The organism is Cyclobacterium lianum (assembly GCF_900143075.1).
In the GTDB taxonomy this organism is placed as follows: Bacteria; Bacteroidota; Bacteroidia; order Cytophagales; family Cyclobacteriaceae; genus Cyclobacterium; species Cyclobacterium lianum.
Genome location: NZ_FRCY01000002.1, coordinates 403,699 through 461,369 on the forward strand (window position 1 = coordinate 403,699; position 57,671 = coordinate 461,369).

Here is a 57,671-nt window from a genome sequence, read left to right on the forward strand (position 1 = left end):
TTCACTCTCTATATTGAGTACCTCATTCTGGTGTTGGCTGATGATGGCCAAAACTGCACCGATTGGGGATTTGACGTAGTTGAGATTTACGTAATCTTTATAATTTACATCCACATCATTTTTAAAAAGGTCAATCTCTCCGGCATCCTTGGCAATCTTCTCAAAAGATCGCTGTATACCGAGTTCAGCCAGGATCTGACTGAGCTCCTCAGGATATTGGTTCAGCCTTTCCTGCATTTCATATCCCAGACGGTTGTTGTTAAAAATATTGCCGGGAATGTCTACGTTTTTGAGTGCCGAAGTTTTAAAATTACCTTCGTCATTAATGGCATTGGATTCCTCTATGAGTCTGGTTTTTGCATCCTCCAGATACCCATAAAGCTCAGTACTTTTGGCCCGAATCTCTTCAGCCGCAGCCACCTTGGGTACATCTACCGGATTGTTCCCCTGCTGCTCGACAGTAGAGGAAATGATATTCACAGAAAACTGATTTTTCTGGATATAGTTTTTAGATGTTCTCTCCAGTCCATCGTTGATCAGTATAAATTTCTGGAGTATCTGATTACTTACCTGAAGTGCCAACAGCGCTGTCAGTACCAGGTACATCATCCCGATCATCCGCTGTCTCGGTGTTTCTTTACCACCCGCCATAAGCTAAATTGTCTTTAATAAAGTACGAAATAATAAGAACTGATAAATAGCGACTTAACCTTTCATTGCTGAAAGCATGCCTCCGTAAACTTTGTTCAGGGAATTGACATTCTGGTTAAGCTTCGCCAGTTCGGTTTTAAAAGTTTCTGTTTCTTTGCCGGCTTCCGAAATACCCTCCATTGCAGCCGTGACATTGGAATAGAATTTACTGATAGTTTTGGCATGCATATTGGAATCTTTCAGTTCCTCTTCATATACATTGTTCAATGCGGACAGGTTTCTTGTCACATTGACAATCTGCTCGCGGTAGGCCTTGGCATCGTCTGTAGCAGAAGACATTTCCGCCAGCGCAGTTGCGGTCTTACTGTAGGAATCATTGATATCCACCAGTGATTTTGAGGCTTTCTTTACATTTTCAGCATACTCATTGGTTGCGACAGTTGCATCGGTAAGAGTACCTAGTTTCTCGGTAGTGCTCGCAAGATTTTGCATGCCTTTTCCAAGGCTTTCCAACAGTTCCGGACCTATTTTGGCTTTTTCCAAGAGCTCATCCATTTTCTGAGAGGTCTGGTCTGTGCTGGTCCTGACCGGCCTGGAGGGTGCGGCACCCGCATTGGCACCTGCGAGCTCCGGATATACCTTTGTCCAATCCAGCTCTTCATTTTTAGGCTCAAATGCAGATAAAAAGAAAATAACTGCTTCTGTGGTCAAACCCACACCGATCATCAGGGATGCAAAAGGCCAATCCAAAATTTTAAACATGGCTCCCAGGATAACAACTGCAGCCCCTATGCCATAAATCTTTGGCATGATCGAACCATAAAACTTATAAGCGAAAGTGTTTTTCTCTGTTGACATAATTTTAAAAAAACTTTAAATATGAATGGATTATAATTTACAAATGGGTGATCAGGTGATATTATCTTCTGCTCCTTTTATTGGACTTCACTTCCATACTTCCAGACCGTCCGATATATGTCATGGCGGTACGGAAGCCTATATGTGCCGTCTGTACGTACTGATATTCGTAGTTCCTGGCACTGGTCTCCAAAAAGTGCGCCACATCTTTCCACGAACCTCCTCTGACAACTTTTCTCGTTTCGGTGGTATCCTTGAAAGTGGGGTTCATGTCCCAAATCAATGCATTTGCCGCTGGATTATAGGCGTCTTCTACCCATTCTGAAACATTTCCGGCCATGTTGTACAGTCCGAATCCATTTGGAGCGAAGGCATCGACTGGCGCGGTATAAGCAAATCCATCATCGATGTAATTACCTCTCCCTGGCTTAAAATTGGCCATCAGACATCCCCGCCTGTTTTTGAGATATGGGCCGCCCCAGGGATATTTGGCGATTTCCTTTCCTCCTTTTGCAGCATATTCCCATTCCGCTTCAAAGGGCAGCCTGAACTTCGGCATGTCAAACTCAGACTCGTCATTGGCATTCATGTGATAGGATTTCCACTCGCAGAATTTTTTGGCCTGGTCCCAGCTAATTCCCACAACGGGGTAATCATCAAACGCAGGGTGATCAAAATAGTATTCCATCAGTGGATCACCATAATGGTGGGTAAAGCTGGTTGACCAGACAGTGGTGTCAGGAAGCAATTCTTCGAGCACAAAATCCGGAGCTTCTGCCTGGGTGGTAGGCGTTCCCAGAGCCAATTCGCCCATGCGAACTGCATCCAGAAATTGCCTGTATTTGTTGTTGGATACTTCGTACTTGTCCATGAAAAACTCAGATATTGTAACCTGCTTGTTCATAGAAGCCATACTTAAAGCGATGTCTTCGTCAGCCTGACCGATCCAAAAGGTACCGGCTTTGACCGGAGCCATTTCAAAGGGCAGGGCTTGTTGCCAGCCGGAGCGCTTGGGTACACCAGTTACCTCTCCTCTTCTGTTGAGCTTTTCGCTTGAAGTACCCTTGTTTCCAAAAAGACCACAACCTTGAAGTAGTGTCATTATTAACAACCCTGAAATCAGGGGAAAAAAGCGCCGATTCATTTTTTTAAACATAAATGACATTAAATTAACTACATTCATTTTCAACCATTTAAACGAACAACCAATTCGAAATTTAACAGATTTTATCAGAAAAACACAAGGAATTTTTCAAATAAGTTTAATTCCTTAAAACCTAAATCTCGGCGTTCTCTGAATCACCCTTTCCATTTGTCTGGCTACCTGGGGTAAATTATAAGTCAACATAAACTCGTGGGAGGTGGGGGATTTTGCTTCCAGCCCGCCCACTACCAGATCAAACGCATAACCTAATTTCAGGGAATTGTCTCTTAACAAGCTATAGCCCAACAACACTGAGGCGGATTCCTCTCCCCGATAAGCCAATCCCAGACTAATTTTATTATTGTATGAGCCTATAACGCTAAGGTCGTAGGAAAAATTATTCAGGGATACGGATTTTACCAATATACTTGGTTCAACTGAAAATTGAGCAAAAGTGTTTATCCTGTAGCCCAGGAGCAGGTAGTTATGGTTTTCCAGGCGGTTCGCCAGACTGCCGTCTCCAAAATCGAAGCCGGGCTCATTCAGATTCCTGCTGCTGAGCCCAAGATAAAAGCTGCCACGGTCATACATCAGACCCACAGAAACATTGGGGTGCAATTGATTTTCATTTCCTCCGGAAGGGATATTGGGATCAGGGTTTACCGGGATAAACTCATCATAACGAATGGTACTGGAAAAAAAACCTCCGGCAGCGCCCATACTCAATACGCCTCTGCCAAGGGTCAGGTGGTAGGCAAGGGATAGATTTACTTCCTGATTGTTAAATGGGCCAATCTGGTCATTAACGGCTACCAGTCCAAATCCTACCGGGATATTTTTGACCCTGCCGGAAGCTGAAAGCAATTGGGTAGTAGGTGCGCCTCCTGCCCCTGTACTCGTGGCATAATCCAGCCACTGGCTGCGGTGCAAAGCTGCAATCGAATAGCCGCCATCCTTGCCCGCAAAGGCTGGGTTATAAAAAAGACCATTGTACATGTACTGGGTAAATTGTGCATCTTGCTGCCCTATCACTGCCGGAATATCCGATAGAAATACAAGGAAAAAAAATACACAGGTTAACAGGTAGGATTTTATGCTCATGTGTAAAAGACATTTTGCAATTGAAAATCTATTCTACACATTTAAACTGAATTTTCCTGAAAAAAGATTAAAAGATATCAGATTTTGTTTGCTTTTTTTATGTATAGTTCCAAGGCCCCTGTCATGCTTGGTGCATTCGGAAGTGGTGCCTCAATATCCAAAATCAAACCTTCTTCTCTTACGGCTTGTGAGGTCGTGGGGCCAAAAGCGGCAATTCTGGTCTTTCCCTGCTCAAAATCCGGAAAGTTCGTGAATAGAGATTTAATGCCGGAGGGGCTGTAGAAAGCGAGAATGTCGTATTTGATATCCTTCAGGTCGGACAGGTCAGCCGCCACCGTATGGTAGATGATCGCCTCGGTGAAGGAGATACCGTTTTGGGTTAAAAAATTGGGGATGTCATCCTTTCTGATATCCGAGCAGGGAAACAAATACTTTTCAGATTTGTGCTTTTTGAAAAAATCAAAGAGATCCGCTGCTGTACGATTTCCTACAAACAGCTTCCTTTTACGAATGACAATGTATTTCTGAAGGTAGTGTGCCGTTTGCTCTGAAATACAAAAATACTTCATGTCTGCAGGCATTTCTATCTTTAATTCCTGACAAATCCCAAAAAAGTGGTCGATTGCATTTCGGCTGGTGAAAATAACCGCCGTATGCTGAAGTATTTCTATTTTTTGCTTTCTGAAATCTTTAATGGATACCGGCTCGACCTGAATGAATGGCCTGAAATCAATTTTTATCTTGTATTTTTCAGCCAACTGAAAATAGGGAGACCGTTCATCAGATGGTTTTGGCTGGGATACCAGAATGCTTCTTACCCGGTTTAATCTGTCTTTTGTTGATTGCGCCATTTTATATTTTTTTCCTTTACCCTAGGAGAAATTTACAAATCACCAAAAAGGGGATCAATTCAGAGCTGCAAAGGTATGAAAATAAATGATAATTATTAAAACCATTTTTTTTATACAACCAGATCGATAATCCAATAATGCCCAGGGTATAGAGTACCAAAAAGGCTTTGTAAAGCCACCAAACTGATATCCCTCCATAGAGCAAATCGTTGGTATAAAAAATTACCGTAGTCCCTATCAAAACCAACAACCCAAAACCGCTAACTTTTAGCAGGTAGAAAAAATGTGGCAGTGCAATTTTCTGCAACTCAAATATATAGGTATTGATCCCCAGCCAGATAAACTTCAAAAAAGTGACCAGTGTCAGGGTAAGCGTGAATGCCAACCAGGCGAAAATCATGACGTCAAAGTCGCTTTCCAGTGAAAATCCGAAAAAATCCACATCAAATATATACATGCCCAGTATCCCCATCAAAGCCATGCCCATATTGATCAGAATCAAATAAAACAACAGTTCCGCCGAATATACCTTTGAGAAACTTACAGATTCCCATAAATCCTCAAAAGAGAAAATCGCAAGAGGATTCCAGAAAAGTCCGAAAATAGAGGGGAAAAGGATCCGGAATAAGGCAAGGAAAAACAAAATGACAAGGACGACTGTAAAGAAGAAGTCCTTAAACCTGTCCTTACTTCTCCTGTTGTCGGATACCTCGCTCAAAACTGCAGGCCTTTCAGCCTCAGGTCCAAAAAAACCTTTTTTCACGGAAAGATCTTCCGGGGCAATCCCTTTTTTGAAAGCGGTAATTTTCAGCTTACCGGACTCCTTCAAACGGGATTCCAAATCTCGGTTTGAGATAAAAAGGACGGTGTCTTTCTCAACTACCTGCCACAATTCTTCGTTCATAAATAATGCTGCTCCTTCTGGCAGCCGGATCCTCCAATCTGCGCTCTCAAACTGCCGGGTATTTACCCAGACGGAAACCTCCTCGTTTGGAAACAGCAGACCTCTATCTGATGAAGTTTCGATTTCCGGGTCATGATTCAATAATACCTGCGAGACAGCTTGAGCCGGAAATCCCGCCATCCAAAGGATGGCGGTCAACAATAAAAAAAACTGGTACCTCCCTTTCATTAAAAACGTCCCGTAAAACCAAAATGTATCCGCGAATAGTTAAATCCCAATGGCTGCCCGGCAGATTTTCCCAATGCGTACACGAAATTAAACATACCGCCGGCAGTTTCCAAACTTAACCCCGCACCAAAAGAGAAGGGCCAATCCCTTTCCCGCTTCCTCACTGCATCTTCCAGCATGCCAAGGTCTGTAAACAAAAGAAAATAGGAATAATTACCAAAGTAATACCTTGGCTCAAGATTCATGTATGCGTAGCGACTGGAATAGAAAAAATTTTCATTGAAACCCCGGATAGACTGCAAACCACCCAGGCGGTACAGGTCGTTAAGCAAGAGGTTGGAATTGTTCAATTCCCCGGCTTGCAGAGAAACCCTGGAACTGAAGTTTTTATCTAACCTGTAGTAATAATCTACCGCTCCCCTGATATAATATTGTAGTGATTCACGCTCTATCCCCGCATAGAGTGCCGGATCTATTCCTGTATTTTCCCGTAAGGTTTTGTTTCCGATCCCCAGTGTCAGCTTGCTTCTCCAACCCGACTTTGGCACTATCGGGTCGTCCACATCAGTAAAACTAAAGTCAGCTCCATAACTATTGTACCTGAAATCGCCCACTTCAGGAAGTTCAGTGGCGTTTTCATATCGGCCTACTTCCAGTAAGTCTCCGGCCTGCCATTTGCTGAAAAAATCGATGTAGGTATTGGCAGTCACCTGATAGCCCAGCCGGAGGCTGAAGTCCCGGTTCAAAAAGGTGGTATCCTCTTTCAATAGCGAAAAAGCCGCTCCCAAATCCAGCTGCGATCCCAATACATAGGGTTCGCGGGCTGCTACCCGGAGATTCTGAGAATATTGTGTCAGCCGCTGCCAGTTGAGTTGATAATCTCTGCCTTTGCCGGATACGTTGTATAGCTGTAGATCAAATTGCCCCGTGACCAACCATTTATTGGCCTCGATTTCGTTGGGCAAAAATCCGATGATGCCGTCAATGGCGTTCATTTTACGATCTTCAACTGGCAGGTATATTGTGGCCTCTTCGTTTTGAAAGGACATTTCGGGGCTTCCTGAGAGGGCCAGATAGGGTACACTATTCTTTAGTACCTCCCTAAGCTTGTTAACCTTTTTTTGCGAAAAAGGGTTGCCGGGGATGATACCGGTTTTTCTGGCCAGGTATATAGGCTGTATCTTACTACTGCCTGTGATGCGTAAAGTATCGAAAGTGATCAGGGGACCTTTTTCCATGTATAGAGATGCCCTCAATTGTCCATTGTCGAGCTCAATGCTGTCCAATTTTACCGCCATAAAAGGATATCCATTGTTCTGACCCGTCTCCAGGATCTGCCCCATCAGGTGCTGAACCGCTTCGATCCGGAATGGGCTCTCCCCCGCAATAATGGCTCCGCCATCCAAAGAAGATTCCATCCAGGGCTCCAGGTTTCCCTTACCAAGCTGTATCCATTTGAACTGTGTACCTGCGTCCACTTGTAAGAAAAAGCGGTTGTCCGGTTTGATTTGGAGATTGCTTTCCAAATTCAAATATCCCTCCGCCTGCAGGGAATCTATCAGGTAGTCAGAAAACCTGTGCAGGGCCAGGCTATCGGAAAAGCTAAATTTCAAGGTATCTGCAGTCGATTGCGTGTCAGCATACTGCAGTCTGAGCACATAATCCTGAGCCTGGCTAAATCTTGGAATAAAAAGAAGCTGCAGAAAAAAAAATGCAATTTTCCAACCTACCAAACACCCCTTACCTTCATGGGAAAGGTATACACGGATCCACTGGCCGTGATGAATAAGGTTTTTCTGTCTCCCGCGCCAAAACATACATTTGCCGTCCAATTTTCGTCTACAGGTATATGCCCGATTTTATCTCCCTTGCTGTCAAATATGGTCACCCCATCACCTGTCAGATACACATTGCCCCTGTTGTCCAGGGTCATGCCATCTGAGCCCATTTCCACAAACACGCGCCTGTTGGTCAGATATCCGTCTTCTTCAATGTCATACACATAGGTTTTCTTGTCTCCGATGTCAGACACATAAAGTTTTTTTCCATCCGGTGTACCCACCAGTCCATTTGGTTTTACCAGATTTTCATCCACCCTGAAAAACTGGAGCCCGTCTGCGCTGAGGTAGTACAGATGCTCGCCATCCTGCTGCATTTCAGGGTCTCTCTCCCAATAGCTGCGCTTGTACAATGGATCGGTCAGGTAAATACCTCCCCGGGGATTGATCCACAAGTCATTGGGTCCGTTGAGCTTTTTCCCCTTAAAATTTTCAATGAGCACTTCGGCATTGCCCTCCTTATCAAACGACCACAACTCGTTTTCGAGATCAGCACAGGCGATCAGATCCCCTTCCCGGTTAAAGTAAAGTCCGTTTGACCGTCCCGCGTCCTCGGAAAAAACTGTGATCTCTCCGGTGGAAAATTTCCATTTGTAAATTTTGTTGTTTGGCTGATCTGTGAAAAACACATTACCTTCCCTGTCTACGGCCGGCCCCTCTGTAAAACTATACCCTTCTCCAACTTTCTCCAGACGGGCGTTTTTTTGCACCAGACTTTTCTTGATCTCCATCTGGGCAAAAGAAAGTTGCGATAAAAGCAAAACGAGCATTGCTAGCGGAAATATGGCTTTGGGTATTGTCATTTCAAAGGGTTTTAGGCGATGATGAATCATATCGGCTCAAAATTAACTCAATTATCACCAATTCCTAAAACCTCTACTCAATAATCTTTAGCTTTGCACCTGACTCCATAAAATAAGGAGGGAGAAAACCCCAGCTTCTCACCACAGAAAAAGAAACAAGCTGTTCCGAATCGCAGCCTGCTACTTATCCGCCATTATGTCAGGTATTTATATACATATTCCTTTCTGCTTGCAAGCCTGCCACTACTGTGACTTTCATTTCAGCACCAACAGGAAGCCGGCTGCTGAGATGGTACAAATGATCTGCCGGGAATTGGTATTGAGGAAAAACTACCTGCCAAAAGCCCAACCCATACAAACCGTCTACTTCGGAGGAGGAACTCCTTCAATTCTTCCCGCAGCGCAAATTGGGGAAATTTATGCTTGTATCCGTGAAAATTTTGATTGCCAACTGCTCGAAACCACCCTGGAGGCCAATCCGGACGATTTGACTCCGGAAAAATTAAATGCATTGAGGGATATGGGCATCGACAGGTTGAGCATCGGAATTCAAAGCTTCAACGACCAGGTATTGCGTTTTTACAACCGTTCACATACAGCCGTCGAGTCCCTGCAAGCCATCGATAAAGCCAGAAAGGCTGGTTTCAGGTCGATTTCCATTGATCTGATCTATGGCTTTCCGCATGCCGATCACAGTATCTGGCAAAAGGACCTGGCCCAAACCATCTCCCTGGCTCCGGATCACATCAGCTCTTATTGCCTTACGATAGAGCCCGGGACTGCCCTGGGTGTTTGGGAGAAGAAAGGAAAATTCAACGCTGCCTCAGACGACTTTCAAGCGGAACAATTTGAAATTTTGCTTCAAACTCTGGACAAGGCTGACTATCTGCAATACGAAATCTCCAATTTTGCCAGGCATCAGGCTTTTTCCCTGCACAACAGCAATTACTGGAAAGGGGTACCCTATCTGGGTCTGGGTCCCGGGGCGCACTCCTTTGATGGAAAGCACCGTGGACACAATATCTCCAACAATGCGGTGTATATGCGCATGTTGCAGAAAAACAAACTTCCTTTCCAGATAGAAACCCTGGACAAACACGAGCAGATCAATGAATACCTGCTCACCTCATTGAGAACCATCTGGGGAATCGATACGGCCTACCTGACGGAGCAATTTGGATGGGACCTGCGAAAAGAAAGACAAAATATCCTCGCTGATATGCTGGGACAGGATCTGATTCAGGTCAGTTCACAGGCGGTAATCCTTACCAATAAAGGCAAGCTTCTCGCAGATTACCTGGCAGCAAAACTATTTATCTGAAGAATCAGGCTATATTTGTATGGTGAAGAAATATCCGACCGAAAGCCAGAGAAAAAGCAATACCTCACCCCTCAAAGAAGTTTTTGAGGAGCTGCTGGAAGCCTATAAGCTCAAGGACAGGTATGCGGAGAAAACCCTGATACAGGAATGGGGCTCGCTCATGGGCAAAACTGTAGCTACCCGAACAATCAGCCTCTCCATCAGCAAAAAGAAACTTTACGTCAAAATGAGTTCGGCACCTCTCAAGAAGGAAATGATGCTGAACAAATCCAGGATCCTGCTGCTGATTGAGGAAAAATACGGGAAATCAGTCGTTGACGATATTGTATTGTTATAAAGGAAAGCGGGCAAGCCTGCCAGGTCCCGCTTCCTTTGCTTTTTGCTTTTCTGGCCCTAACTCATCAGTAACTGACCCAATTGCCATCAACCTTTCTCAGTATTCCCAGGGGATTGCCTTCTTTCAATGCATCGGGCCAGAGACTCTCCGGCATATCCTGATAAGCCACCGGTCTGGCAAAACGCTTGATCGCATAGCTGCCGACAGAGGTACTTCTGCTGTCTGAGGTGGCAGGAAATGGGCCTCCATGCTGCATGGCATGCCCCACCTCCACTCCGGTAGGAACGCCTTTGAACAATAGTCTGCCGCACTTCTCTTCCAGGAGAAGCAGCAATGCCGACTGGTTTTGCAACTCTGCCTCTTCTCCCCAGATCGTACAGGTGAGTTGTCCTTTGAGATTTTCTGCCAGAGCCTGCAGTTGCTTATCGTCCTCATATACAACCAGTATACCAAAGGGGCCAAAAACCTCCTCCTGAAAGGCCGCATCGCTGAGCCAATCTGAGGCGCTAACTTTTGCCAGGGCTACATTTCCGGTAAGGACGTCTGACTCTTCAGGTTGTAACAGCCATTTTAACTTCTTCGATTGCGAGAGCGTTTCGATAGCCTGATAATAAGCATGGCATATGCCTTCGTGGAGCATGGGAGCACCTGCCACTTCTTTTAATCTGTCAGCCACTGCTGTAGAAAATGCTTCCTCCCGCGACTTGGGTATAAAAATGAGTCCGGGATTGGTACAGAATTGGCCCACCCCAAGGCTCAGTGAAGCGGCATAGGCCGCCGCTGCTGCATCCATTCGCTCCGAAAGGTATTCTTCCAGAACAAAAATCGGGTTTACACTGCCCATTTCCGCATACACCGGAATCGGATGCTCCCGGGCATTACATGCGTCAAAGAGAGCTTTTCCTCCTCTGAATGATCCGGTGAAGGCTACTGCTTTGGCCAGGGGATGTGCGACCAGCTCCTGCCCGGTGTCGATACCGCCCTCCACATGCTGGAAGGTTCCCTTTGGAAGTCCTTTGATACGGACAGCATTTTTGATGGCCTCTGCTACCATGCGGGAGGTTTCCGGATGGGCCGGGTGGGCCTTGTAGATAACCGGGCAACCGGCCGCCAGCGCAGATACGGTATCTCCTCCAGCAGTAGAAAAAGCCAGAGGAAAATTACTTGCACCAAATACTACCACAGGACCCAGCGGTTTTAGCATTCTCCTGATATCGGGCTTGGGTGCTGGCTTTCTGTCAGGATCCGGGTGATCTATGGTAGCTTCTACCCAGCTCCCTTCATTTACCAGTGCTGCAAAAAGTCTTATCTGCCCCAAAGTCCTGCCCAGTTCACCGGTGATCCTGCCCTCCGGCAGGTGCGATTCACCTGCGGCTGTGGGTATCAGGTCATCTCTGATCGCATCTATTTGACCGGCCATTTCCTCCAGAAAACCGGAAATTTTTTCTTTCTTTAATGTTTTTAATATCAAGAATGCCTTTTGTGCATCCTGAAAATTAATCGCTATCTGACTCATGTTCTGAAATGGGTTGGTTTCAATGAAAAAGGATTTTCATTTGTGTAAAAATAATCCTTCGTTAAAGCTTCAAGTTAACTGATATTAGGCGTAGTCGCAACACATTGATACAGATTAGTCCATTTGCAGCAACCTTTTATTTATCCCAGGTACACATTCATATATGATTTTTCTATATTTAGCGGGCTGATTGACCAAATGCGGACCTTGTGTTTTTTCGTTTATTTCCACTACTATGCGCCAAAATTACTCCTCACCTCTTTCAGAAATCCGAATCAGAAACCACTTTGAGCCCGGTGATATTGGCACCATCATCGGGCTGCATGGGAGATTGTACCATGATACCTATGGTTTCGGACTGGGCTTTGAAAAATATGTAGCACGAACCTTTGCCGAATTTGCCTGCAATTTTCAGGAAACCAAAGACAAAATCTGGATAGCAGCGGAAGGGAGAACCATCAAGGGATGCATTGCATTGGTAGACCGGGGCGAACTAAATGCACAACTCCGGTATTTTATCGTCACTCCGGATGTCAGAGGGCAGGGATTGGGCAGATTACTTTTTGGCAGCTACATGCAACACATCCACGACCATGGATATGAAACGGTATATCTATGGACCACCGCAAACCTGCAGGCAGCCGCAAGCCTCTATCTCGATGCGGGCTTCAGGCTGGCGGAACAAAAATCATCGGATACCTTCGGACTGCCGCTGCTGGAGCAAAGATACGTATGGGAAAAAAGCAAATAGGTTAGCGCTGACCGGTAGTCCCTTCTTTTACCTTTCCATGTATATACTATACCTTATAATGGACGGACACTGCAAACCAGAAATGGAGAATGAACGATGGTGTATGAAACACCTAATTATTTCGTTTTTTAACTGCCTCAGCACTTACCTGCAAAAATATATACTTTTCTAGTGGATTTTGAAAAACATTATTCTGCCACATTCAGATATTGGGAATGTTTTTTAAATTTAACCGAAATAATTTTTTTCGCATGCCAATTTTTTCTATAATTAAATCCTGGAAAAAATGTCAAGGAAGAGAAATTGACTTCCAAAGGCATTTGAAGCTTATGAACGGAAAAATCAGTTTGTTGGAAATATTAGTGCAATCGATTCCGCAATTCAGAAAACGGCAAGGCGGCTTTTCACCCAGATAAGCGGAATCACTGCACTTTGCATAACGAAATTTAAACCTGAAATAGCCTATGAAACACACCCCTCAAGTTCGCAGCTAACTTCAATAGCTGCTTATCCAATTAATTAAACCCAAATTCTATTATGAAAAGAAAATTACGCAATTGCCGGCTGGCAACGGGCAGGTTTGCGCTGGCAGCAATCCTGTTTTGTCTGTCTTCAGGGACACTGCTTTCCCGGAACAATGACAATAATAACACAAGCGAATCCGAAAGGGCTTCCAGCCTTCGTACGGATATAGTAGAAACCAGCGAACCCTTTGATGTTACGGTCACCGGTACCGTAACCGATTCAAACGGGGAGCCGATACCCGGAGCCACCGTATCGGTGCCCGGTACTTCCATTGGTACCGCCACTGATATCGATGGAAATTACAGCATCACCGTTCCGGATGGTGCTTCCCTGGTTTTCTCTTTCATTGGTTTTGAAAGCCAAACCATAGCGGTAAACAACCAATCCACCATAGATGTAGAACTCGTGGAAAGCGCACAGGCATTGGATGAAGTCGTGGTGGTCGGATATGGTACCCAGAAGAAAAAGGACCTTACCGGTGCTGTAGTGAATGTTCAGGCCGAGGAGGTGATGAAGTACAAACCGACCAGTGTTTCGGAAATTCTCCGAACTACGGTACCCGGTCTGAGTGTGGGCTATGCCACCAATGCCCGGAACGTGCCGGAATTTAACGTGAGGGGGGACAACTCCATGAAAGCAGATTTGGACGGAGATGGAGACAGAGAAGAGGAAAGGGCTGCCAACCGTCCTTTGATCGTTTTGGACGGGGTGATCTTTCAGGGAGACCTGGCGGAGATCAACCCAAACACCATAGAAAGTGTCGACGTGCTCAAGGATGCCAGTGCGGCAGCCGTATATGGTTCGCAAGCCACCAATGGTGTGGTGATCTTTACCACCAAAAAAGGGCAGTATGGAAAGCCACAAATCACCTTCAGCTCAAGGGTTGGACTTGTTACTGGTGCCAGAAGACAACAAACCTATAAAGGTGGAGAGGAAGTGCTGAACTGGCTGACCGACATGAATGAGACGATTACCAACTCCATTACCGAGCCCTGGACCCGGTTTAGAGACTACAACGACATCGACCCCCAATACCAGGATGACTGGCTTGCTGCCAATGGTATTCCGGGAGAAACCGACCCGGAAGCCATCCGCATGGCCCGGGTAAACAACTTTGGCTTCTGGGATATTGAATTGGAAAATTACCGAAACGGAGTCACTTATGATTGGCAGGACTTTTTGTTCCATACCGGCGTACGGCAGGATTATGATGTCAGTGTTTCCGGTAGAAACGAGCGGGTATCATACTACTACTCTCTTGGTTACAGTGACCGGGAGTCTGTACGGTTGGGAGAATCCTTTCAAACGATCACTTCCCGGCTGAATCTCGATGTAAACCTGGCAGAATTCCTTTCCATAGGTACCAATACGCAGTTTACGTTTCAGGATGAAGGACAGGAATATATTGACAATGATTCCTACAGGGTTTTTTCACCCTACGATCAGCCCTGGGCAAATGGGGAGCCCAGAACCCGCGAAAACCTGAACGATCAGGCAGCCGGATCAAATATCTCCAACCCCTATCAGGATCCTTCCTGGAACACCCGCAGCCATACCCGGTTTATGGTTAATCCAACACTATATGCTCAGCTCACCCTTCCTTATGGGTTCAGCCTGCGTACAGACTACACCCCAAGGTTTGATGTGAGGAAGAGGTTTGATTTTGATGAAAAAGGCAATCCGCAGCGAGCAGTAGACCGGGCTGAAAGAAGGTACAACGATTCTTTCAGATGGCAGTCCAATACCATTTTGAACTGGGACAAAAGTTTCGGGGATCACAGGTTGAGTTTCACCGGTCTGTACAATACCGAAAAAAATCAGTTTTGGGAAACCAGAGCCATCACCAACAACTTTTCTCCTACTTCCAGCCTGGGCTATCATGCGGTTCAGTTGGGTTTGAACCCCACCATGTCATCGTATGATGAGGTTAACTCCAGAACAGGATTATTGGGAAGGGTCACTTACGCCTACAGCGACAAGTACAATTTCTCAGCTTCCCTGCGGAGAGATGGGTTTTCCCGGTTTGGTGTAAATAATTTATTGGGTAACTTCCCCTCCGTATCGGCAGCCTGGACCATTTCCAATGAAGATTTCATGCCTCAGGGAGCTGCTGTCAGTTACCTGAAACTGCGCCTGAGCTATGGGGTGAATGGCAACAGTAGTGGACTGGAAGATTACAATGCCTATGCCCAGCTCAGCAACAGTCTTTACCTCAACTATGACGGTGGCTATTTCCCGGCTCCACGAACAGAAATTACCCGGATTGCGAATCCATTTCTGTCCTGGGAGAGAAATGCATCCTTTAATATAGGTATAGACTATGGTTTCTTTAATGACAGGGTGAGTGGTTCACTCGACATGTACCAATCGGAAACCAGAGACCTTTTGCTGGACCAGAAATTGCCTGACCTGACCGGTTTTGGCTCTGTTAAAACCAATGTGGGCAACTTGCAAAACAGGGGTTTTGATCTGGGAATCCGGTCTATCAATATGACCAGGAGCGATTTTACCTGGACCAGTAATTTCAATGTGACTTATGCGGTAAATAAAATTACAACCCTGGGTAATGCCCCCATTCCGATGACCGATTCTCAGGGCAATATGATCGAAAGAGAGCCGGATGACCTGCAAAACGGCTGGTTTATAGGTGAAAACAAGGACATCATCTGGGATTGGGAACTGGATGGCATATACCAGATGGATGAAGCGGATGAAGCTGCGGAATACGGACTCTTTCCAGGAGATTTCCGATTTGTGGATCAGGACGGAGACGGAGATATTGATGTGGATGACAGGGTATTTCTTGGCCTTCGGCAAAATCCATGGTACATTACTTTCAGAAATGACTTTGAATGGAAAGGATTTGATTTTGGTCTGGTATTCCTGGCCAAGATGGGCTGGAAAGGCGGTACCCAGGAACCGTTCAACAACTCCCAGCAATATATCAAAAACCACAACTGGTATACCATCCCTTACTGGACACCCTTGAACGGACAAAATAACTTTGCCCGGATCAATTCCATTAACCTGGGTGGCGGCAACGCCTGGTTGAACCGCGATTATCTGCGCTTGCAGAACATTAGTGTTGGTTACAACCTCCCAGCCAGTATTCTGGACAGGTTGAATGCTACCCGCCTGAGGCTGGCGTTGAACATTGAAAATGCGGCGGTATTTACCCCCTGGGAAAGAAGTCTGGGAGATCCGGAGTCGGCCCGTGAAATGCCACGCACCTATTCTTTAAGTTTGGACTTCACTTTCTAGGTCCGGAACAGAGACAATTAAATGTTAACCAGAATCGAATTAAAGATGAAAAACACACATATATTTAAAGGAATCGGCCTATCGGTGCTCCTTCTGGCATCCGTATCTTGTTCGGAGGACTTTTTGGAAGAACAGCCCTTGTCCTTCCTGAGTCCGGAAAACACATACCGGGATGCGGCAGGACTACAGACCGCACTGGATGCAGGTCTGCAGGGTGTGATGTCGCAGTGGAATGGTGACACCCGGGAACTGATGTTTAACAGTAACATGAGCGATGCCTCGGTGGTATCGGCTACGGATAAGCCCGATGCTTTTGTGGATTTGCGTACCTATGCCACGCCCACCAATTCGCGTAACAACGATGCGGGTCGAGCACGCTCTTTCTATGCTGACAATTACAACCACATCAAAAAAGCCAATACGGTCATCGATTATATCGACCTGCCCGAATGGCCGGATGGTGTAAACGATCCGGAAAGAAACCATTTGCTGGGATCTGCTTATTTTCTACGTGCCTTTTTCTACATGCAACTCACCATGGACTTTGGCAATGTGGCTTTTCCTCTGAATGTGGTATCTGAAGCCCGCAGGGACTTCAAGGCATTCAACATGCAGGGGATTTGGGACCAGATGATCACAGATCTGGAGTTTGCCGTGCAATGGGTGAAACCCAAAAGCCAGCTACCTGTAGGGCAGGCACCTAAAGATGCGGTAAGAATTTTGCTGGCCAAATACTACATGCTCAACGAAAGGTTTGCAGATGCGGAACAACTGATGGATGATGTGATCAACGGGGGAGAATCTCAGTTATTCACCGACGACATGATCCCTTCGGGAGTAACGGAGGTAGAGGTAGCCAATACCAACAATCCGAATACCGGTAATCCGCTTCCGGGCAGATCCGGATATGCACCTGTAGATGCAGTAAATTACCTGCATATGGACCGTGGCGCCCAGAAAACTTCCAATCCGGAAGGTATTTGGCTGGTGGTAAACGAACCCTTCGTATTGGGAACACAGGGAAGATCCGCCAGAATCCGTGCCTGGGGTCCCAATTTCGTAAGTACCAATCTGGGAGTCTGGGAACCTGGAACCACCCGCATCGGTACAGATGTGCAACAATCCACCTCGGATGAACGTGGACGCATGATGAAGAAATGGGGCCGGGGCCAGGGATTTGCCCGCCCTACCAATTACTCTCAGTATGAGATCTGGAATTTCAAGGGAACCTTTGATGAGCAGGATTACCGCCACAAGGATCTGAACTGGTTTGAAATGGAGGACGTATTGTACGATAATCCCTCTCTGCAGGACGATGGAAGCCCCTATTACATGCAACCGTTGCGACTCTACGATGACAATGGCAACCTGACCTGCCAGGACACCATCAGGTGCTGGTACGGCTATCCAAGGTACAAGTTCTACTCTGTCAATCAGGAGTCGCGGCCAGACCGGCAGGACGGCGGCAAGATGGACATGTACATCATGCGCATCGCTGAAGCATACCTGGTAAGGGCAGAGGCCAGATTCTGGCAGGATAACCTGGCCGGAGCTGCCGAGGACATCAATACCATCCGCCAGCGCGCCAATGCCATTCACATGTATACCATCGCCGATATGCAAACAGAAGGTATAGGAGCGGTACTGGATGAGCGAAACCGGGAGCTATTCGGTGAAGAATATCGTCACGACGAGTTGGTTAGGATTTCTGTTATTCTGGCCAAAACCGGCAAGATGGCCTATAATGGCAAGACCTACTCCATCTCCGGAAACGATATCGAAGAATCACTTTCGGCCAATAGTTTTTACTATGATCGAATGATGGAGAAAAACAATTTCTTCCGGGACGAGGTGCCTTGGGCCACTTATAACACCACCCGGTATACCATGGATCCGCACCATGTTTTCTGGCCGGTGTACCAGCCCTATCTGGTAGGTAATGTGGAAGCCACCCTTAACCAGACCACAGGGTACAACGGTGCTGAGGACAATATTGAGCCCCTGAATCATGTGGTTCAACCTGCCGGTGCGCCTAACGAAGATCCTATGCGGGCCATAGGGGAGTAATGCCGATCATATAAAAATTCACCCGGAGGCATGTGCAGTCGGGTGAATTTTTTAATTTACACGGAAAATTTAATTATAAACTCAAATACAGCATATTATGAATAATGATTCGTCCAGAAGATCATTTATCAAAAAGTCCGCTATCGCCAGTTCTGCGGCCATCGTAGCACCTACTATCGTATCATCGAGCGTGTTTGGTGCCAATGATCGGATCAACGCGGCAGTATTGGGCGTAAACGGAAGGGGCAAAAACCACATCCAAAGCCTGATGAATCAGGAAAACGTGCAGGTTACTACCCTCGTTGATCCGGATATGAACCTGCTCAGAGAGCGGCAGAAGTCTTTCAAGGAGGCCTATAACAAAGACGTAGCTCTTGTCCAGGACATGAGAAGGACTTTTGACGATCCGGATATTGACGTGATCAGTATAGCGGCACCTAACCACTGGCATGCCCTGGCCACCATCTGGGCCTGCCAGGCAGGAAAGGATGTCTATGTAGAAAAGCCAGGATCCCACAATATATGGGAGGGCAGAAAGATGGTAGAAGCGGCTCATAAATACGACCGTATCGTACAGCATGGCGTGCAGCTCCGCAGTTCTCCGGCCGTAAGGGAGGCTATTGACCTGATTCGCGATGGCTACATAGGCAATGTGTACATGGCCCGTGGTATTGTGTTCAGGTGGAGACCGAGCATCGGAGACAAGGGCTTTTCTCCGGTACCAGATGGTATAGACTACGATCTTTGGACCGGCCCGGCACCCAAACGGCCATTTTCACGAAATCTGGTCCACTATAACTGGCACTGGCATTGGGATTACGGCAATGGAGACGTTGGAAACCAGGGCATCCACGAAACCGATTTGTGCATGTGGGGGCTGGACGTAGGACTTCCTACAAAGATCACCTCTATGGGCGGGAAATTCCTCTGGGATGACGCCAAGGAAGTACCCGAAGTGCTCACATCAGTGTACAATTATCCGGAAGAGAATAAAATCATCCAATTTGAAGTACGGCCTTGGTGTACCAACGAAGAAGGTGGCGCCACTGTAGGCAACATCTTCTATGGAGATAAGGGATACATTGTAGTGGACGGGTACGACAAATACAAATCCTTCCTGGGCCAGGACCGAACTCCCGGGAAGTCAGGAGATGACGGAGGCCCATCCGGAACAGGCATGGACAGGGGAGCCGGAGGCACTGACGGACATTTTGCCAATTTCATCGAAGCGGTGCGCAAGCATGACAAGACCATCCTGAATGGCCCTGTGGAAACAGCCCATCTTTCCTCAGGTCTGGCCCATCTGGGCAATATTGCCTACAAACTGGAACGCGTGTTGACGTTCAATCCCCAATCCGAAACCTTTGTCAATGATGAAGAGGCGGATCAAATGCTGACCCGTAATTACAGAAAAGGCTTTGAAGTTCCTGAGCAGGTCTGATATCGATTGTTAGACCTGGTTAGCGGCTGTGGCTTTTGACAATTACCGGCCAGAATAGTTTTTCCGGCCGGTAATTGTCTTACACTAACATTTCAACGAATTATCAGCGGCCAGGAATTGCCTGAGTGTAAAAATGAGGTTATCTGCGGAAAGGGGAGCGCCCGACCCAGGTAAAAAAATGATAAACACAATAAACCGATCCGGCCTACTCAAGGCGTAACGACTACCTCGCACAGTGCGACGATTTTATAGCATGTGAGGTTGTATCCCCATAAACGGGAGCGAATTTTGGCCATAAATAAATTATAAACTTATGAGATACAGTGCAATCATATTATTGATCATGTTGATGAGCAGCACCCTACTCTTTGCTCAGAAAAAAGGCAAGGAAAAGATAGAGTTACAGGTAAATGAAGCGGAAAAAAAAGTGGATGTAATGGTGGGGGGTGAACACTTTACTTCCTATATCTATCCTGACAACATCATGAAGCCAGTTTTGTGGCCCGTTATGTCGCCGGGAGGAAATATGGTCACCCGAAGCTATCCCTTGATCAACAAAGAAGGAGACCGAACCGACCATCCTCATCATGTGGGCATATGGCTCAATTATGGTGATGTCAACGGCCTGGATTTTTGGAACAACTCCGAAGCCATTCCTGCGGAACGGAAAGACAATTATGGAACCATATACCACGAATCTGTAGAAAAAGCGAAAGGCGGCAAAGGAAAAGCCGTTCTGGAAACTAATGCCTTGTGGAAAGCGCCGGACAATACCACACTACTTGAAGAGGAAACCTCCTTTACCTTTATGGCATCAGAAGACATGCGCATCATTGATCGCACCACAACCCTTACGGCAGCCGTGGATGAAGTTGATTTTACGGACAACAAGGAAGGTATGTTTGCCATACGGGTAAGCCGGGAGCTGGAATTGCCCAGTGATAAGCCAACGGAACTGGTGGATTCGCATGGGGTGAAAACCCGCGTCGAAAAAATGGACAACACTTATGTAAAAGGGAATTACAGAAGTTCGGAGGGCATAGAAGGTGGAGATGTATGGGGCACCAGGGCCCGGTGGATGAAACTATCGAGTGAGATCAAAGGTGAACCTGTGTCACTGGTGATCATTGATCATCCAGACAACGTAGGGTATCCAACTTATTGGCATGCCAGGGATTACGGGCTTTTTTCAGCCAATACCCTTGGTCAGAAAGCTTTATCAGAAGGAGAAAATGAGTTGAATTTCAGTCTTGAAAATGGTGAAGAGACGACTTTCAAATACCGCTTTGTAGTAGCCTCCTCAGATCTATCTGATGCTGAAATCAATGAGATGGCGGATGAATATGCCAAAAAATAGATCAGCATCTTCCTAAAAATTAAATCAATATGAACCACCACCAATCAAGAAGAGATTTTCTCCAGAAAAGCCTGGCGGCAGGCCTTGGACTTGCACTTTGGAATCCGGCTGATCTTGCAGCCTTTTCGCAGCAGAGCAATATGCAGCTTGGCCTGGTCACCTATCAATGGGGTAAAGATTGGGATTTGCCTGAATTGATTGCCAATTGTGAAAAGACTGGCCTTTTGGGGGTAGAACTCAGGACCGAGCATGCCCATGGTGTAGAGACCCAGCTTTCCTCAAGTCAGAGAAGAGAAGTCAATAAGCGATTTGCCGACAGCCCCGTCACCTGTCTGGGCTATGGGTCTAATTTTGCCTATCATTACACAGACCAACAGGAAGTCCGTGAAAATATCGAGGGTACCAAACAATACCTGCAATTGTGTAAAGACATTGGGGCCACAGGCATTAAGGTAAAGCCCAACGGACTTCCCGAAGAAGTGTCGAAAGAAAAAACCATTGCACAGATTGCCGACTCACTCAATGAAGTGGGCAGGTTTGCCAAAGATCTGGGTCAGTTGGTCCGTGTGGAGGTACACGGCAAGCTTACCCAGCAGCTTCCCAATATGAAAGCTATTTTTGATCAGGTCACTGAAGACAGCGTGAAGGTATGCTGGAATTGCAATGATCAGGATCTCCTGCCTCCCGGACTGGAAGCAAACTTCAATTCCGTCAAAAAGTGGTTTGGTGACACCGTACATATACGGGAACTCAACGAGGGTGATTATCCTTACCAGCAGTTGATGAATTTATTCAAACAAATGAACTATAAGGGCTGGATATTACTGGAAGCCAGGACTGCACCTGCAAACCGCATAGCGGCTATGGAGGAACAATTGCGACTATTCAATGCGATGACCAAAGCCTGATCCGGGTACCCGTCAAAAAATCAACTAATAACCACCGGAAATAATCCCGGTGGTTTTTTCGTTATTCCTCCTCCTGCGACCAGAGCCAGAGGTATCAGGAAGCAGATTCCGCAAAATCTGCGACCTCTTCCCAAACGCGAAATATATTTTTGTAGCAAAATTTTTCGATTTCTTCCTTGCTGTATCCCCTTTTTAACAATTCTGCTATCAGATTGGGATACATGGACACATCCTTCAACCCGTTAGGAAGCGTATCACCCACCCCGTCAAAATCTGAACCGAAGCCCAGGTGATCTGTTCCTACCAGTTCTACAATGTGGTCAAAATGATCCGCTACCCTTTGCACCGAAGGAAACGGATTGTTTTCGGCAACATAGTCTGCAATATACTCCTGTGCTTCCGGGTCATTTCTGCTGAGTTCGTTCTCTGCCAGCCAATTGACTATATGCTCTCTGGCCGCATCATTTCCTTCCCGAAAATCCTGATCTATAAAGCTTCCCCCAAAATTAATCATGATTACACCGCCGTTTTCAGCGAGCTTTTTGATCATCTCATCAGCCATATTCCGCTCAAAGCCTGGCGTAAAATGTCTTGCTGATGAATGGGAAGCGATTACCGGCACCTGGCTTACTTCCAGCACATCATAAAAGGTATCATCAGACACGTGGGAAATATCCACCATGATGCCTGTCCTGTTCATTTCCTTTACTACCTCTACTCCAAATTCACTCAGCCCACCATGGGTATATGTAGTGTCGTAAGAAGAATCCCCAATCAGGTTGTCCTTACCATGTGTCAGGGTAATGTACCGGATACCCCGATCATAAAAATAGCCGATATTGTCAAGGTCGTCTTCTATGGGAGCTCCATTCTCCATACCCATAGGCAGTGAAATTTTACCTGCTTCAAAATTCTTTTTGATTTCATCAGGGCCATAAGCCAGCGCAAATTTATCCGGCCAGGTGGTAGTGAGCCGTTCGGTCATTAAGATCAGAGAGTCTGCCAGGGCTTTCGCTCCTCCCATTTCCTGGTACCTGGAAGGAATATAGATCGACATGAACGGGGCATCCAATCCCCCTTCCCTGGACCTGGGAAAATCAAAATTCCCTCCTTCCGTCCTTTCAGCCACATTCAATATTTCTCGCTGCAGGGTAAATCCACCTACTTTCATCCTGTAGGGCAGATCAACATGGCCGTCTACCATGATCGTATTTTGGGCGAGATCTCTGGCCATTTCCATGATTTCAGATTCAGAAAGCTTCGTGTAATCTATTGTATCTGCGCTGTCCTTTCCGCAAGATATAGCTAGAATGGGTAAACAAAGTGATAAAATAAACCTAAAGTACTTCATTTTTTGTAAATTTTGTTGTTAGTAGTTGAGAATTTCACAATTCGATCGTCAAATATACTGATCTTTCGGGTCATATCTACCTTTCAAAAAACTCATTTTCTGGCGAAAATGAAGCAATCCCCAAAAAAAATAGCGAAATTTGGACAACAACCAAAAACAACAATCATGAAATTCATAGCAAAACCCTCAACCATCGTACAGTGTGCGCTATCTCTGCTGGTTCTCTGGAGCTGCGGACCTGCCAATACCAACACCAACACAGAAAATGAAACGGAAGAAGTGGAAGAAGAAACCGCCGACGTGCAGGAACCCGGTCTGGAAAAAATCTGGGAGACACCCGCGGAGCTGACCACCAATGAATCTGTGCATTATGAAGAGAGCGATGGCCTCATTTATGTTGCTAATATTGAGGGTGGTCCGGATGAAAAGGATGGTGTTGGATCTATTTCCAAAATCAATGAAGACGGAGAGATTCTGGAGAAAGATTGGGTAAGCGGACTGAATGCTCCCAAAGGGATGGCCGTTATGGGCGATTACCTGTATGTCACGGATATCGACCGTCTGGTGGAAATAACCCTGGCTACGGGAGAAATCAGCAATACCTATGAGATTGCAGACGCTGTCTTTTTAAATGATGCCACCACTGACGGAGAGAAAGTATATTTCTCCGACATGAGAACCCACAAGATCCATTATCTGCAAGACGGATCGATCCATACTTTTGCAGAGGGACAAAACAACATAAATGGGCTTCGCGTCGGCAATGGCAATACCCTCTATGGTCTGGACGCAGAGGGATTAAAACAATATGCGACAGATGGCAGTTTTGAGATCATTAATGCGGATGTCACCGGCGGAGATGGCCTGATCGTACTCGATGAAAACACATTCATCGCCAGCCGGTGGTCGGGAGAGATTTTCCTGATAGAGGACGGCGTTGCCACTAAAATTCTCGACACTACCGCAGAAGAATCCAACACAGCCGATATCGGGTTCATCCCGGGAGAAGATATTGTATTGGTTCCGACTTTCTTTAAAAACAAAGTCGCCGCATATAAACTGTCCTATTGAAAGCATTTTAGATTTTAATCATCATATTGAATGAATATTCCAATGCATTCGTTATAAGGTATAGGATAGCAATGCTTTGTTAACAACCAAATATTTTAAATTTTAGCAGCATTGTAGTTAATTTGCAGAGAGATATCGGTTTTAAATAATTGCAGTATTGCCGATATCATAAAGCGAAAGCATAGTTTATGAACAAGTCAGAAAATATCAATTACGAATTGGAGAAGAACGCAGAGGTCATCAGTCAACTGGATGACTTTGTGACAGAAACGGTAGGTACTACCCTGATGGACCCGGATGACTGCTGGCAGCCAACAGACTTCCTTCCAGACATGTCGCAACCGGATGCGCTGGATCAGGTCCGGCTGCTCAGGGAACGGGCAGAAGGCATACCGGATACGGTGATCACCTCTCTGGTTGGAAACATGATCACGGAGGAGGCCTTGCCTAGCTACCAAACCTATTTCAACATGCTGGAAGGAATCAATGAGGAAGGATCACTTACCAGCCAAAGGGGATGGGTAAAGTGGACCAAGGCCTGGACTGCCGAAGAAAACCGGCACGGCGACTTGTTGAACAAATACCTCTACCTTTCCGGAAGAGCGGATATGCGAAAGGTAGAACAAACCATTCACCGGCTAATTTACAATGGTTTTGACCCCAGGTCCGAGAAAGATCCGTATCAGGCCATCATATACACTTCCTTTCAGGAAAGAGCTACAAAAATTTCCCATGTGAATACCGGTAAGCTGGCAGATAAAGCCGGTGACACGGTACTTGGCAAAATTTGTAAACAAATTGCAGGAGACGAGGCCAGACATGAAAAGGCCTATAAAAGTTTCATGACAGAAATTTTCAAAATAGATCCAAACGGAGCAATGCTGGCCTTCGAAAAAATGATGCGCAAGCAAATCGTCATGCCCGCAATTCTGATGGGTGAAGGTGGCAAAAACCCAACCCTCTTTGACCAATTTTCCGCCATCACACAAAAAGTCGGCATCTATACCGGCTGGGATTATGCCCGGATTATCGATCATCTGGTCAAGCTCTGGAATGTGGAGACGGCAACTGGATTAAATGATGTAGCTGCAAAGGCTCAGGAATATCTGGCCGGACTATCTTCCCGGTATTCCCGCCTGGCAGACAGAATGAAGACTCCTGATGAGATCAGTCTTGCATGGTTAAAATAAAAGGGCTAAAAAATAGAAATAAAATTGCCCTTTAAGAACTTTGCAAAATAAAAGCTTAAAAAGTGCTTAATCACCCGTAACAAAGGTAGGTCAGGCACTAACCAAAAAAAATACCCTGAACGGGGTATTTTTTTTGCATTTTTACTGACTAGCTGGGCAGATTGACGTCTGTTCGGTCTCTATTTTTCTAAATCACCTTATTGATATTCAGAATTTTACACTTACGCCGCAGATTAGACCGATCCGTCAAATAGTGGTAAAAAAGGTGTGATGCGATCGATAGATTGCGGATATGCAGACAAGGCAGGAAACCTCCGCCGGTCAATTTGCGGTCTCCGCGACAAGCGTGGCCAGCCGAAGTTGGAAATAGCTGTATTTATCTCCGAAGTGCTCTTTTAGTGGTTTGAGCTTTTCTACCCTAAGTTGTGCTTTGACCATCTGAATTTCCTCCTGAACGGCATTTGTAAGCAAAGCCGACACCTTTATCTCGCCTGCCATTGCCAAATCCACGATATGGCCTTCTATGGTGCTTTGGGCCAAGCCCCTTTTTGCTGCGATCTGCGGAATAGACAAGCCTTCCTTAAAGTATTCCAGGGTGTCTCTTTCTGAAATTGAGATCCCCTTTTTTACCGGCTTTTTCGACTGGCTTTTTCCTTCCTTATTAATTTCATTTTCGCGTAGGTAGTCCCGGATGATTGTCAGAAACTGCTTGCCATATTTTTCCAGCTTTTGCTGCCCCACACCATTGATTTTGAGCAATTGATGATCCGATTCGGGATAATATCGGGCCATCTCTTCGAGAGTAGCATCAGAAAATATGATGTATGGAGGTACATTCTGGTTTCTGGCCAGGTCAGCCCGAAGCACCTTCAATTGCCCCAAAAGGGCATCATCTTTCTCTGTTTGCTGCATTCCACTGGTAAAATCATCGTTGGGCATAGACAGCAAGAATTTCTCCTTTTTCTTCAACTTTTCCCAGGCAAGAGAGGTCAGGCTCAATACCGGTCTCAATGGATCGTCCTGTAACAGATAGCCCTCGACCAGTAGCTGGTGCCCAAGTAATTTCCAGAATTCAGCAGATTTGTCTTTACCTATCCCGTATACCGAAAGCAACTTTTGTTGTTCAGTTACTTTGGCTGCCTGTGAACCCCGCAATACCATGATGACATGTCCGATGCCAAACTTTTGATCCAGGCGTACCACGGCTGAAAGCAGCATCTGGGCATAAATCGTCACATCCGTTTTGCTCCCCTTCTGAAAACAGATGTCACAATTGCCACATTCCTCACCATAATCCTCACCAAAGTATTGAAGTAAAAATTTTCTCCGGCATTTTTTTGTTTGACAAAACCGGACCATGGTGTCCAATTTGGATTTCATATTCCGTACATACTCCGGATTGTCCGAACTTTCGATCATACGGCCAAGCGTGATCTTGTCACCAAAACTGTAAAACAGCAATGCTTCTCCGGGAAGTCCATCCCTGCCGGCGCGACCTGTTTCCTGGTAATAGCTTTCAATATTCTGGGGCATATTGGTATGCACTACGAATCGGACATTTGACTTGTCGATTCCCATACCAAAAGCTATGGTAGCCACGATGATCCTGATCTCATCTTTTATGAATTTTTCCTGATTGGCCTGTCTGACGTCCCTTTCCAGACCCGCGTGATAAGGTACCGCTGAAAAACCATTGGCACAAAGCCTGTCCGCCGTCTCCTCGACAGATTTTCTGGATAAACAGTAAATGATTCCCGAATCATTTGGTCGAATGCGCAGAAAATCTACAAGTTTGGCAAACGCGTCGGATCTGAGAGAAATCCGGTAGGTAATATTCGGCCGGTCGAAAGAAGATATGAACCATTGCGGTCGCTGCAGGTTTAATCTATCTGCGATATCCTTTCGCGTGTCCCGGTCTGCAGTCGCTGTCAGGGCCAGAAAAGTGGTTGAAGGAAATGACTTGCGCAGTTGCCCCAATTTCAGGTACTCTGGTCTGAAGTCGTGTCCCCATTGAGACACACAGTGGGCTTCATCGACGGCCACCAGAGACAATTCCACCTTTTGCAGCATGTCCACCAGGGGATAATTCCCTCCATAGAGTTTCTCAGGCGCTACGTACAATATTTTGATGTGCCCAGCCAGCACCTGCCCGGAAATGTATCTCTGCTCACTGATATCCTGAGATGAGTTTAGAAATGCAGCAGGAATTCCCAGTTGGTTCATGGCGTCCACCTGGTCTTTCATCAAGGCAATCAATGGAGAAAGGACCAGGGTGAGACCCGGTAAAATCATGGCCGGTACCTGAAAGCAAACAGACTTTCCTGCGCCGGTTGGCATCAGGGCGATGCAGTCTTTCCCATCCAGAACAGTTTGAATTATGGCTTCCTGATGGCCCCTGAAGGAATGATACCCGTAAAAATTCTTTAATACATCCAGTGGTTTCATGCAAGGTCGCTTAAGCTTGGTTGGTAAAAAGTATTTAAGCTACTACAAATTCAAAAAAAAATCAAGTCCCAACGGCGCCCCAGTGCTTTACTTTTTCAGGACTTTAAGGACCTGACTTTCTTCTCCCCAGCCCAAATGAAAAAAATAAAGCCCAGGGACCAGGGAGTTGATATGGGCTGACAATTGCTGGTTTATCTTTTCCAAACTGCTGTCTTTTAGGGACAATACTTCTCCCAGGGAACCGAATATGAGCAGATCAATAGGTTCACCATTGTATTTACCCACATCCACCAGGTCCAGTTTTGCTTCATCTCCCCGATTGGGATTGGGATAGAGTCTCCACACCAAATGGCGCCTGGTAGCCGCTCCCGGAACCTGCAGGCTCAGTACCTCTCCAATAAACTCCGACTCGCCACTCTCCCCTACCTGCTGCAGGCGATAATAAATCCTCGAGTAGAAAAGTGGAAGTTGCCTGTCCCAATATTCATAGCTGTTGATTTCCTTTGATTCATCTGCTGCGGGAATTTCTTCCAGAGGCTTAAATAATCCCGGATGGCCAATGGCTCGTTCCACGATAAAATACTCCAAATCTTCTTCGGATTCCGTACTCCAGCTCAGCCGTATTTTCCTGTCCCCGGCATGATATTCGACCTGCTGATCCAGCAGGGTTATCGGGAGAATGCTGCAGGGAAAGAATTTGCCCTCATCAATCTCTTGTGTCTTTCCGCCCGGTGTCGGCGGAGGAAAATCTCCACAAACGTAAATTTTTGATTGATCCTCCGCTATGATGGTGGCATCTCCACTGACGAGAATATCCTCGCCTACGTAGACTTCACTGGTACCTCCAACGGCAATTTGCGTATCTCCCCGGATATCAATATTTTCATCTATTTGTACCTGAGAACCGCCATAAGTATTGAATTGGTGTAGTCTACCTCCGGTGACAAGCAGGCTTCGGGTACGAAAAAATCCGGTCACATTGATTGTAGATGAATTTCCCGAATATTCGGTGGGTCCTTCACTGGTCATAGCCCCTCCTCCCAAAACCTCAAGAGCAGACCTGTTGCCCATTTCTATGGATGCTACTGTCAGCATCCCGGAATCGTCTCCCCCCAAACTAAGAATCGTTTGATCAGAAGTCCCTCCCTGAGCCAGGGTCAAAGCCCCGGTAACCTTCATCCGGGAGGATGCCTCCAGATCAAACTGGATATCCCGTTGCCCCAGAATCGTCAAATTGCCCCCAATGGTGAGTTCAGCACCATCCCCCAGGAAGAGCGAAGTAAATGTGCCGCCCAATTCGACATCTTCTGAGACCTGCAAATCATCGTTGATAACGACCACTACCTGACATCCCGCAGGAGTGAAGGAAGGCCATGCCCCATTTTCAGCACAACCCGACGGCTCATTGAGCGCTGTCTTGCTCCAGCAATCCCCATCACGCCAGGATGCCGAACAGCCAATAGCTTCAGGAGTATATGTATATACCTGAGCATGTGATCCCCTTAGTGGTAAAACACTGCATAGCAATAGCAATAAAACCGGAATATGACTGGGCATGGACAGGAATGATGAATACCGTTTGCAATACACTTTTTTGCATTACACAATCCACGAAATTAGCTGATAGACCCGGCTTTAACAAGCTTTTTATAATTTTAAATACATTTTTTTATTTTTCAACCACATTTTTATGTTTGCAAATGTGTTTTCACGTGTAATGAACCTGAACGAATTTATGGAATTGTGAATACTCTTTGATTAAGGTCTTCACCAAATTGAGTCCAGGAAGGAACGCTGGATTAGACTTTCAGAATTTTAACACGGTATATTTCGCTATCAAAAATCAGCTCAACGACACAAAGCCCTTTTCCGGCTTCACTAATTCTTGCCTGAAGCCACTGATCCAGTTCCATGCCAATCTCTCCTTCATATGCAGCGATCGCTGTATTCTGCATGAACCGGACTTTTACCCTACCCGACACGTCGCCGCCGACGGGTTTAATTTTCAGGCTGGATCCATCAGAGGGATTTGGATAGGCGAGCCATTCCATTTTTGAATGTTCTTTCGCTGTCAGGCGAGCTCCCACTACTTCACTTAAAGAAAACTCGCCGTCGAAATCTACCTGCCTGATTCGGTAGTAAACCATTCCATTAAATCCTTTTCGCTGATTATCCTGAAAACTATAATGCGTTTCCACATTAGACCATCCTGCCGCCGGGATTTCTGCTATTTTTTCGAATGCATCAATTCCGCCGAAGGATCTCTCTATCTCATAGTGACTACTGGCCTCTTCTTTTGATGTCTTCCAGTCCAGTCTTAAAAATTCTTCGCCCTCTACAGCCACGTCAAAAGATTTCCAAAGCACCGGCAGGGCAAAACATCCCTGGCCATAAAACGCATTATTTCTTAAACTGACATGGTAGGTACTTTCTTTCGTTGAATTCTGGTAATCACAAATGTTGACCGCCGCATTGTTCCTGCCATTGATACTGGCTCCGTTGGAAGCCCTGAGCTTTCCTCCGACGGCTACTTCTGTATTGTTAGCAACATTGATCGACCCGTTGGTCATGGTGATATCTTTCTGAACGATGAGGCTTGAAAAATTGCTAAGATCAAGTTTAGCACCACCGCTCATGTTCAGGTTTTCCTCAAATGTAATTCCGGAATTACCTTCGGCGGATATACCCCCACCATTGGACATGGTCACATCGCCAGAAAATAATCCGGAAGCAGTGTTTTTGAAATTGATCTGCCCGCTCTGGCCAGTAGAAGTGGTACCCCCAACCTGTATCCTGCTCTGTCCAAGCATATTCAGCGTTCCGTTGTTAATCAATAAATTGCCGGATACATTAAATCGGCCATCAGCTGCGGATGCGTTGATGGTACCGCCTGAGGTGAATGTCAGGTCTTTGGTCTCAAAATCTCCCGCGAGATTCAGTGTAGCATTGCTCTTTACCAGAGTTTCTTCTTTCACGATTAGCGTAGCGCCATCCGCCACGGTGATAATCGGCCGGTTGTCTCCTACAATCAGCCTGTCTATGATTAAGCTGGCATTTCTGGGAACTACTATCTCAACGCCGCGATTGATATCAAAGGTACCTTGAACAATCCATTCAGCTCCCTCTGCCAGTTCAATTTTGGGCAAGGAACCGCCACCGTTGATGGTCAGATCGCCTGTAAACAGCAAACGACCATTTGCACCGATATTGATACCTGCAAACACCCCGCTGCCAAAACCGGTGGCATTTCCATTGTACACCAGTTCATGATTGATGGTCACTTCCACCGGACAGCCCCAGTTTTTGGAAATCGGAGGTTGACCCTGACTGATATTGTTATTGGCAGCGCAATTATGAGTGCTTGTCCAGGTCTGATTTTGCTTCCACTCCCCGGCTGCAATGCTGGTAAAGTTTTGTGCAGCCACAAAATGCCGGGTAAGCAAGAGTATCAAAAAAAAGTAAAGAGATAGCGACTTGAAAGTAGGGTTAAACGAAAGATTAGAAAAAACTGTCATTGCTGTTTGATTGATTAACAGCATAAAATTAAACAGTCATCAGGGCATAGAATGAATTAATCGTTCAACGGGACCAATCGCGGGTCAGGATGGTAAAAAATACAGATAAAGGTATTTTGAAATATATTTTTTGTATTTCAAATGCCTAGTTTTGTTGAAAATAAAAAAAGCCCGAGTGTCGGGCCTTTTTTTGTATAGGGTATTTTTCTGGTATACTTACCCGTTCATACTGATCAAAAACTCAGCATTATCTCTTGTACCTTTCATTCTCTGGAGCAAAAATTCCATGGCTTCCTGAGAAGTCATGTCTGACATAATTTTTCTAAGGATCCAGATTCTCTGCATCTCCTCCTTATCCATAAGCAGGTCTTCGCGTCTGGTACCAGATCCGGGCACATCAATAGCGGGATAAATCCTCCTGTTAGACAATTTCCTATCCAGAGAAAGCTCCATGTTACCGGTACCTTTAAATTCCTCGAAAATCACTTCATCCATTTTGGAGCCGGTTTCCACAAGCGCTGTGGCAATAATGGTGAGGGAGCCACCATTTTCCACGTTTCTTGCTGCACCAAAAAAGCGTTTGGGCTTGTGAAGGGCATTGGCATCTACCCCACCAGACAATATTTTTCCGGATGAAGGTACCACAGTATTGTGTGCACGGGCGAGGCGGGTGATAGAATCGAGCAGAATGACAACGTCATGTCCACACTCAACCATTCTTTTGGCCTTTTCCAGTACCAGGGCTGCCACCTTTACGTGTCTTTCTGCTTGTTCGTCGAAGGTAGACGATATCACTTCTGCCTTCACAGACCTGGCCATATCGGTCACCTCTTCAGGTCGCTCATCGATCAGAAGGATCATGAGATGCACCTCGGGATGGTTTTCGGCAATAGCATTGGCAATTTTCTGCAACAAAACGGTTTTCCCTGTCTTTGGCTGGGCTACGATCATGCCCCGCTGACCTTTTCCTATCGGTGCAAACAGATCTACAATTCTGGTAGAATAATTGTCCGGCTTAGTAGTCAGATTAAGTCTTTCTTCGGGAAACAATGGCGTCAGGTACTCAAAGGGAATTCTATCCCGGATTTCGTCCGTCGTTTTTCCGTTTACCGTACCTACTTTTAAAAGGGCGAAATATTTTTCACCTTCCTTGGGTGGTCTGATCTGACCCTGTATGTTGTCTCCTGTTTTCAGACCAAAAAGCTTGATTTGAGAGGGAGATACGTAGATGTCATCCGGAGAGGCAAGATAATTGTAATCCAGAGATCTCAGGAATCCATATCCGTCCGACATAATTTCCAGCACACCGGAGTTTTCAATGATACCGTCAAAATCCTTTATGGTAACGGAAGTTTTTCTTTTGGGACTGTATTGTTGATCCTGGTTCGATTGCTCATCTGAATCCCTGTGGTTGCGCTTCTTTGAAAAGTCTGTATCAGCAGCGGCCTGGCCCTGATCATCTGTTCCGGATTTAATCTCATCCAGATCTACCACAGCCCGGCGCCTCGGTCTGAAGCTTCTGCCTTTTTCATCTTCTGGCTTAGAAGCTGCCTTGCTGCCGTTATCTTCACTTTTCCGGCTATCATCCTTCCGGCTGTCATCCGGTTTCTTGGATTCATCACCCTTTTTATTGGCAGGCTTATTCTTTGGTTTCCGTTCCTGACTAGCGGCTTTATTTGCGGGAGATTTGGAGGCTTTGTCCTCCTTATCGGTATTTTTCCCGGATTCTTCCTTAGGGAGCTCGGTGACATTCTGCCTTTTAAATTTCGGTTTTTCTTCCATAGAAGCGGCACCAGCAGCCTTTTCTCCCGAGACCTCCTGCTCTACCAGTTCTGATTCTACTTTAGAAGGCTTCTTCTTAGGTAGAGATTTTTCCGGTGTGATGGCCTGCTGGTCTAATATAGCATAAACCAAATCCTCCTTTTTTAAAGATTTAAAGTTCTTAACCCCCAACTCCTCTGCTATTTCTTTTAGTTCAGACAATAGCCTGATTCTTAATTCTTCTATGTTATACATAAAAAACGTGTGAATGTAATTCTAGACTGTGTAAATGATGAAATGGTATGTAACTTAGATTGGTATAAAAAGGTATACAGACAATGCTAAACTCCCCAGGATGGGGATCTTCTGCTTATTTGATATCACAATATTACATCAAACGCTAATAATACGCAAATTTTTATGAAATTGTTATTAATATAGTGAAATTCAAATTTCCAAGCTTATTGTATGTCAGATTTCAAAACCTTCTTCTGCCTGACCTTAAATTATCCTACTCTTGTATGAGTTCTGATCGGCTACACCCTATACAGCTTACTGCCTATACCCTTATCTCCATCAGTTTGGTCCTTTGGTTGATGCAGGTGGCGGCATTTATCCTGGTACCTTTGGTTTGGGGTATTTTCTTTGCCTTTGCGTTGTACCCTTTCAGCAACTGGCTGGAAAACAGAAGATTCCCACGATCCCTGGCCATTGCCAGTACGCTGGTACTGGTCAGCATTGCCGGCGGTGCTATTTTCTACCTGCTGATCCATCAGATGGTCCTCTTGCTGGCAGATATCCCTGAAATCGGCACAAAACTCAACGAGAAATGGGCTGATTTTCTCCAGCAGATTGAAATGCAACTGGGCCTGGATGCTTTCTCCGGTTCAGACAATATCACACTGCGCAATTGGTTTTCATTCGAAAACCTAAACAACACACTTTTCAATACAGGAAAATCCCTGACTTTGATTGGTATCATTCCCCTGTACGTATTTTTGCTGCTTTATTACAAAGACTTTTTTATCGAATTCCTGTTAAAAGCATCCTCCAGACGCAATGAAGCCATACTTGCCGCGATAGCTGACTCGGGCCAGGTCATACATGCCTACCTGATTGGGATGGTAAAAGTCACCTTCCTCGTTGCCATCATGGCTGGAATCTATTTTCAATTGATTGGCATCAAATATTTCCTTCTCTTCGCCCTGTTTATTGCCATTATGAACCTCATCCCATACATTGGTGTGGTTATCAGCTCTGTACTGGTAATATTCTATGTGTTCCTGACATCAGACTCATTTCTCCTGCCCATACTGACTTTACTGGTACTCTGGGGCATTCAATTACTCGAAAACAACCTGATAACTCCTTTGGTCGTAGGCTCAAAAGTCAAAGTAAATGTTTTGGCCGTCGTTCTGGCCATTCTTATAGGAGGTGGAATCTGGGGCGTTTCCGGAATGGTTCTTTTCATTCCCCTCACCGGCATTCTCAAGATTACTCTTGACCGTATCCCTTCGCTCCAGCCCTATGGCTACCTTCTTGGAGATAAATTCCCGGTAATAGAAAAAAACGAAAACTTCATCCGCCTGCTCCGAAAAAAATGGTCCGGAAAGTAAAATGTGCGCACGAAAGGATTCGAACCTTCACACCCGAAGGCGCTGCCACCTGAAGACAGTGCGTCTACCAATTTCGCCACGTGCGCATTTGCATGCAAAAATGAGAAATTAAAATATCTTCAGCAAAGAAATTTGCATTTAATCACTGTTTTCAGGTCATATTATTTTTTACTGAAGAGCCACTGTTTAATCAACAGTTTCATTTACAAAGCCTTTCGCGCCAGAAATTACTATAAAAAAACTGCGCTCCAGGATCGTCTCATTTGGTTCCCATAGTTTTTCAGTTGCCACATAGCTGGTCCCGGTCTTAAATCGGGGTAATCCCGCTCGTGTTAAATAAACATCCCTCTGTGTGTCGCGTTCTACCTGCCCGATTTTATGTAAAACAGCATCCCCAAGGTATCATTTACAAATATCTACCAATACCGGTATGCGGTTTATGAATCCAAATCCACCGTCTCCCCGGAGTGAACGGTTATCTTTTAAATGGTAACTGTTCAAAAAACTTCTTTTCCACTTTAAAGATGGTCCCGTGTCTGCTATCCTTTGGAAAACTGATCCGTGCCGAGATGTCCTCCCAATTTTTCAAATCAGATGACATGACTGCACCCATCCGCTTTTCAATGTATTTATCAAAAAATACGATCCAATAGTCACCGACCTTGGTAACTGTCGGCCCTTCGGCCCAATAATTGCCGGTAATGGGTGGTCCTGCGGGACCATAGGGGCCGTCAGCATGCTCAGCTCTGGCGATCCGGATATTTTTTTTTGGTGGCTCTCTGGTTTCATCCTTCACAAATAACCAGTATTCCCCGTCAATTTCCTGGATGGTACCATCGATTACATTGAAACCTGGCTCGTAAAACAATTTGGTTTCGGAAAACTCCTTAAAATCACGTGTGGTCACGTAATACTGCCTGTGATTGTAGCCATCATCCTCCTGAGACTGGGTTTCGGGATACAAACCACGGATGGTAGTGGACCAATAAATGATAAACTTATCGTCTTTCTCGTCATAAAAGATCTCCGGGGCCCAGGTATTTCTGGCTGCAGGCTCATGTTCCATTACAGGTATATACTGCTGCTCAGACCAGCTCACCAAATCGTCTGAATAGGCATACCCCAGACCCTTTTCGTTCCAGCTTACGGTCCATACCATATGGAATCTGCCTTTCTTGTCCCGAATGATGCAGGGATCCCGCATCAGCTTATCTCCCCCTGCGGTTGGTTTAAGCAGGGATTTTCCTTCTCCCAATTCCTTGTAATGGTACCCATCCACGGAATAAGCCAGGTGTAGGCCGTCCTCCCCGTTGCCGGTGAAATAGGAAAAAAGGTATACTTGCTCCGTAGGCTGATAAGCGGTGGATGAACATTCAGACAAAAACGCCAGCACTGCCAAACATCCGATTATCTTTTGCATATACAACATGTCAATTTATTTGTAGCAATGGGTGGGAAAAGCCAAAGATAGCAAATTAATCCATGCGAAAAATTAGGCGAAACCAGATTTGTCCACCCCCAAACCCGCCCTCCACTTAGGCTTTAAAACTTTTGGCTAATCAGGTTTTTCTTCCTTTTATAAAATTTATTTGCGTATTATTTAAAAAAGTCAACCCAAAAAAAAGCTAACCAGCATAGTACAGGATAGAATATTTTAAATTATTTAGGTAATTTAACCTAATTCTAATTCATCTATGCAAATCATACAATAAATTACCTATTTAATTAATTAATCAATAAACCTTAAAATTATGGACAAATTTTTCCCAAAAATTTACAAATACAGTCTGGCTGTATTTGTCCTCTCCCTGCTATTATTAAGCAGCCATACTATGGCACAGGGAGTCCGGACGATATCCGGAGTAGTCAAAGCACAGGAAGATCAGGAGCTGATACCTGGTGTGTCTGTGCTGGTAAAAGGTACCACGAGAGGTACCGTCACCGACATCGACGGGGAGTTTAGCCTTGAGGTCTCCAATGGGGATGTTCTGGTCACCAGCTTTATCGGCTATGAAACCAAGGAGGTCACCGTACAGGAAGGCATGGACAATCTGGAAATCCTGCTAAATTCCTCCTTTTCGGACCTCTCCGAGGTAGTTGTGGTCGGGTATGGCACTCAGAAAAAGTCAGACCTCACCGGTGCTGTGGGATCGGTCAGCAGCGAAGCACTTCAGGAAAGGCCGGCGGCTTCTCTAAACCAGGCGCTTTCGGGAAGGATACAGGGTGTAAACGTGTCGGTCAACTCTGGTCGTCCTGGCGGAAGGGCCAATATACGGATTCGTGGAAACACCTCGGTGAGTATTGCCAATGATCCCCTGTATGTGATTGATGGGGTGATCATTCACGCGGCAGGTCTTGCCAATGGAAGTACGCCTATCGACTATATTAATCCCAATGATATTGCTTCTGTTGAAGTGCTGAAAGACGCCTCCGCTACAGCCATTTACGGTGCCAGGGGTGCCAACGGAGTAATTCTGGTTACTACCAAAAGAGGCAGCAATTCCGGAGGTATGATCACTTTCGATACTGACCTCAGCGTGGGCGTACTTCCCCGGAAAATCCCGCTCCTGAATTCGGAAGAATTCCTGATGGTAGAGGATATTGCCTACCAGAATGCGCAAAAATACGATCCTACCGGATGGGCCAATGGCATTTACAGGGATCCCCAGCTGAAAAGGACAAACCCGTTGCTATTTGACGCCAATGGCAACCCACTGCATGATACCGACTGGCAGGACGAATCCTTTCGCCAGGCAATTACCCAAAATTATCAATTGGGCCTGACGGGTGGAAATGAAAAGGATTCCTACGGGATATATGTCAATCACAGAAATGAAGAAGGCCTGATGCGCGGTTCTTTCTTAAAGAGATACGCAGGAAGATTTGTGTTTGACAGCCAGATCAAAGATTGGGTCAAGGTAGGTGGAACACTGAGTTACACAGACCAGCGGGAAAGACAGGTAGATCCCCTGGGTGCTGGAGGCATCATTGCCATGCGGCAGGTTCTGGAAGCCTTGCCCATTATACCGGTAAAATATGCTGACGGAAGCTGGGCCGGCAACGAGGACTATCCCGGTATGGAAGGTGGAAACAACCCCCTTCACGTGGTAGAAGATCGCGTCTATATGGTCAACACCCAAACCATGCTCGGCAACCTGTATGCCAATTTCAGCCTGGCGGAGGGCCTGGAACTGAGGTCAGTACTGGCAACGAATATCATCAATCAGCGTGTAGATTATTACGGAGGAAGGATGCTGAATTATATTGCAAGAAATCAGGGAGGAGATGCTTCCGTGATGAATGACCGGCTAAACTCCTGGCAGTTTGAAAACTATCTGACTTATAACAAAGACATAGACGAAAATCAATCTATCAATGCGCTTTTGGGAATTTCCTGGCAGCATGTAGACCGGTTTAACAGCACCGCAAGATCCCAGAATTTCCAGGATGACTATTTCAAATTCAATAACCTGGGTGCCGGGGCCAACGTCTTTCAGACCCTTTCCGGCACCTCAGCTTATGGATTGAATTCCTATTTTGGCAGGTTCAACTATAACCTGAAAGAAAAATACCTGCTGACCTTTACGGGCCGGATTGACGGATCCTCCAAATTTGGAGAGGCCAACCGATATGCGGTATTCCCCTCTGCTGCGCTTGCATGGCGGGTATCAGAGGAAGATTTCCTGAAAGACAGCAGAACGCTGTCCAACCTGAAACTCAGGGCCAGCTATGGTGTCACCGGCAACTCTGAAATACCGGCTTATCAGGCACTCGCCGGAATGGGTAACTATACCGTGATTTTCAACGATTCAAGGGCCATTGGACTGGGGATCAACCGCCTGGCCAACCCTGACCTGCGGTGGGAAAAAACATTCCAGACAGATGTAGGAGTTGAACTGGGTCTATTCAACAACCGATTGACATTCGAGCTGGACCTCTACAGGAAGTTGACCGAGGACATGTTGCTCAATGCACCGGTACCCTCCAGTAGCGGATATACCCAGGTGACACGTAATATCGGTAGTATGGAAAACAAAGGGGTGGAGTTTGCACTGAATTCCGTAAACGTGGTCAACAATGACTTTAAATGGGATACCCACTTCAACATTTCTGTGAACAGAAACAAGGTCCTGGAGCTTACAGGTGGAGCAGACATCTTTTCCGGGTCTACGATCATCCGGGAGGGTGAGCCCGTAGGCTCATTCTTTGGATTTGTGCACCTGGGTACCTGGGACACCGATGAGGCAGATCTCGCCGCCCAGTATTTCAAGCTTCCGGGAGATATCAAATATGAAGATGTAAACGGAGACGGTGCCATCAATGACAATGACCGGGTAATCATCGGTCAGGGTATTCCCAAAGGTTTTGGAACGCTGATGAATACCTTTCAGTACAAAAACTTTGAGCTTATGGTCGATCTGCAGTTTATGTATGGCAATAACGTATTGTGGAGAAGCAAGCACTCTGCAGAAGACCGCCAGGGCATTGCCAATAGTTTCAGAACGGTGCTGAATGCCTGGACCCCGGAGAACCAAAACACCAATATTGCCCAACTCAGGCCCCTTACAGCCGGCTATAATACCTTTAATGATACAGACAGGGCACAGGATGGCTCTTTCCTGAGAGGGCGAAACCTGCTATTTGCCTATACTTTTGATCCGGGACTGATCCAAAGGATCAAACTGAACCGCCTGCGTGCCTTTGTTTCCGTGCAGAACTTCTTCCTGAGCACCAAATTTCAGGGCTATGATCCGGAAGTTTCCACCTCAGGCTCTCCCTTCGATCAGGGCGTAGACCTGTACGCTTACCCAAAACCAAGGGTATTCATGTTGGGTGTAAACATCGCTCTGTAATCTGTAAAACATAGAAAAAATAAAAAGATGAAAAATAACATCATAAAAATAAGCCGTGTCCTGGTCATCGGTGTATTGATGAGCACGGCCTGGGGATGCAATGAATTCCTGGAAGAAACCGACAAATCCAACTTCACGCTGGAGAATTATTTCACCAGGCCAGAGCATGCTACCAGCGTGGTAAATTCTATATATGAAAGTCTGCAGCCGGTGATGTCTAGTGGTTTTGGTGGCGGTCCCTGGATGATGCTGGAATTTGCCACTGGTCTTGCGAACACCGAATTGGGACAGGCGCAAAACAGTCTCTTCGTACGCAATCTGATCAACAATTCAGACAATGGCTACGGACAAACCTACTGGACCAGTTCTTATCGGGGAATCGCAAACGCCAACCTGGCCATTGAAAAAATACCTGAAATAGAAATGGACAATGCCCTGCAAAACCGTCGATTGGGAGAGGCCCACTTTTTCAGGGCATATTATTACTTCAATCTGATCAGAATATTTGGAAACATCCCATTGATCACCACTTCCATTGATTTGACCAGTCCCGAATTGTATCCCGATCCTGCGACTACAGAGGCGGTGTACAATCAGATTGTAGCAGACCTGGAAGTGGCCGAGGGATCGGGTCTTCCCTGGAGGGATGTCAGCGGAAGGGTCTCCATGGGCGCCGTAAAATCCCTGCTTTCGGATGTTTACCTGACCATGGCCGGCTACCCGCTGCAGGCTGGTAATCAATACTACCAGCTTGCAGCCGAGAAGGCAAACGAGGTCATCCAGTCCGGTGTATTCGAACTGTTTGATTCCTACGACCAGCTCCATTCTGTGGACGATGAAAACCTGGGCGAAAATATATTTATGATCCAGTATGCCGCGTTTACAGTTCCATCGTCCTGGCAGGTATCTATCATACCCTATAACAGGGGGATTTCTGCCTACAGTGCAGAGACTGGCGGTATCTTCGCCAATCAGGAATTTGTGGAATCTTTTGAACCAGGCGACAAAAGAGCCGAGGAAAAGGAGTTTTTCTATACCGAGTACAGCCTGGAATCTGACAGGAGCACCACCATGGAATTGGGAGACTACTATATCTGGAAGCATTTTGACGAAGAAGCTCAGCTGAGTACCACCAGCAGTGGTATGAACTGGCCCGTTTACAGGTATGCAGAAATACTGCTCAACTATGCCGAAGCCATCAATGAGGTAAACGGCCCTACTCAGGAAGCCTACGAAGCAGTAAACCTGGTGAGAAGGAGGGCCAACCTTCCCGACCTGGCAAACCTCAGTCAGCAGGAATTCCGGGAAGCTGTATGGAGAGAGCAATGGGTGGAGCTGTGCTTCGAAAACAAAACCTGGTACGACATGGCCAGGCTGAGGAAAGCTTTTAACGTCAACACCCGCGAATTTGAAGACTATGTTGGCCATGAGTTTTCCTATGGTCCCACTCTCCGGGAACGGGAGCTACTATTCCCCATTCCTACTGCAGAAATCAGAAACAATGATAAATTGAGCCAAAACCCTGGCTACTGATCTGGTTAGGTACGGCAATAGGTGATAAAAGGGGTTGGATCGGGAAATGATTCCCGGTTTGCCCCTTTTATCCTTTTTTTGTAACATCGCTAAGCCTTCCTTAAGGATAGTTCAAAACAATTTGCTTAATTTCAATCTGAATTAAAATATTCCCTATGACAACACCTTATTTTAACCGCAACAGCAGGTATCTCCCCGTCCTGCTGGCATTGTATCTGTTTACCTTCGGCTGGAGCATGGCTCAGGACGAAAAGCTAATGCTACACTTTGAAGGTGAAAATGGTCCTGGAAAGGGCAAAAAAGTTGTACTCATCAGTGGCGATGACGAATACCGCTCCGAAGAGGGCCTGCCCATGCTGGCCAAAATCCTGTCTACCCACCATGGGTTTTCGACGACGGTACTTTTTCCCATCAACCCGGAAAACAACCAGATAGTACCCAACCATAAAAGCAACATACCCGGGATGGAGGAGCTTCAGGATGCAGATCTGGCCATCATTCTGCTTAGGTTCAGAGAATTACCGGATGAACAAATGAAATATTTTGATGATTTTCTCCAGGCCGGAAAACCATTGATCGCACTGCGAACCTCCACGCACGCCTTTAACTACGGCAAGGACAGCAAAAGTCCCTATGCCAAATACCATTGGCAAAGTACAGTGCCTGGCTGGGAAAAAGGTTTCGGGCGGAAAATACTTGGTGAAACCTGGGTGGCGCATCACGGACAGCATGCAAAAGAGGGTACAAGAGGCATGTTAGACGGCCTTCAGGTGGCCAACAAAAACCCAATTTTGAACGGGGTAACTGATATCTGGGCTGCCTCTGATGTCTATACAGTTACCCACCTTGGAGATGATGCCACCGTACTCGTACACGGTGCCTCCACTTCCGGAATGAATCCTGATGCCCCTATTAACTGGGAAAAGTCTCTGATGCCGGTGGCCTGGACCAAATCCTACAACCTGGATGGGGGTAAAAAAGGGCGCGTATTTGCCAGTACAATGGGTGCTTCTGTAGATTTACAAAGTGAGGATTTGCGCCGGCTGATCATCAATGCCACCTATTGGGGTCTGGATATGGAACCGATGATCCCTGAAGAAGCTGTAGTCGACATCGTCGGCGATTATGCGCCCACCATGTTTGGCTTTGACAATTTCCGCCAGGGAATGAAGGTAACAGATTTTGAATAAGGACTTTTACGGACAAGTAACATCAACCCACAATAAAAAATGAATAAAATCGGATTTAATGTCCTGGCATGGTCAGCCGTTGTTTCGGATGATTTGAAACCCATCATCGAACGATTAAAAACCATAGGCTACGACGGAGTAGAGTTCTTCGTTGGTTCGCCCGACGAAAAAGCCTACAGGGAGATCGGACAGTTCACTGCGCAAACCGGCTTGGACACAACGACCGTTTTTGTATTGGGACCGGATGAGAATCCCATCGATCCGGACGCCGGAGTACGTGCCAGAGCATTGGACAAAATCAAATGGACCATTGACCGTTCGCACGATCTTGGTGCCAAAGTAATCTGCGGCCCCTTCCATTCGGCCTTTTCCACTTTTGCCAAAAGATCTCCTACAGAGGACGAATACAACCGGAGCGCTGAAATATTGCAGCAGGCCGGCGAGCATGCTGCACAAGCAGGTATCATTCTTACACCTGAGGCACTGAACCGCTTTGAATGTTACCTTTGCAATACCATGGATCAGCTCATTCACCTCATCAAAAAGGTCAACCACCCCAATGTGAAGGCCATGTTTGATACGCATCATGCCAATATTGAGGAGAAAAAGCTGGGAGACGCCCTCAGGAAAGTGGCTCCGTATCTGGGACATGTGCACATCAGTGAAAATGACCGGGGCACACCCGGGTCCGGACATGTGCCCTGGGACGACACTTTTTCCACCTTAGCGGAAATCGGCTTCAAAGGCTGGCTGACCATTGAAGGTTTTACCAGAAATGATCCTGATTTTGCCAATTCCATAGGAGTCTGGAGGGAATTTTCTCAGCCTTGGGAAATGGCTGAAAATGGATATCAGTTTATAAAAGAGATGGGTGAAAAACATGGCCTTTGATCCTACCCGCATATCAAATATTTTAAACTAAAAAAACAGTCTTATGGATAAATTACCTTTCCGCTTTGGAGCAGAAGTTTACACCTGGTTTATGAGTAATAACGGCGAGACCTACAAAGGTCAGCTGGGACACATGATAGAGGTGATCTCCAAAGCCGGTTTTGAAGGCATTCAGCCCATCTTCACCTGGATGGGACCTCTGGCAGATGCAGATCTGCTCGAGAAAAAACTTAAAGAAGAAAACATTGAATTGGCAGCGGTTGCTCTTGCTTTGGACTGGAATGGCAGCAAGGAGACGGATGAAGAAAAGAGAATTGCTGATGAGGCCATAAAATTACTGGCCAGGTTTCCAGGTTCCGTGCTGTGTACCGTGCAAATCCCAACGGGAAGACATGATATCAACCAGCGGAGGAAAAATCTCATCGACATTGTCAATACAGTTTCCGCCCGAGCCAAAGACAAAGGAGTGACTAGCAGCTTTCATCCAAATTCCCCACATAGTTCGATTACCAGAACGGCGGAGGATTACATGGTGATACTGGAAGGGCTGGACGCAAATGTGACAGGATGGTGTCCGGATGTAGGTCATATTATCAATGGGGGAATGGATCCGCTGGAAGAAATGAAAAGATACCAGTCACTTATCAACCACGTCCATTACAAGGACTGGAATGGCGATCCGGAGTTTACCCTTATGGGAAAAGGAAAAGTAGATTTTACAGCGATTACCCAGTGGCTCAAAGACGAAAATTTCGATGGCTGGATCATTTGTGAAGATGAGGGACAGGAGGCGCTGGAGGATCCTGATTTTGTAACGCTCCATGACGGCAAATGGGTCTATGGATCTCTCATCCCAAAACTAAAATAAGCCATGCCAACGATCCAAAGCAATGGAATAAATCTATATTATGAAGAAAGAGGTGAGGGGGAACCTTTACTTCTGATCATGGGCATTACCGCTCCCGGAAGTGTATGGGAAAAACATGTAGACTACTGGCAAAAGTCTTTCAGGTGTATTCTGGTAGACAACCGCGGGGTGGGATCGTCCGACAAGCCTCCCGGTCCCTACAGTTCTGCTCAGATGGCCGACGACTGTGCCGGCTTGCTGCATCACCTGGGCATAAACAAGGCAAGAATAGCCGGAGTGTCCATGGGAAGCATTATCGCCCAGCAACTTGCCATCAGGCATCCGGAGCTGGTGAGATCTATGGTGCTCATGTGCCCCTGGGCCCGGTGCGACAATACCGCCAGGGATATCTTCACACACATGATCGACATTAAGGCAAGGCTAAAACCTGAGGAATTTGCCGTATATATACAACTGCTGATCTTTTCAAAGACCTCCTTTGATGACCCGGACATGTACCACAGCATGCTGGAAGACAGGAAAAATGCCGCATTGGATCCAAATCCTCAGCCGTTGATAGGATTGGCAGGGCAGGCAGAGGCCTGTATGCACCACGATGTGCTGGACCTGCTTTCCGGTATTCAGCAGCCGGTGTTGGTGACTGGGGGTGAAAAAGATGCATTTACACCCGAATGGATGACCCGGGAAGTAGCATCTGCCATTCCCAATTCCCAGCTACACATTTACCCGAATAGCGGCCACGCCTTCCATTGGGAGAATCTTGATGATTTTAACCACAGGGTGCGCCAATGGCTGGCCGAGAACTGAGTAAAATTCCTATTTCTGCCTCATTAACAAATGCTGCGTCTCCGATTGTTTAATTGGAGACGCAGCATTTTTTTATAAATAATTGTTAAATAATTAAAAACAAATTGTTAATTGTATGCAACTAAACCCAAAAACCCGACCAGGAATGAGCCATCTTGAACGGATTTGATACCCGGAAATACCAGACTGCCTGTGGATTGTGGCGGCTTGGGTTACCCCATAAAAAGTATCCAAACTGCAGCCCAGCGAAAGATTTGGCCATACGCCAGGATCAGCCAGCCCGGATAGGACAACCATTCAGTCGGATTTAGCTATCATTTTGTATTAACCAACTATGAAATTCAAAATACCTCCGGTGAACGTATTAAAAATCCTGGGCATCATTATCTTAGTGCTGCTGATCCTGAACCTCGTGAGTGTGTGGATGCAACACTCCATGGTCGAAAAAAGAGCTCTTTACGAATTTTTTATCCGCCTTTTTGACTTTAACCAGGAAGGAAACATTCCTGCCTTCTTCTCTTCTCTACTTTTATTGGTAGCCGCCATTTTTCTTTACCTGGTATACAGAATTGAAAGAAAACAAAAGCAGAACGCCATCGGCTGGCTGGGTCTCTCAATTGTCTTCGTCTTTCTTACCCTGGATGAAGCCACACAAATACATGAATTTTTAATTGGTTATTCCAGAGAGTTGTTTGATGTATCCGGTTACCTGTACTATGCATGGATCATCCCCTACTCTGCCGCTTTGCTTCTCCTTGGTATCATTTATATTCCCTTTTTCAGACACTTGAACAGACGGATGTTGTTATTCATGCTGGTCTCCGGAGCGATCTTTCTGTCCGGAGCGATTGGTATGGAAATGCTCGGAGGCAATCAGATGGACAGTGAGGGTTTTGGTCTCCTGTACATGAGCTATTATACCCTGGAAGAGACCCTTGAAATGATCGGCACATCTGTGTTCATCTATGCTTTGATCTGGTATATTTCCACCATCAAACGGAAAATTACTTTTAAAGTAAACCCTGCTGCCGGGCTATAGCACAAGAATGTCTCAAAAACAGGACAGTGCAGGATACTTTTCCACCGCTTTGCCTTTACTTTAAATTATGAATGTAACGTTATTAGTGCTCAGTGTCTTGTTTTTTGCTACAGAGGACCCCAGGCCGGTGGTGTTCGAAAAACAGTTGATTGCCATGGAAAGCGCAGAATCGGTAGGTGTCTTCGATGTGGATGGAGATGGTCAGCCCGATCTGGTATCGGGCAGCTACTGGTATCAGGGTCCCGAATTCAACAAGAGATACCTTATCGGACAAGTCAAGCGGGTAAGTGAATATTTTGACGACTTCTCCACCATTCCCCTGGATGTAAACGGGGACGGAAACATGGATTATGTGACCGGCGGATGGTTTGGCAAAACGCTTTTTTGGGTAGAAAACCCCGGAACCAATGGAGAGTGGACACCTCATGAAATTGCCAATACCGGTAACGTTGAAACAACAAGGGCCTGGGATGTAAATGGAGATGGAAATTTGGAAATCGTGCCCAATACCCCAAATCAACCTTTGGCCTATTACAGCCTCAATCGAGATGAAAATGGCAAAGGCACCGGCACTTTTGATAAGCATGCGGTAACGGAAAAACACGGTCATGGTCTGGGGTTTGGTGACATCAATGGAGACGGACGCGGAGATTTTATCGTGCCGGAAGGCTGGATTGAAGCACCTGAAAACCTGGAAAAAGGTCAATGGAGGCTTCATAAGGCTTTCGAGCTGGGAGGTGCAAGCGTTCCCATTCTGGTAGTAGATGTAAATAAAGACGGCCTGAATGACCTGATCGTAGGTCAGGGGCATGACTACGGACTGCATTGGTACGAGCAAAAGCGGCAAGGCAATGCCATCACCTTTACCCAACATCCCATTGATCCGTATCAGTCTCAGTACCATACCATGGAATGGGAAGACATCGATAATGATGGCGAGATGGAATTGATTACGGGTAAAAGGTACCGGGCGCATAATGGCAATGATCCCGGAGCCAGCGACCCTATGGGACTCTATTATTTCAAATGGAACGGTGAATCCTTTACGAAAAACATCATCAGCTACGGACCGTTTGGAGAAGGCAAGGGCGCTGGTTTATTCTTTGCAGTAGAAGATCTGAATGGGGACGGCCTGCTGGATATTGTGGTGGCCGGAAAAGATGGTCTGGTCGTTTTTCACAACAAAGGCAGCAAGTAAAATAGCCGGAAGAGTTTTTTTGCTTACTGCATTTTGAATCGGGAAGATTACTGCGGGTTATTGTTGATTCACAATCGTAACCAAAATTTAACGTTAAGCTTACCAGCTTAATGCGCGAATGCCGTAACTTGCTCAAAAAAATACTAAGAATCCCTAAAATCGAAACGATAATAATTAGGGTTAAACCCGCAGGAAAATGATTCCTTCAATTTATCGCGATTCTCCCGGTTTTGTGTCCGGACAGGTACTGACCATTAAAAATCAAATCGTATACACATGAAAAAAATACTATTTATTTGCTGGGCGCTATGTTTCAGCTATTGCCTGCATGCCCAGGATACCGTGAAAGGATTTGTCTATGAAGACAGTAACAAAAACGGGAAAAAGGAAAGACGGGAAAAAGGCCTGCCTCAGGTGGCAGTAAGTAACGGAGTGGAAGTGGTCCTTACAGATGAAAAAGGAGCCTATACCCTGCCAATTGGTGATGACGACATCATTTTTGTAATCAAGCCTGCTGGCTATGCCGTACCGGTATCAGAAAACAATCTACCCCGGTACTACTATATCCACAAACCCGCCGGATCTCCAGATCTCGAGTACAAGGGCGTTGAGCCTACAGGATCCCTGCCCCGGTCCGTAGATTTTGCCCTGTACCCTACTGAGGAACAAGAATCTTTTACCGCAATGATCTTTGGGGATCCGCAGCCCTACACAGAAAAAGAATTGGAATTGTTTGCCCGGGGGGTAGTGGATAAAGCCAAAGATGAAGAAGGAATTAGTTTTGGCATATCCCTGGGCGATCTGGCGGGAGATGATCTGGACCTCCATCCCAAATATGCCGAGGTATTGAAGAATACTTCCTGGCCCTGGTATAACGTGATGGGCAATCATGACATGAATTATGATGCCACTACGGATAGCCAGTCCGATGAATCCTTTGAAAAAACTTTTGGCCCTTCAGCGTATGCCTTCAACCACGGTGATGCCCATTTCATCGTATTGGAAGACATACTTTACCCGGATCCCCGCGATGGGCAGGGGTATTGGGGAGGTTTCAGGGAGGACCAACTTGATTTTATAGAAAATGACCTCAAACACGTGGATAAAGACAGGCTGGTGGTGTTGTCCTTTCATATTCCCTTGTGGCACGAAAATGAGAATTCCTTCAGGGACAGCGACCGGAAACGGCTTTTTGACCTTTTGAAGGAATATCCCAACAGGCTCGCTATTTCTGCCCATACCCATCTCCAGCGGCACAATTTCTATACAGCGGCAGACGGATGGGAAGGAGCAGGAAGATTTCATGAATACAATGCCGGCACCACTTCTGGAGATTGGTACTCAGGGCAGCTCAATGAAGAAGGCATACCTGTATCTACCATGAGAGACGGCACACCCAAAGGATATGCCCTGTTGAGGGTGGTTGGCAATCAATATCAAATCGATTATCAGGTAATCGGAAAACCACTGGAGCATCAGATCAAAATTTTTAACCCAAAGGTTGTCGCCAATAACAGGGGAAGTTCCTCCGGAATCTTCGCCAATTTTTACATGGGCGACAAAAATGACAAGGTCGAATACAAAATTGACGAAGGAGAATGGAAAACCATGAATTGGACTGAGGCCCCGGATCCCGCTTATCTGGCAGACGTGATGGAATGGGACCTCATGGAAAAATTGGTTCCTGGCAGAAGACCATCAAACCCTGTCAATTCCACACACTTGTGGCGGGGAAGTATTCCTACGAACCTTCCTCTGGGCAAGCACACCATTACAGTCCGGGCAACCGACATGTTTGGCAGGACCTTTACAGAAACCAGCGAGTATACCATCGCCGAACCCGTATCTTATTGAATTGAAAACCACCAACCCAAGTTCAAAAAATGGCTACTCCCCACGAGGATGTAGTCATTTTTTTTCCTGATCCCCGGGACCGGATTTACCAATTCAGACATGCAACGATCACCTGACACCGAAAGCGGCGAGTTCTTCGTCAATCCAGGTATCCCAGCTTTCCTGAGCCCTGGAATTCATCCCATGAGCCGTCTCCCTATCATATCGCTCCTGCAGCTCGTTCATTTCCCGGTAAGCTTCGAGGTAGTGAAAGGACACTTTCCGGTCATAATTGTGTGGCTGAAGATCCAGGGTCTCCACTTTTTCCTTTAACCGCTCAACGATAATCTTGGCGATGTCAAAATGCCGCTGTTCGTGATTGAGCCCGTAACTGTTGTTCGTCCCCCTCACCCAGGAGGAGCTTTTTAACATGTAAGTTTTGAAGACCAGGTCTACAATAACCTCACCCTCCTCTATCCAACTGTTTCCTTCGTAGGAGATACTGGCGAAAATTGATGCAGCAAAATTATTGAATCTGGGCCTACCAGTAAAGTCCTTCCATGTCAAAGGCCGTTGTGGGTTGTAAAAAACAGTATCGTCCCGATTGTCTTCGCGGTAGTCTCTGATATTAATTTTCACCTCACGGGCCAGCTTGATGTCTTCTGTTGATTCCCGTTCCATCCAGTCGTTGAAGTAGGTGAGCGAATTGTTAATAGATTTGCGAAGCACAGGTTCTATCACTGAAAATTGCCGTACGCCTCTCTTGTAGCTCACACCCCCCTGAAAATCAAGCAAATGAATCAGCTCGTCACCCCTGTCCAACTCAAAGGAAAAATCCAGGTACACCTCGCCTTCTACCAGGCCCCTTCTGGCATCCGCCAAAACTTCGATGATTTTCATGTCCCTGATCCTGATCACTACGGGGCGCAGTCGCTGATCTCTGGGCAAGGCGCCAAAGATATACTTTTGGAGGGCTGAAATTGCTCCTCCCTCCAAATCCACCGTTTCCAGTTGGCTGCCACTGCTCAAGCTGGCCACCAGGAAGGCCACCGGAGACCTGTCAGTCCTATCGTCAATCACCCCTTTGATGTGGAATTCGCCTGGAACAAATAGCTGTGAAAAAACCCGGAGAGAAATGGGGTCAATATTTTGAGAGTAGGTTTTACCCAATACAGGGGTGGCATAAAAAATAAGACATAGTAAGTGCCTGAGCAGAATCAGACCCATACGGCCAAAGCATATCCTTTTTAATTCCCTGATTGCCATCACAGAACATAACAGGATTTTTGATCAACTGGTTCTATGAGGCATGGCAATACCGGTCTCCTGAGCGATGGCTTTCAGGTCGGCCACCACCTCTCCCTGAAGCGGGATGCCACTCTTCGTCCTTTCCCGGTATGACCGCCACTCTGGGTCCCCTGGGATGAGCACCTCTGCCTCGCCCGGGAGAGGTATCGAGGCCCTGAGGGTTTTTACCCATTGATCCATCTCCTGCTTAAATTCTCCCACTTCCCGGAATCCATCTACATCCCAGGCAGAAAAAAAATGCCCGATCCCTTTGCCAACCTGCCTGCCCCCACCGACTGTGTCGATGGCAAAGGGAATGGCGAACGGACCCCAATTGGCTCCACTCAGTACAGCGCTCAGAATATCAACCATTCCAGCAAGACAATACCCCTTATGGCCGGAACCCTCCCGGCTGCTACCCAGGGGAAGTAAAGCGCCTCCATTGATCATTTTTTCCGGGGCTGTAGTAGCATCTCCGTTTGCGTCCAGGCACCAGCCTTCCGGGATCTTCTTTCCTGCCCTCCTGGCGATCTCCACTTTCCCATAGGCCACTGTGCTGCTGGCAAAGTCCATGAGTACCGTCGGTTCTTTGTCTGCAGGAAAAGCCATCGCTACCGGATTTGTCCCCAACATCCTTTCCTTTCCCAGAAAAGGCGCCACTCCTTTACTGGTATTGGTCATGGCCATCCCGATAAAATCGTGTTTTACGGCCATCAGCGGGTAGTATCCCGCAGCACCAAAATGGTTGGTGTGGCATACTGCTACTGACCCGGAACCATAATTCCCGGCTTTTTCAATCGCAATATCCATACACTTCGGCCCCACTACCAAACCCAGGCCATTGTCTCCATCTACCTGCACCACTGCATGTTTTTCCCGTATGAGTTTCACCCGGGGTTTGGGATTGATTCTGCCAGCACGCAAAAGTCCATAATAAGTCTTTAGCCTGGCAATACCATGAGAATCAATACCGTGCTCATCGCTGTAAGCAAGTACATCAGTGGCCAGCCGGGCATCGTTCTCAGGTATGCCAAAATGCAAAAAAACCCTTTCCATAAAGACCCGCAATGCCTTGGGATCGTATCGCACATTTTCTTCCATATCTATACCCGTTTAACAAAAAAATCCGGCACAGTCCTGAAGAATATGCCGGATGGAATGGAATACTGATCAAGTCGTTAACATCTGTCGATCCGCTTAAGGAAGTGGCTTGATCATGATGTCCTTGTAATATATCACACTGTTTGGATCATGGGCCTGCAGAGCGATGGTCCCGCTACTCAATTTTTTAGGGCTATCGCCTATGGCCTCCCTGTCCCGGGATTCAGTAAACTCATTGACTACCTCGCCGTTTACCTTCACAGTCACATTTTCACCATCCACGATGATGTGCTTGGTATACCATTCTCCGTCAGATACGTAGGTATCCCGTACGTCTTTAAAGCTGTACACGCTTCCGGTCTTTCTCCAATCCCCATGGCTTTGATTTACCTGAATTTCGTAGCCCTTTGCAGGCCAGCCATCCTCCTGAAAATCGGTATGGATGAACACGCCTGAATTGGCACTGGGCATGGTTTTGATTTGCATCTTCAGCTCAAAATTCCTGAAATCATGATCTTCCACCTTACCCGTATAAAACATATGGGCCCTGGGGCCATCAATTTTTATCACACCATCCTCTATACTAAAGGATTCCGGGTTTTCGCTTATCGTCCAACCTTTAAAGGATTTTCCATTAAATAGTTTGATCCATCCGTCTTTATCCGCTTTTTGCGCAGCAACCGAAAAAGACATCAACGCGCACAGGGCTACTGTTATGATTTTTTTCATTTTTTTATTTTAGGTTATTTTCTTCTGGTTGAAATTACTACAATTAAAGGGATAATTCAAAAAAGAAAGCAGAATCCCTGAGTACATTTTTACCTGGAAGGAAAAGCCAAATTAAATCCTACCTGATCGCTGGAAGAAAAAATTAATCCTGTTTTTAAGAATTTTTTACCCTGGATAGAAAAATAAATTCTTTCACAGCCAATTGTACCCTGGCTACTAAAAAAATAAATAAAAAAAATAGATTTTTGATTTAAGAAATGTCACTGTATTTTAGAGAAATTTTTAAAAAGAACTGTATATGAGCCAGGAAGAAAAAACCAGTTATTCCAAGGAGGAACTTCAGGAATTTGAAGTGCTTATCAATGAAAAGCTAGCCTTAGCAAAAGAAGAGTTTCTGCAACTAAAAAGATCTCTCAGTAAACAAAATGACAGTGGTACAGACAATACTGCCTCTACATCCAAATTGCTCGAAGACGGTGCGGATACATTGGAAAGGGAAAGCTTGAGCCAGTTGGCTGCCAGACAGCAGAAGTTTATAGTCAATCTTGAAAATGCGCTGAGAAGAATTAAAAATGGCACCTACGGAGTTTGCGTGGATACGGGCAAACTGATCAGCAAAGAAAGATTACGCGCTGTACCCCATACCATGCACAGTATTGAAGCCAAAATGGCCAAGAAATAATTTTGGATTTTTTACACCGACATATCGAGGCTTTGGTATTCTGCTCCTCCGACCCTTTGGGTCTGGAGGAGATACAGAAATGCCTGACCGAAATGTTTGAATCAGAGGTTCCGATGGAGCACCTGGAAGAGGCAATAGCTGCCCTCCAGGAAAAATTTCGGGCCGATGATCATGCATTCAACCTGGAAAAATTGGCCGGTGGCTACCAGTTTTTAACCAAGCCTGCTTACCAAAGTAGCATTTCCATCCTCCAAAAGCACCAATCCCAGAAGAGACTTTCCACTGCTCAACTGGAAACTTTGTCCATTATCGCCTACAAACAACCGGTCACAAAATCTGAAATTGAACAAATCAGAGGGGTAAATTGTGATTATTCGGTTCAGAAATTGCTGGAAAAATCCCTGGTCGCCATTAAGGGCAAGTCCGAAGGAATAGGGAGGCCCATCCTTTACGGCACCAGCCCGAAATTTATGGAATACTTTGGCATCAACGACCTGAGCGAATTGCCACAGCCTAAGGATTTCAAACCCGAAGAAAACGAAATCGGCAATCAAACCGATTGATTTGTAAAAGACTTTGTCCTAAATCCATAAAATTCTTTTACTTTTGCAAGCGCATTGAAGGAAGACATTTCCTTCATTTATAGCTTATTAACATTCCATTTATCCATACAGCAGAGATGCTGCAAGTCTATGAAAAGAAAAAATGAACGAGAGGGTGGTTTTTCCAGGAGAACAGCCCGCCCAGGCTCCGGACGGAAGGGGCGGAAATCAGATGAGAAAGCTTCGGAAAAGGAAGCAAACACCCCTTCTGAAAAACGTGAATACAAGGGCAGGGGCAAAAATGAAAAACCAACCTACGGCGCTTATCAGGAAAGAGATCCTTCCAAAAAATCATTCAGGAAGCCCTTTTCTCCACTCTCCAAAAACCGCAAAAACAAAGACAAGAGCCTATCCCAGCCCGAGTATGATCTGAAATCCATTCAAAGGAGCTCCCCTAAAGATGAAGATGAAATCCGTTTGAATAAATTTATTGCCAATTCGGGTATCTGCTCCCGCCGTGAGGCTGATAAGCTGATTGAGGGTGGTGAAATAAACGTAAATGGAAAGATGGTCACCGAACTGGGTTATAAAGTCTCCCGCAAAGACCGCGTAGTCTATAAGGGAAGGGCCATCCGTCCCGAAAAGCCCGTATACCTGTTGCTGAACAAACCCAAGGATTTTATCACTACTACGGATGATCCGCTGGAGCGAAAGACAGTCATGCACCTGGTGGATGGGGCCTGTGAGGAGAGACTTTTTCCAGTGGGCAGACTGGACAGAAATACCACCGGATTGCTGTTGTTTACCAATGACGGCGAGTTATCAGCCAGGCTTACCCACCCCGCCTACGAAGTCAAAAAGATTTACCAGGTAACCCTGGACAAACCTTTGGCGAAAAATGACCTGGAGGCTATATTGGCAGGTGTCACACTCGAAGATGGGCTTACCATGGTGGATGACCTTCAGGTACTTTCTCTGGACAAAACCATTTTGGGATTGGAAATCCATTCTGGGAAAAACCGGATAGTGCGCAGGATTTTTGCCCATTTCGGATATGAGGTGACGGCACTGGACAGGGTGATGTTTGCAGGGTTGAGTAAAAAAGATATTGCTCGCGGCAAGTACCGGTTCCTAAATGAAAAAGAGGTGATCAACCTCAAATTCATGAATAAACGTAAAAACAAAAAGCGACCTCAATAAGTCGCTTTTTGTTTTTGGCAAGGATTTAGTTATCTTATTCAGAAATTAAACCCGACTTTATGAAAGCCATTTGGAAAGATAAGATTCTGGCCCAGTCAGATGAGACGATATTCCTGGAAAACAACCATTACTTCCCACACGATTCACTGAACAGGGAGTTCTTTGAGATTTCTAATACCACCTCCGATTGCCCCTGGAAAGGCAGGGCCAATTACTACCATGTTCGGATCGGAGAGGATACCAACCGGGATGCTGCCTGGTTTTACCCCAACCCGAAAGACGCGGCAGCTGAGATCCAAAATCACGTGGCCTTCTGGAAGGGTATTAAAGTAGAAGAATAATCGCTCATGAAAAAATACCATTCCATAGTGATTGGCGCCGGGCAATCCGGGATGCCTCTGGCCAAAAAGATAAGCGCTAAGGGATTCTCAGTGGCACTGATAGAAAAAAGGGCCCTGGGGGGCACCTGTATCAATGATGGCTGCTCGCCCACCAAAACCATGGTGGCCTCTGCAAAGGTCGCTCATATGGTGAGCAGGGCGAGTGAGTTCGGGGTAGAAGTCAAAGGCTTCCGGGTAAACCAAAAGGCGGTCCGTGATCGCAAAAATCGTATTGTGGAGCTGTTTCGGGGAGGGGCCACCAAGGGATTACAAAAAGCCGAAAACCTGGACATCATCATGGGTGAAGGAGTATTCCAGGCAGATAAAACCCTATTGGTCAAAAGAGCCGGGCAGGAAGATCTTGTATTGCAGGCAGAAAAATACTTTATCAATACCGGCTCTGCCCCCAATATCCCTCCGATTGAAGGCTTGGGCGAATGCCCGTATCTGGACAGCACCAGTATCATGGAATTGGAGGAAACCCCCGAACACCTGATCGTCCTGGGAGGAGGCTACATTGGACTGGAATTTGGCCAGATGTTCAGCAGATTTGGCAGTAAGGTGACCATCATGGATATGGCACCCAGACTAGTACCCAAAGAGGACGAAGATGTCTGTCAGGAAATTTCTGATATTTTTGCCGAAGAAAAGATCAACACTATTTTTAACGTCGATGTAAAAAAAGCAGGTTTTCAAAATGGGTATTTTACCCTACACTACCAGGGAAAAAAGGGTGCTGCCACGATTAGCGGATCACATTTGCTGGTAGCTACCGGCAGAAAACCCAGCAGTGAGCACCTGGGGCTTGAAGCTGCGGGTGTCAAACTGGGCGACAAAGGCCATATCCTGGTAGACGATAATTTTGAAACCAATGTACCCGGTATCTATGCCCTGGGAGATGTGGCCGGAAGCCCGCCTTTTACCCACATGGCCTATCATGATGCCCATATAGCCTTTAACCGGATCTTTGAAGAAAACCTATCGCTCTCAGCGCAGGACCGCCTGGTGCCTTACTGTGTTTTTACAGATCCCCAACTCGCACGGATCGGATGGAATGAGCAGCAGGCAAAGGAAAGAGGAATTCCCTATAAAACAGGGAAATTCTGGATGAAACATGCGGGGAGAGCCCTGGAAACCGATGAGACCAAAGGTTTTTTTAAAGTCTTGGTAGATCCGAAAAATAAGCAAATTATCGGAGCCACTACCCTCAGTAAGGACGGCGGAGAGATCATGGCCGTGCTGCAAATGGCCATGGTGGGCAAGGTTCCGTACGATCAGATCCAGCATCTGCCTATTGCCCACCCTACCCTTGCCGAAAGCCTGAACAACCTTATGGGACAAGTGGAGACTAACACGGAATAACCCCTCAGAAAACGTATGAAAGACTTGATATTCATCTGTTTACTTCTGGGGATTACATTTTCTACTACCGCCCAGCAAACCAATCCGCGCTATGACCCTGCATTGGCCGACAGCCTTGGCGCAGATGATTATGGCATGAAAAGCTACGTCCTGGCCATCCTTGAGACGGGAAATACAGCACCAGATGACCAAACCGCAGTTAGAGAGGCTTTCTCAGGCCATATGGCCAATATTCGTCGGCTGGTTGAAGCGGGAAAATTGCTGATTGCCGGTCCCCTTGGCCCAAATGATGACCGCTACCGGGGAATATTTATTTTTGACGTGGCCACAGTTGAAGAAGCCAGGGAGTTGGTAAGCAGTGATCCAGCTATTCAGGAAGGGTATCTGGACGTAAAGCTTTACCCCTGGTATGGCTCTGCTGCCCTGCCCATGTACCTGGATGCCGCCGACAAAATCTGGAAAGAAAATCCCTGAGCATTTTAATCCTGCATTTGCTTCATTTTTCGAAATATTGGGAAAAATTCCTGGCTCATTTTTATCAGACAGAGGGTAAATGGCTTAATATGTCAATATTTTTTAGTATATTAACTATCTAATTCTTTTTACCATGAAGCTTTCACTAGCTACATTCAGTATTGCCGGATTGGCAAAAGCCCCCGGTCTTAAATTTCTGCTATTTCTTCAGTACTGGCTGTACGTATTGTTGCTGGGAAATTTTATCATCCTGTCCGGAGCCTGTAATCCAAAAACCGAATCTGTCCCGGGCCTGGAAAGGATATCCGTGGATCTTTCGGAAGCGCGTACCGGAAAATTATCTGAATTTTTCGAACCCAGTATTGAATATATCTGGCTGGAGGATGATTCTCAGGAGGCCCAGCTCAATGCCGGATTGCAAAAAATACTTTTTTACGAAGACCGAATCTATACCCTGGATATTTTCGGGTGCAAGTGTATCCACATTTTCGATAAATCCGGTAAGTTTTTGTCAAAGATTGATGCCCATGGAGAGGGGCCGGGCCAATACCTGGACTTTGATGATTTCGCAGTGGTAGACGGAGAACTGATCCTCCTCGGAGTATTTCCCCGTAAGATCATGTGGTTTAGCCTGGAGGGAGAATTCTTACGAGAACTTTTCTTTCAAGAGAGGGTTGGACCGGGTATATTTTCAGAATTTGACCAACGATTTTACCTGTATACGGAAACCCGGGATCCGGGAGATTATTTTGTAAAAAGCTTCAATAAATCCCTTCAGGACACTAGTAAGCATTTTCCGTACCATCCTGAGAGGCTGTATGGAAATTTTTCCGGTAGAGATTTTTTTCAGAAAAGTACAGAGAATCTCTATTTTGGAATGGCCTATCTGGA

45 protein-coding genes and 1 tRNA gene (2 of these 46 only partly in view) are annotated in these 57,671 nt (G+C 46.1%); 27 read left to right on the forward strand and 19 right to left on the reverse strand.

Features of this window, described 5'->3' with window-relative positions; all coding sequences use genetic code 11:
• The 8 genes from porM to BUB19_RS04455 form a co-directional block, all read right to left on the reverse strand.
• Positions 1–651 carry the start of a type IX secretion system motor protein PorM/GldM gene (gene porM, locus BUB19_RS04420; RefSeq protein WP_073092651.1) on the reverse strand. It extends 951 nt beyond the left edge of the window, so 651 of the gene's 1,602 nt are visible here — the first part of the coding sequence; its start codon is at positions 649–651; its stop codon lies off the left edge, out of view.
• A 54-nt stretch (positions 652–705) separates the two neighbouring features.
• Positions 706–1,509 carry a type IX secretion system motor protein PorL/GldL gene (gene porL, locus BUB19_RS04425; RefSeq protein WP_073092654.1) on the reverse strand — a complete coding sequence of 268 codons (804 nt, stop codon included), beginning with the start codon at positions 1,507–1,509 and terminating at the stop codon, positions 706–708.
• A 61-nt stretch (positions 1,510–1,570) separates the two neighbouring features.
• The gene (gene porK, locus BUB19_RS04430; protein ID WP_073092659.1) at positions 1,571–2,665 is read right to left on the reverse strand and encodes a T9SS ring complex lipoprotein PorK/GldK; all 1,095 of its coding nucleotides are present in this window, start codon (positions 2,663–2,665) and stop codon (positions 1,571–1,573) included.
• Between the two features lie 114 nt (positions 2,666–2,779).
• Entirely contained in the window at positions 2,780–3,754 is a 975-nt protein-coding gene (locus BUB19_RS04435; protein WP_073092661.1) for a PorP/SprF family type IX secretion system membrane protein, read from the reverse strand.
• Positions 3,755–3,831: 77 nt separating this feature from the next.
• On the reverse strand, positions 3,832–4,605 hold the full coding sequence (locus BUB19_RS04440) for a uroporphyrinogen-III synthase (protein ID WP_073092664.1): 774 nt from the start codon (positions 4,603–4,605) through the stop codon (positions 3,832–3,834).
• 16 nt (positions 4,606–4,621) lie between these two features.
• Complete coding sequence (locus BUB19_RS04445; protein WP_073092667.1) at positions 4,622–5,737, reverse strand: DUF4271 domain-containing protein; 1,116 nt, start codon at positions 5,735–5,737, stop codon at positions 4,622–4,624.
• The gene (locus BUB19_RS04450) at positions 5,737–7,350 is read right to left on the reverse strand and encodes a BamA/TamA family outer membrane protein (RefSeq protein ID WP_245802769.1); all 1,614 of its coding nucleotides are present in this window, start codon (positions 7,348–7,350) and stop codon (positions 5,737–5,739) included. The genes BUB19_RS04445 and BUB19_RS04450 overlap by 1 nt, the downstream gene beginning before the upstream one ends.
• A gap of 113 nt (positions 7,351–7,463) precedes the next feature.
• Positions 7,464–8,378, reverse strand: coding sequence for an SMP-30/gluconolactonase/LRE family protein (locus BUB19_RS04455; RefSeq protein WP_073093183.1), 915 nt, complete (start codon positions 8,376–8,378; stop codon positions 7,464–7,466).
• Positions 8,379–8,574: 196 nt separating this feature from the next.
• On the opposite strand from BUB19_RS04455, the gene hemW reads away from it, so the two are divergent.
• Complete coding sequence (hemW, locus tag BUB19_RS04460; RefSeq protein WP_073092673.1) at positions 8,575–9,699, forward strand: radical SAM family heme chaperone HemW; 1,125 nt, start codon at positions 8,575–8,577, stop codon at positions 9,697–9,699.
• A gap of 19 nt (positions 9,700–9,718) precedes the next feature.
• Entirely contained in the window at positions 9,719–10,036 is a 318-nt protein-coding gene (locus BUB19_RS04465; protein WP_317041570.1) for a DciA family protein, read from the forward strand.
• Between the two features lie 64 nt (positions 10,037–10,100).
• Here BUB19_RS04465 and BUB19_RS04470 read toward each other — a convergent pair whose 3' ends face one another.
• Positions 10,101–11,552, reverse strand: a complete 1,452-nt coding sequence (locus BUB19_RS04470) for an aldehyde dehydrogenase (NADP(+)) (RefSeq protein WP_073092676.1) — start codon at positions 11,550–11,552, stop codon at positions 10,101–10,103.
• 235 nt (positions 11,553–11,787) lie between these two features.
• Here BUB19_RS04470 and BUB19_RS04475 point away from each other — a divergent pair, with 235 nt between their 5' ends.
• The 6 genes from BUB19_RS04475 to BUB19_RS04500 all read left to right on the forward strand — a co-directional run bounded on the left by BUB19_RS04475 (position 11,788) and on the right by BUB19_RS04500 (position 21,862).
• Positions 11,788–12,303, forward strand: a complete 516-nt coding sequence (locus tag BUB19_RS04475; protein ID WP_073092679.1) for a GNAT family N-acetyltransferase — start codon at positions 11,788–11,790, stop codon at positions 12,301–12,303.
• A gap of 537 nt (positions 12,304–12,840) precedes the next feature.
• Positions 12,841–16,089: a SusC/RagA family TonB-linked outer membrane protein gene (locus tag BUB19_RS04480; RefSeq protein WP_073092682.1), complete on the forward strand. Its 3,249-nt coding sequence runs from the start codon at positions 12,841–12,843 to the stop codon at positions 16,087–16,089.
• Positions 16,090–16,134: 45 nt separating this feature from the next.
• Entirely contained in the window at positions 16,135–18,156 is a 2,022-nt protein-coding gene (locus BUB19_RS04485) for a RagB/SusD family nutrient uptake outer membrane protein (protein WP_178371434.1), read from the forward strand.
• 97 nt (positions 18,157–18,253) lie between these two features.
• A complete protein-coding gene (locus BUB19_RS04490) occupies positions 18,254–19,597 on the forward strand; it encodes a Gfo/Idh/MocA family protein (protein ID WP_073092689.1) in 1,344 nt (447 codons plus the stop codon).
• Between the two features lie 313 nt (positions 19,598–19,910).
• Positions 19,911–20,954 (forward strand): DUF6807 domain-containing protein, encoded by a 1,044-nt coding sequence (locus BUB19_RS04495; protein WP_073092692.1) that lies wholly within the window; start codon positions 19,911–19,913, stop codon positions 20,952–20,954.
• A gap of 29 nt (positions 20,955–20,983) precedes the next feature.
• The gene (locus BUB19_RS04500) at positions 20,984–21,862 is read left to right on the forward strand and encodes a sugar phosphate isomerase/epimerase family protein (protein ID WP_073092695.1); all 879 of its coding nucleotides are present in this window, start codon (positions 20,984–20,986) and stop codon (positions 21,860–21,862) included.
• Between the two features lie 94 nt (positions 21,863–21,956).
• Here the strand turns inward: BUB19_RS04500 and BUB19_RS04505 are convergent, their stop codons facing one another.
• The gene (locus tag BUB19_RS04505; protein WP_073092698.1) at positions 21,957–23,213 is read right to left on the reverse strand and encodes a dipeptidase; all 1,257 of its coding nucleotides are present in this window, start codon (positions 23,211–23,213) and stop codon (positions 21,957–21,959) included.
• A gap of 165 nt (positions 23,214–23,378) precedes the next feature.
• Here BUB19_RS04505 and BUB19_RS04510 point away from each other — a divergent pair, with 165 nt between their 5' ends.
• Both BUB19_RS04510 and BUB19_RS04515 read left to right on the forward strand, forming a co-directional pair.
• On the forward strand, positions 23,379–24,284 hold the full coding sequence (locus BUB19_RS04510) for a YncE family protein (protein WP_073092701.1): 906 nt from the start codon (positions 23,379–23,381) through the stop codon (positions 24,282–24,284).
• Between the two features lie 188 nt (positions 24,285–24,472).
• Entirely contained in the window at positions 24,473–25,474 is a 1,002-nt protein-coding gene (locus tag BUB19_RS04515; protein WP_073092704.1) for an acyl-ACP desaturase, read from the forward strand.
• Between the two features lie 321 nt (positions 25,475–25,795).
• Here the strand turns inward: BUB19_RS04515 and recQ are convergent, their stop codons facing one another.
• The 4 genes from recQ to rho all read right to left on the reverse strand — a co-directional run bounded on the left by recQ (position 25,796) and on the right by rho (position 33,450).
• Complete coding sequence (recQ, locus tag BUB19_RS04520) at positions 25,796–27,919, reverse strand: DNA helicase RecQ (RefSeq protein WP_073092707.1); 2,124 nt, start codon at positions 27,917–27,919, stop codon at positions 25,796–25,798.
• An 87-nt stretch (positions 27,920–28,006) separates the two neighbouring features.
• The gene (locus BUB19_RS04525) at positions 28,007–29,476 is read right to left on the reverse strand and encodes a T9SS type A sorting domain-containing protein (protein WP_073092710.1); all 1,470 of its coding nucleotides are present in this window, start codon (positions 29,474–29,476) and stop codon (positions 28,007–28,009) included.
• A 242-nt stretch (positions 29,477–29,718) separates the two neighbouring features.
• Positions 29,719–31,434, reverse strand: coding sequence for a hypothetical protein (locus BUB19_RS04530; protein ID WP_143155909.1), 1,716 nt, complete (start codon positions 31,432–31,434; stop codon positions 29,719–29,721).
• Positions 31,435–31,650: 216 nt separating this feature from the next.
• Positions 31,651–33,450: a transcription termination factor Rho gene (rho, locus tag BUB19_RS04535; RefSeq protein ID WP_073092716.1), complete on the reverse strand. Its 1,800-nt coding sequence runs from the start codon at positions 33,448–33,450 to the stop codon at positions 31,651–31,653.
• A gap of 266 nt (positions 33,451–33,716) precedes the next feature.
• On the opposite strand from rho, the gene BUB19_RS04540 reads away from it, so the two are divergent.
• Positions 33,717–34,811 (forward strand): AI-2E family transporter, encoded by a 1,095-nt coding sequence (locus BUB19_RS04540; RefSeq protein WP_073093190.1) that lies wholly within the window; start codon positions 33,717–33,719, stop codon positions 34,809–34,811.
• Between the two features lie 4 nt (positions 34,812–34,815).
• Here the strand turns inward: BUB19_RS04540 and BUB19_RS04545 are convergent.
• A tRNA-Leu gene (locus tag BUB19_RS04545) sits at positions 34,816–34,897 on the reverse strand.
• Positions 34,898–35,286: 389 nt separating this feature from the next.
• Complete coding sequence (locus BUB19_RS04550; protein WP_073093194.1) at positions 35,287–36,231, reverse strand: glycoside hydrolase family 43 protein; 945 nt, start codon at positions 36,229–36,231, stop codon at positions 35,287–35,289.
• A gap of 331 nt (positions 36,232–36,562) precedes the next feature.
• Here BUB19_RS04550 and BUB19_RS04555 point away from each other — a divergent pair, with 331 nt between their 5' ends.
• The 9 genes from BUB19_RS04555 to BUB19_RS04595 all read left to right on the forward strand — a co-directional run bounded on the left by BUB19_RS04555 (position 36,563) and on the right by BUB19_RS04595 (position 49,044).
• Positions 36,563–39,664: a SusC/RagA family TonB-linked outer membrane protein gene (locus BUB19_RS04555; protein ID WP_073092719.1), complete on the forward strand. Its 3,102-nt coding sequence runs from the start codon at positions 36,563–36,565 to the stop codon at positions 39,662–39,664.
• A gap of 27 nt (positions 39,665–39,691) precedes the next feature.
• A complete protein-coding gene (locus BUB19_RS04560) occupies positions 39,692–41,197 on the forward strand; it encodes a RagB/SusD family nutrient uptake outer membrane protein (RefSeq protein WP_073092722.1) in 1,506 nt (501 codons plus the stop codon).
• 155 nt (positions 41,198–41,352) lie between these two features.
• On the forward strand, positions 41,353–42,387 hold the full coding sequence (locus BUB19_RS04565) for a ThuA domain-containing protein (RefSeq protein ID WP_073092726.1): 1,035 nt from the start codon (positions 41,353–41,355) through the stop codon (positions 42,385–42,387).
• 39 nt (positions 42,388–42,426) lie between these two features.
• A complete protein-coding gene (locus BUB19_RS04570) occupies positions 42,427–43,278 on the forward strand; it encodes a sugar phosphate isomerase/epimerase family protein (protein WP_073092729.1) in 852 nt (283 codons plus the stop codon).
• 43 nt (positions 43,279–43,321) lie between these two features.
• Entirely contained in the window at positions 43,322–44,146 is an 825-nt protein-coding gene (locus BUB19_RS04575; protein WP_073092733.1) for a sugar phosphate isomerase/epimerase family protein, read from the forward strand.
• A 3-nt stretch (positions 44,147–44,149) separates the two neighbouring features.
• Positions 44,150–44,953, forward strand: coding sequence for an alpha/beta fold hydrolase (locus tag BUB19_RS04580; RefSeq protein WP_073092736.1), 804 nt, complete (start codon positions 44,150–44,152; stop codon positions 44,951–44,953).
• A 334-nt stretch (positions 44,954–45,287) separates the two neighbouring features.
• Entirely contained in the window at positions 45,288–45,992 is a 705-nt protein-coding gene (locus BUB19_RS04585; protein ID WP_073092739.1) for a hypothetical protein, read from the forward strand.
• A gap of 67 nt (positions 45,993–46,059) precedes the next feature.
• Positions 46,060–47,190, forward strand: a complete 1,131-nt coding sequence (locus tag BUB19_RS04590) for an FG-GAP repeat domain-containing protein (RefSeq protein WP_073092742.1) — start codon at positions 46,060–46,062, stop codon at positions 47,188–47,190.
• Positions 47,191–47,466: 276 nt separating this feature from the next.
• A complete protein-coding gene (locus BUB19_RS04595) occupies positions 47,467–49,044 on the forward strand; it encodes a calcineurin-like phosphoesterase C-terminal domain-containing protein (protein ID WP_073092745.1) in 1,578 nt (525 codons plus the stop codon).
• Positions 49,045–49,152: 108 nt separating this feature from the next.
• On the opposite strand, the gene BUB19_RS04600 is transcribed toward BUB19_RS04595, so the two are convergent.
• The 3 genes from BUB19_RS04600 to BUB19_RS04610 all read right to left on the reverse strand — a co-directional run bounded on the left by BUB19_RS04600 (position 49,153) and on the right by BUB19_RS04610 (position 52,140).
• Positions 49,153–50,289, reverse strand: a complete 1,137-nt coding sequence (locus BUB19_RS04600) for a DUF922 domain-containing protein (protein ID WP_084096957.1) — start codon at positions 50,287–50,289, stop codon at positions 49,153–49,155.
• A gap of 24 nt (positions 50,290–50,313) precedes the next feature.
• Positions 50,314–51,411, reverse strand: coding sequence for an Ldh family oxidoreductase (locus BUB19_RS04605; protein WP_073092751.1), 1,098 nt, complete (start codon positions 51,409–51,411; stop codon positions 50,314–50,316).
• 96 nt (positions 51,412–51,507) lie between these two features.
• Positions 51,508–52,140, reverse strand: a complete 633-nt coding sequence (locus BUB19_RS04610) for a 3-keto-disaccharide hydrolase (RefSeq protein ID WP_073092758.1) — start codon at positions 52,138–52,140, stop codon at positions 51,508–51,510.
• 298 nt (positions 52,141–52,438) lie between these two features.
• On the opposite strand from BUB19_RS04610, the gene BUB19_RS04615 reads away from it, so the two are divergent.
• The 7 genes from BUB19_RS04615 to BUB19_RS04645 all read left to right on the forward strand — a co-directional run.
• On the forward strand, positions 52,439–52,822 hold the full coding sequence (locus BUB19_RS04615) for a TraR/DksA family transcriptional regulator (RefSeq protein ID WP_073092763.1): 384 nt from the start codon (positions 52,439–52,441) through the stop codon (positions 52,820–52,822).
• Positions 52,823–52,824: 2 nt separating this feature from the next.
• A complete protein-coding gene (gene scpB / locus BUB19_RS04620) occupies positions 52,825–53,385 on the forward strand; it encodes an SMC-Scp complex subunit ScpB (RefSeq protein ID WP_073092769.1) in 561 nt (186 codons plus the stop codon).
• Between the two features lie 129 nt (positions 53,386–53,514).
• Entirely contained in the window at positions 53,515–54,564 is a 1,050-nt protein-coding gene (locus BUB19_RS04625; RefSeq protein WP_073092775.1) for a pseudouridine synthase, read from the forward strand.
• A gap of 59 nt (positions 54,565–54,623) precedes the next feature.
• Positions 54,624–54,905 carry a DUF427 domain-containing protein gene (locus BUB19_RS04630; RefSeq protein ID WP_073092782.1) on the forward strand — a complete coding sequence of 94 codons (282 nt, stop codon included), beginning with the start codon at positions 54,624–54,626 and terminating at the stop codon, positions 54,903–54,905.
• A gap of 6 nt (positions 54,906–54,911) precedes the next feature.
• Complete coding sequence (locus tag BUB19_RS04635) at positions 54,912–56,306, forward strand: mercuric reductase (protein ID WP_073092787.1); 1,395 nt, start codon at positions 54,912–54,914, stop codon at positions 56,304–56,306.
• 15 nt (positions 56,307–56,321) lie between these two features.
• Complete coding sequence (locus BUB19_RS04640; protein WP_073092792.1) at positions 56,322–56,780, forward strand: YciI family protein; 459 nt, start codon at positions 56,322–56,324, stop codon at positions 56,778–56,780.
• Between the two features lie 133 nt (positions 56,781–56,913).
• A protein-coding gene (locus BUB19_RS04645; protein ID WP_084096959.1) for a 6-bladed beta-propeller crosses the window boundary here: on the forward strand, positions 56,914–57,671 show its 5' portion. Its footprint extends 508 nt past the window's final position; 758 of the gene's 1,266 nt are visible here — the first part of the coding sequence; the start codon lies at positions 56,914–56,916; its stop codon lies beyond the right edge, outside the window.

Excerpts from the sequence above, each read along its gene's own strand:
- BUB19_RS04475 (WP_073092679.1), top strand. The coding sequence starts at position 11,788 with ATGCGCCAAAATTACTCCTCACCTCTTTCAGAAATCCGAATCAGAAAC.
- recQ (WP_073092707.1), bottom strand. The coding sequence starts at position 27,919 with ATGAAACCACTGGATGTATTAAAGAATTTTTACGGGTATCATTCCTTC.
- BUB19_RS04605 (WP_073092751.1), bottom strand. The coding sequence starts at position 51,411 with ATGGAAGAAAATGTGCGATACGATCCCAAGGCATTGCGGGTCTTTATG.
- BUB19_RS04585 (WP_073092739.1), top strand. The coding sequence starts at position 45,288 with ATGAAATTCAAAATACCTCCGGTGAACGTATTAAAAATCCTGGGCATC.
- BUB19_RS04625 (WP_073092775.1), top strand. The coding sequence starts at position 53,515 with ATGAAAAGAAAAAATGAACGAGAGGGTGGTTTTTCCAGGAGAACAGCC.
- BUB19_RS04480 (WP_073092682.1), top strand. The coding sequence starts at position 12,841 with ATGAAAAGAAAATTACGCAATTGCCGGCTGGCAACGGGCAGGTTTGCG.
- BUB19_RS04440 (WP_073092664.1), bottom strand. The coding sequence starts at position 4,605 with ATGGCGCAATCAACAAAAGACAGATTAAACCGGGTAAGAAGCATTCTG.
- BUB19_RS04580 (WP_073092736.1), top strand. The coding sequence starts at position 44,150 with ATGCCAACGATCCAAAGCAATGGAATAAATCTATATTATGAAGAAAGA.
- BUB19_RS04635 (WP_073092787.1), top strand. The coding sequence starts at position 54,912 with ATGAAAAAATACCATTCCATAGTGATTGGCGCCGGGCAATCCGGGATG.
- BUB19_RS04570 (WP_073092729.1), top strand. The coding sequence starts at position 42,427 with ATGAATAAAATCGGATTTAATGTCCTGGCATGGTCAGCCGTTGTTTCG.
- BUB19_RS04515 (WP_073092704.1), top strand. The coding sequence starts at position 24,473 with ATGAACAAGTCAGAAAATATCAATTACGAATTGGAGAAGAACGCAGAG.
- BUB19_RS04615 (WP_073092763.1), top strand. The coding sequence starts at position 52,439 with ATGAGCCAGGAAGAAAAAACCAGTTATTCCAAGGAGGAACTTCAGGAA.
- hemW (WP_073092673.1), top strand. The coding sequence starts at position 8,575 with ATGTCAGGTATTTATATACATATTCCTTTCTGCTTGCAAGCCTGCCAC.
- BUB19_RS04490 (WP_073092689.1), top strand. The coding sequence starts at position 18,254 with ATGAATAATGATTCGTCCAGAAGATCATTTATCAAAAAGTCCGCTATC.
- BUB19_RS04525 (WP_073092710.1), bottom strand. The coding sequence starts at position 29,476 with ATGCCCAGTCATATTCCGGTTTTATTGCTATTGCTATGCAGTGTTTTA.
- porL (WP_073092654.1), bottom strand. The coding sequence starts at position 1,509 with ATGTCAACAGAGAAAAACACTTTCGCTTATAAGTTTTATGGTTCGATC.
- porK (WP_073092659.1), bottom strand. The coding sequence starts at position 2,665 with ATGTTTAAAAAAATGAATCGGCGCTTTTTTCCCCTGATTTCAGGGTTG.
- BUB19_RS04560 (WP_073092722.1), top strand. The coding sequence starts at position 39,692 with ATGAAAAATAACATCATAAAAATAAGCCGTGTCCTGGTCATCGGTGTA.
- BUB19_RS04530 (WP_143155909.1), bottom strand. The coding sequence starts at position 31,434 with ATGACAGTTTTTTCTAATCTTTCGTTTAACCCTACTTTCAAGTCGCTA.
- BUB19_RS04600 (WP_084096957.1), bottom strand. The coding sequence starts at position 50,289 with ATGGCAATCAGGGAATTAAAAAGGATATGCTTTGGCCGTATGGGTCTG.
- BUB19_RS04445 (WP_073092667.1), bottom strand. The coding sequence starts at position 5,737 with ATGAAAGGGAGGTACCAGTTTTTTTTATTGTTGACCGCCATCCTTTGG.
- BUB19_RS04500 (WP_073092695.1), top strand. The coding sequence starts at position 20,984 with ATGAACCACCACCAATCAAGAAGAGATTTTCTCCAGAAAAGCCTGGCG.
- rho (WP_073092716.1), bottom strand. The coding sequence starts at position 33,450 with ATGTATAACATAGAAGAATTAAGAATCAGGCTATTGTCTGAACTAAAA.
- BUB19_RS04630 (WP_073092782.1), top strand. The coding sequence starts at position 54,624 with ATGAAAGCCATTTGGAAAGATAAGATTCTGGCCCAGTCAGATGAGACG.
- BUB19_RS04640 (WP_073092792.1), top strand. The coding sequence starts at position 56,322 with ATGAAAGACTTGATATTCATCTGTTTACTTCTGGGGATTACATTTTCT.
- BUB19_RS04565 (WP_073092726.1), top strand. The coding sequence starts at position 41,353 with ATGACAACACCTTATTTTAACCGCAACAGCAGGTATCTCCCCGTCCTG.
- BUB19_RS04575 (WP_073092733.1), top strand. The coding sequence starts at position 43,322 with ATGGATAAATTACCTTTCCGCTTTGGAGCAGAAGTTTACACCTGGTTT.
- BUB19_RS04505 (WP_073092698.1), bottom strand. The coding sequence starts at position 23,213 with ATGAAGTACTTTAGGTTTATTTTATCACTTTGTTTACCCATTCTAGCT.
- BUB19_RS04465 (WP_317041570.1), top strand. The coding sequence starts at position 9,719 with ATGGTGAAGAAATATCCGACCGAAAGCCAGAGAAAAAGCAATACCTCA.
- BUB19_RS04540 (WP_073093190.1), top strand. The coding sequence starts at position 33,717 with ATGAGTTCTGATCGGCTACACCCTATACAGCTTACTGCCTATACCCTT.
- BUB19_RS04610 (WP_073092758.1), bottom strand. The coding sequence starts at position 52,140 with ATGAAAAAAATCATAACAGTAGCCCTGTGCGCGTTGATGTCTTTTTCG.
- BUB19_RS04510 (WP_073092701.1), top strand. The coding sequence starts at position 23,379 with ATGAAATTCATAGCAAAACCCTCAACCATCGTACAGTGTGCGCTATCT.
- BUB19_RS04485 (WP_178371434.1), top strand. The coding sequence starts at position 16,135 with ATGAAAAACACACATATATTTAAAGGAATCGGCCTATCGGTGCTCCTT.
- BUB19_RS04495 (WP_073092692.1), top strand. The coding sequence starts at position 19,911 with ATGAGATACAGTGCAATCATATTATTGATCATGTTGATGAGCAGCACC.
- BUB19_RS04550 (WP_073093194.1), bottom strand. The coding sequence starts at position 36,231 with ATGCAAAAGATAATCGGATGTTTGGCAGTGCTGGCGTTTTTGTCTGAA.
- BUB19_RS04470 (WP_073092676.1), bottom strand. The coding sequence starts at position 11,552 with ATGAGTCAGATAGCGATTAATTTTCAGGATGCACAAAAGGCATTCTTG.
- BUB19_RS04555 (WP_073092719.1), top strand. The coding sequence starts at position 36,563 with ATGGACAAATTTTTCCCAAAAATTTACAAATACAGTCTGGCTGTATTT.
- BUB19_RS04595 (WP_073092745.1), top strand. The coding sequence starts at position 47,467 with ATGAAAAAAATACTATTTATTTGCTGGGCGCTATGTTTCAGCTATTGC.
- BUB19_RS04435 (WP_073092661.1), bottom strand. The coding sequence starts at position 3,754 with ATGAGCATAAAATCCTACCTGTTAACCTGTGTATTTTTTTTCCTTGTA.
- BUB19_RS04590 (WP_073092742.1), top strand. The coding sequence starts at position 46,060 with ATGAATGTAACGTTATTAGTGCTCAGTGTCTTGTTTTTTGCTACAGAG.
- BUB19_RS04455 (WP_073093183.1), bottom strand. The coding sequence starts at position 8,378 with ATGACAATACCCAAAGCCATATTTCCGCTAGCAATGCTCGTTTTGCTT.